This window comes from Pseudoteredinibacter isoporae, from assembly GCF_011602085.1.
GTDB lineage: Bacteria > Pseudomonadota > Gammaproteobacteria > Pseudomonadales > Cellvibrionaceae > Pseudoteredinibacter > Pseudoteredinibacter isoporae.
In genome coordinates this window covers 1-57,671 of the sequence record NZ_JAAONY010000005.1, presented here as the reverse complement: position 1 = coordinate 57,671, position 57,671 = coordinate 1, and the positions used below count along the sequence as shown (strand labels likewise).

At 49.7% G+C, this 57,671-nt stretch carries 57 protein-coding genes and 5 tRNA genes (1 of these 62 running past the window's edge); 6 read left to right on the top strand and 56 right to left on the bottom strand.

The features are described from left to right. Positions 1-1,003 carry the 5' portion of an LLM class flavin-dependent oxidoreductase gene (locus tag G8768_RS20260; RefSeq protein ID WP_166843517.1) on the bottom strand. Its footprint begins 110 nt before the window's first position, so 1,003 of the gene's 1,113 nt are visible here — the first part of the coding sequence; its start codon is at positions 1,001-1,003; its stop codon lies beyond the left edge, outside the window. Positions 1,004-1,418: 415 nt separating this feature from the next. On the opposite strand from G8768_RS20260, the gene G8768_RS20255 reads away from it, so the two are divergent. After that, the gene (locus tag G8768_RS20255; protein ID WP_166843516.1) at positions 1,419-2,669 is read left to right on the top strand and encodes a DUF819 family protein; all 1,251 of its coding nucleotides are present in this window, start codon (positions 1,419-1,421) and stop codon (positions 2,667-2,669) included. A gap of 64 nt (positions 2,670-2,733) precedes the next feature. On the opposite strand, the gene G8768_RS20250 is transcribed toward G8768_RS20255, so the two are convergent. From G8768_RS20250 to rpsJ, 29 genes are all read right to left on the bottom strand, one after another. Next, positions 2,734-4,359: a methyl-accepting chemotaxis protein gene (locus G8768_RS20250; RefSeq protein WP_166843515.1), complete on the bottom strand. Its 1,626-nt coding sequence runs from the start codon at positions 4,357-4,359 to the stop codon at positions 2,734-2,736. A gap of 195 nt (positions 4,360-4,554) precedes the next feature. Further along, the gene (gene rplQ, locus G8768_RS20245; RefSeq protein ID WP_166843514.1) at positions 4,555-4,941 is read right to left on the bottom strand and encodes a 50S ribosomal protein L17; all 387 of its coding nucleotides are present in this window, start codon (positions 4,939-4,941) and stop codon (positions 4,555-4,557) included. Positions 4,942-5,049: 108 nt separating this feature from the next. Beyond that, complete coding sequence (locus G8768_RS20240) at positions 5,050-6,039, bottom strand: DNA-directed RNA polymerase subunit alpha (RefSeq protein ID WP_166843513.1); 990 nt, start codon at positions 6,037-6,039, stop codon at positions 5,050-5,052. A 22-nt stretch (positions 6,040-6,061) separates the two neighbouring features. Further along, positions 6,062-6,682 carry a 30S ribosomal protein S4 gene (gene rpsD / locus G8768_RS20235; protein ID WP_166843512.1) on the bottom strand — a complete coding sequence of 207 codons (621 nt, stop codon included), beginning with the start codon at positions 6,680-6,682 and terminating at the stop codon, positions 6,062-6,064. Positions 6,683-6,697: 15 nt separating this feature from the next. Continuing rightward, a complete protein-coding gene (gene rpsK, locus G8768_RS20230) occupies positions 6,698-7,087 on the bottom strand; it encodes a 30S ribosomal protein S11 (protein ID WP_166843511.1) in 390 nt (129 codons plus the stop codon). Positions 7,088-7,104: 17 nt separating this feature from the next. Continuing rightward, positions 7,105-7,461: a 30S ribosomal protein S13 gene (gene rpsM, locus G8768_RS20225; RefSeq protein WP_166843510.1), complete on the bottom strand. Its 357-nt coding sequence runs from the start codon at positions 7,459-7,461 to the stop codon at positions 7,105-7,107. Between the two features lie 175 nt (positions 7,462-7,636). Then, a complete protein-coding gene (gene rpmJ / locus G8768_RS20220) occupies positions 7,637-7,753 on the bottom strand; it encodes a 50S ribosomal protein L36 (protein ID WP_166843509.1) in 117 nt (38 codons plus the stop codon). Positions 7,754-7,786: 33 nt separating this feature from the next. After that, positions 7,787-9,109, bottom strand: a complete 1,323-nt coding sequence (gene secY / locus G8768_RS20215) for a preprotein translocase subunit SecY (protein ID WP_166843508.1) — start codon at positions 9,107-9,109, stop codon at positions 7,787-7,789. 33 nt (positions 9,110-9,142) lie between these two features. Then, positions 9,143-9,577, bottom strand: coding sequence for a 50S ribosomal protein L15 (rplO, locus tag G8768_RS20210; protein ID WP_166843507.1), 435 nt, complete (start codon positions 9,575-9,577; stop codon positions 9,143-9,145). A gap of 4 nt (positions 9,578-9,581) precedes the next feature. Beyond that, a complete protein-coding gene (gene rpmD, locus G8768_RS20205; RefSeq protein ID WP_166843506.1) occupies positions 9,582-9,767 on the bottom strand; it encodes a 50S ribosomal protein L30 in 186 nt (61 codons plus the stop codon). 37 nt (positions 9,768-9,804) lie between these two features. Continuing rightward, entirely contained in the window at positions 9,805-10,314 is a 510-nt protein-coding gene (rpsE, locus tag G8768_RS20200; RefSeq protein ID WP_166843505.1) for a 30S ribosomal protein S5, read from the bottom strand. A 10-nt stretch (positions 10,315-10,324) separates the two neighbouring features. Beyond that, positions 10,325-10,675: a 50S ribosomal protein L18 gene (gene rplR, locus G8768_RS20195; RefSeq protein WP_166843504.1), complete on the bottom strand. Its 351-nt coding sequence runs from the start codon at positions 10,673-10,675 to the stop codon at positions 10,325-10,327. Between the two features lie 10 nt (positions 10,676-10,685). Then, complete coding sequence (rplF, locus tag G8768_RS20190) at positions 10,686-11,219, bottom strand: 50S ribosomal protein L6 (RefSeq protein ID WP_166843503.1); 534 nt, start codon at positions 11,217-11,219, stop codon at positions 10,686-10,688. A 35-nt stretch (positions 11,220-11,254) separates the two neighbouring features. Beyond that, positions 11,255-11,647 carry a 30S ribosomal protein S8 gene (gene rpsH, locus G8768_RS20185; RefSeq protein WP_166843502.1) on the bottom strand — a complete coding sequence of 131 codons (393 nt, stop codon included), beginning with the start codon at positions 11,645-11,647 and terminating at the stop codon, positions 11,255-11,257. A gap of 31 nt (positions 11,648-11,678) precedes the next feature. After that, the gene (rpsN, locus tag G8768_RS20180; protein ID WP_166843501.1) at positions 11,679-11,984 is read right to left on the bottom strand and encodes a 30S ribosomal protein S14; all 306 of its coding nucleotides are present in this window, start codon (positions 11,982-11,984) and stop codon (positions 11,679-11,681) included. Positions 11,985-11,993: 9 nt separating this feature from the next. After that, entirely contained in the window at positions 11,994-12,533 is a 540-nt protein-coding gene (rplE, locus tag G8768_RS20175) for a 50S ribosomal protein L5 (protein ID WP_166843500.1), read from the bottom strand. Between the two features lie 17 nt (positions 12,534-12,550). Further along, on the bottom strand, positions 12,551-12,868 hold the full coding sequence (rplX, locus tag G8768_RS20170; RefSeq protein ID WP_166843499.1) for a 50S ribosomal protein L24: 318 nt from the start codon (positions 12,866-12,868) through the stop codon (positions 12,551-12,553). Positions 12,869-12,901: 33 nt separating this feature from the next. Beyond that, on the bottom strand, positions 12,902-13,270 hold the full coding sequence (rplN, locus tag G8768_RS20165) for a 50S ribosomal protein L14 (protein WP_166843498.1): 369 nt from the start codon (positions 13,268-13,270) through the stop codon (positions 12,902-12,904). A gap of 35 nt (positions 13,271-13,305) precedes the next feature. Continuing rightward, positions 13,306-13,572, bottom strand: a complete 267-nt coding sequence (gene rpsQ / locus G8768_RS20160) for a 30S ribosomal protein S17 (protein WP_166843497.1) — start codon at positions 13,570-13,572, stop codon at positions 13,306-13,308. Between the two features lie 2 nt (positions 13,573-13,574). Then, complete coding sequence (gene rpmC, locus G8768_RS20155; RefSeq protein ID WP_166843496.1) at positions 13,575-13,766, bottom strand: 50S ribosomal protein L29; 192 nt, start codon at positions 13,764-13,766, stop codon at positions 13,575-13,577. After that, positions 13,766-14,179 carry a 50S ribosomal protein L16 gene (gene rplP, locus G8768_RS20150; RefSeq protein ID WP_166843495.1) on the bottom strand — a complete coding sequence of 138 codons (414 nt, stop codon included), beginning with the start codon at positions 14,177-14,179 and terminating at the stop codon, positions 13,766-13,768. Before rplP ends, rpmC begins: the two co-directional genes overlap by 1 nt. Positions 14,180-14,191: 12 nt before the next feature. After that, positions 14,192-14,881, bottom strand: coding sequence for a 30S ribosomal protein S3 (rpsC, locus tag G8768_RS20145; RefSeq protein ID WP_166843494.1), 690 nt, complete (start codon positions 14,879-14,881; stop codon positions 14,192-14,194). Positions 14,882-14,894: 13 nt separating this feature from the next. Beyond that, complete coding sequence (gene rplV / locus G8768_RS20140; protein WP_166843493.1) at positions 14,895-15,227, bottom strand: 50S ribosomal protein L22; 333 nt, start codon at positions 15,225-15,227, stop codon at positions 14,895-14,897. Between the two features lie 12 nt (positions 15,228-15,239). Then, positions 15,240-15,518 carry a 30S ribosomal protein S19 gene (gene rpsS, locus G8768_RS20135; RefSeq protein ID WP_166843492.1) on the bottom strand — a complete coding sequence of 93 codons (279 nt, stop codon included), beginning with the start codon at positions 15,516-15,518 and terminating at the stop codon, positions 15,240-15,242. Between the two features lie 39 nt (positions 15,519-15,557). Then, on the bottom strand, positions 15,558-16,385 hold the full coding sequence (gene rplB, locus G8768_RS20130; RefSeq protein WP_166843491.1) for a 50S ribosomal protein L2: 828 nt from the start codon (positions 16,383-16,385) through the stop codon (positions 15,558-15,560). A 13-nt stretch (positions 16,386-16,398) separates the two neighbouring features. Further along, positions 16,399-16,695, bottom strand: a complete 297-nt coding sequence (rplW, locus tag G8768_RS20125) for a 50S ribosomal protein L23 (protein ID WP_166843490.1) — start codon at positions 16,693-16,695, stop codon at positions 16,399-16,401. Continuing rightward, positions 16,692-17,306 carry a 50S ribosomal protein L4 gene (gene rplD, locus G8768_RS20120; RefSeq protein WP_166843489.1) on the bottom strand — a complete coding sequence of 205 codons (615 nt, stop codon included), beginning with the start codon at positions 17,304-17,306 and terminating at the stop codon, positions 16,692-16,694. The genes rplW and rplD overlap by 4 nt, the downstream gene beginning before the upstream one ends. 20 nt (positions 17,307-17,326) lie before the next feature. Then, positions 17,327-17,971 carry a 50S ribosomal protein L3 gene (rplC, locus tag G8768_RS20115; RefSeq protein ID WP_166843488.1) on the bottom strand — a complete coding sequence of 215 codons (645 nt, stop codon included), beginning with the start codon at positions 17,969-17,971 and terminating at the stop codon, positions 17,327-17,329. Positions 17,972-18,078: 107 nt separating this feature from the next. Next, complete coding sequence (rpsJ, locus tag G8768_RS20110) at positions 18,079-18,390, bottom strand: 30S ribosomal protein S10 (protein ID WP_166843487.1); 312 nt, start codon at positions 18,388-18,390, stop codon at positions 18,079-18,081. A 245-nt stretch (positions 18,391-18,635) separates the two neighbouring features. On the opposite strand from rpsJ, the gene G8768_RS20105 reads away from it, so the two are divergent. From G8768_RS20105 to fusA (G8768_RS20090), 4 genes are all read left to right on the top strand, one after another. Then, a complete protein-coding gene (locus G8768_RS20105; protein WP_166843486.1) occupies positions 18,636-19,205 on the top strand; it encodes an RNA polymerase sigma factor in 570 nt (189 codons plus the stop codon). Beyond that, positions 19,202-20,209, top strand: a complete 1,008-nt coding sequence (locus tag G8768_RS20100; protein ID WP_166843485.1) for a FecR family protein — start codon at positions 19,202-19,204, stop codon at positions 20,207-20,209. Before G8768_RS20105 ends, G8768_RS20100 begins: the two co-directional genes overlap by 4 nt. Before the next feature lie 17 nt (positions 20,210-20,226). Then, a complete protein-coding gene (locus G8768_RS20095) occupies positions 20,227-23,193 on the top strand; it encodes a TonB-dependent receptor plug domain-containing protein (RefSeq protein WP_166843484.1) in 2,967 nt (988 codons plus the stop codon). Positions 23,194-23,388: 195 nt separating this feature from the next. Continuing rightward, the gene (fusA, locus tag G8768_RS20090; RefSeq protein WP_166843483.1) at positions 23,389-25,476 is read left to right on the top strand and encodes an elongation factor G; all 2,088 of its coding nucleotides are present in this window, start codon (positions 23,389-23,391) and stop codon (positions 25,474-25,476) included. 74 nt (positions 25,477-25,550) lie between these two features. On the opposite strand, the gene G8768_RS20085 is transcribed toward fusA (G8768_RS20090), so the two are convergent. The 6 genes from G8768_RS20085 to rpsL all read right to left on the bottom strand — a co-directional run bounded on the left by G8768_RS20085 (position 25,551) and on the right by rpsL (position 31,915). Continuing rightward, a complete protein-coding gene (locus G8768_RS20085; protein WP_166843482.1) occupies positions 25,551-25,994 on the bottom strand; it encodes a hypothetical protein in 444 nt (147 codons plus the stop codon). Positions 25,995-26,176: 182 nt separating this feature from the next. After that, entirely contained in the window at positions 26,177-26,983 is an 807-nt protein-coding gene (locus tag G8768_RS20080) for a CsgG/HfaB family protein (protein ID WP_166843481.1), read from the bottom strand. A 245-nt stretch (positions 26,984-27,228) separates the two neighbouring features. Next, positions 27,229-28,452, bottom strand: a complete 1,224-nt coding sequence (tuf, locus tag G8768_RS20075; protein ID WP_167202806.1) for an elongation factor Tu — start codon at positions 28,450-28,452, stop codon at positions 27,229-27,231. Between the two features lie 117 nt (positions 28,453-28,569). After that, entirely contained in the window at positions 28,570-30,684 is a 2,115-nt protein-coding gene (fusA, locus tag G8768_RS20070; RefSeq protein WP_166843171.1) for an elongation factor G, read from the bottom strand. A gap of 243 nt (positions 30,685-30,927) precedes the next feature. Continuing rightward, positions 30,928-31,398 (bottom strand): 30S ribosomal protein S7, encoded by a 471-nt coding sequence (gene rpsG / locus G8768_RS20065; protein ID WP_166843172.1) that lies wholly within the window; start codon positions 31,396-31,398, stop codon positions 30,928-30,930. A 145-nt stretch (positions 31,399-31,543) separates the two neighbouring features. Further along, a complete protein-coding gene (rpsL, locus tag G8768_RS20060) occupies positions 31,544-31,915 on the bottom strand; it encodes a 30S ribosomal protein S12 (protein ID WP_020211072.1) in 372 nt (123 codons plus the stop codon). Between the two features lie 226 nt (positions 31,916-32,141). On the opposite strand from rpsL, the gene G8768_RS20055 reads away from it, so the two are divergent. Beyond that, entirely contained in the window at positions 32,142-33,080 is a 939-nt protein-coding gene (locus G8768_RS20055) for a M14 family zinc carboxypeptidase (protein ID WP_166843173.1), read from the top strand. Positions 33,081-33,158: 78 nt separating this feature from the next. Here G8768_RS20055 and G8768_RS20050 read toward each other — a convergent pair whose 3' ends face one another. From G8768_RS20050 to birA, 20 genes are all read right to left on the bottom strand, one after another. Beyond that, complete coding sequence (locus G8768_RS20050; RefSeq protein WP_166843174.1) at positions 33,159-37,253, bottom strand: response regulator; 4,095 nt, start codon at positions 37,251-37,253, stop codon at positions 33,159-33,161. Next, positions 37,243-39,408 (bottom strand): two-component system response regulator, encoded by a 2,166-nt coding sequence (locus G8768_RS20045; protein ID WP_166843175.1) that lies wholly within the window; start codon positions 39,406-39,408, stop codon positions 37,243-37,245. Before G8768_RS20045 ends, G8768_RS20050 begins: the two co-directional genes overlap by 11 nt. 231 nt (positions 39,409-39,639) lie before the next feature. Then, positions 39,640-40,554 carry a L,D-transpeptidase family protein gene (locus G8768_RS20040; protein WP_166843176.1) on the bottom strand — a complete coding sequence of 305 codons (915 nt, stop codon included), beginning with the start codon at positions 40,552-40,554 and terminating at the stop codon, positions 39,640-39,642. An 82-nt stretch (positions 40,555-40,636) separates the two neighbouring features. Continuing rightward, the gene (gene rpoC, locus G8768_RS20035) at positions 40,637-44,863 is read right to left on the bottom strand and encodes a DNA-directed RNA polymerase subunit beta' (RefSeq protein WP_166843177.1); all 4,227 of its coding nucleotides are present in this window, start codon (positions 44,861-44,863) and stop codon (positions 40,637-40,639) included. Between the two features lie 100 nt (positions 44,864-44,963). Continuing rightward, positions 44,964-49,049, bottom strand: coding sequence for a DNA-directed RNA polymerase subunit beta (gene rpoB, locus G8768_RS20030; RefSeq protein ID WP_166843178.1), 4,086 nt, complete (start codon positions 49,047-49,049; stop codon positions 44,964-44,966). Between the two features lie 407 nt (positions 49,050-49,456). Then, positions 49,457-49,828 carry a 50S ribosomal protein L7/L12 gene (gene rplL / locus G8768_RS20025; RefSeq protein ID WP_166843179.1) on the bottom strand — a complete coding sequence of 124 codons (372 nt, stop codon included), beginning with the start codon at positions 49,826-49,828 and terminating at the stop codon, positions 49,457-49,459. Between the two features lie 66 nt (positions 49,829-49,894). Further along, entirely contained in the window at positions 49,895-50,392 is a 498-nt protein-coding gene (gene rplJ, locus G8768_RS20020; protein WP_166843180.1) for a 50S ribosomal protein L10, read from the bottom strand. A gap of 273 nt (positions 50,393-50,665) precedes the next feature. After that, positions 50,666-51,361, bottom strand: coding sequence for a 50S ribosomal protein L1 (gene rplA, locus G8768_RS20015; protein WP_166843181.1), 696 nt, complete (start codon positions 51,359-51,361; stop codon positions 50,666-50,668). Continuing rightward, entirely contained in the window at positions 51,361-51,795 is a 435-nt protein-coding gene (gene rplK, locus G8768_RS20010) for a 50S ribosomal protein L11 (RefSeq protein WP_166843182.1), read from the bottom strand. Before rplK ends, rplA begins: the two co-directional genes overlap by 1 nt. 185 nt (positions 51,796-51,980) lie before the next feature. Next, positions 51,981-52,514 carry a transcription termination/antitermination protein NusG gene (gene nusG, locus G8768_RS20005; protein ID WP_166843183.1) on the bottom strand — a complete coding sequence of 178 codons (534 nt, stop codon included), beginning with the start codon at positions 52,512-52,514 and terminating at the stop codon, positions 51,981-51,983. Between the two features lie 9 nt (positions 52,515-52,523). Then, positions 52,524-52,898, bottom strand: coding sequence for a preprotein translocase subunit SecE (secE, locus tag G8768_RS20000; RefSeq protein ID WP_166843184.1), 375 nt, complete (start codon positions 52,896-52,898; stop codon positions 52,524-52,526). 43 nt (positions 52,899-52,941) lie between these two features. After that, positions 52,942-53,017 (bottom strand) — tRNA-Trp (locus tag G8768_RS19995). 45 nt (positions 53,018-53,062) lie between these two features. Beyond that, positions 53,063-54,286 carry an elongation factor Tu gene (gene tuf / locus G8768_RS19990; protein WP_167202806.1) on the bottom strand — a complete coding sequence of 408 codons (1,224 nt, stop codon included), beginning with the start codon at positions 54,284-54,286 and terminating at the stop codon, positions 53,063-53,065. A gap of 85 nt (positions 54,287-54,371) precedes the next feature. Continuing rightward, positions 54,372-54,447, bottom strand: a tRNA-Thr gene (locus G8768_RS19985). Between the two features lie 40 nt (positions 54,448-54,487). Then, a tRNA-Gly gene (locus G8768_RS19980) sits at positions 54,488-54,561 on the bottom strand. Positions 54,562-54,631: 70 nt separating this feature from the next. Beyond that, a tRNA-Tyr gene (locus G8768_RS19975) sits at positions 54,632-54,715 on the bottom strand. An 89-nt stretch (positions 54,716-54,804) separates the two neighbouring features. Continuing rightward, positions 54,805-54,880 (bottom strand) — tRNA-Thr (locus tag G8768_RS19970). Positions 54,881-54,929: 49 nt separating this feature from the next. Next, a complete protein-coding gene (locus tag G8768_RS19965) occupies positions 54,930-55,661 on the bottom strand; it encodes an SPOR domain-containing protein (protein ID WP_166843186.1) in 732 nt (243 codons plus the stop codon). 19 nt (positions 55,662-55,680) lie between these two features. Next, complete coding sequence (locus tag G8768_RS19960) at positions 55,681-56,436, bottom strand: type III pantothenate kinase (protein WP_166843185.1); 756 nt, start codon at positions 56,434-56,436, stop codon at positions 55,681-55,683. Next, entirely contained in the window at positions 56,433-57,392 is a 960-nt protein-coding gene (gene birA / locus G8768_RS19955) for a bifunctional biotin--[acetyl-CoA-carboxylase] ligase/biotin operon repressor BirA (RefSeq protein WP_208020295.1), read from the bottom strand. Before birA ends, G8768_RS19960 begins: the two co-directional genes overlap by 4 nt. Positions 57,393-57,671: the final 279 nt, after the last annotated feature.

Genomic DNA, 57,671 nt, shown 5'->3' with positions numbered 1-57,671 from the left:
TGCCACCAAAGCCGGCATTGTGAAGCGCTTCCAGACCGTCGGCAACGGTATCGGGATCACCCACCAAAGGGAAGCCCCCATGACCGGTTGCCATGGCCTGCTTCATTTGCAAAATCTGATCTTTCGGGAAGGACTCTGCGTTTTCAAACATAATGCGAGTGATATTGTCGACCGCCCCCCAATCGGCATTTTCTTCCGCGTAGTAGCGGTGGTATTCCTCGGCTTCTTTCTTTGTCGGACGACATACCGAGAACGACAAGGTGAGCACACCCACATCGCGCCCTACTTTGGTGCCTGCGGCTTTGATGTTTTTGATATCTTCCGCTGTTTTTTCCAGATCCATCGCTGGAGTAAAGAGAAAGTCCGCATTGTTGACCGCGAATTCACGCCCCTGGGAGGAACCGGCGGCATTAAAGATCGGCACATTATTTTGAACCGGGTGCGGCAGTGAATAGGTTTGCTTAAGCTTGTGCCACTCACCGTGATAATCGAAGGCGTCATTTTCACGCCACAGACGCTTCACAATATCAAACCATTCCTGGCCATAGGCATAGCGGGTTTCATGATCGTCCGGCAGCTCCTGCCCTAACGCTTCATACTCGGGGCGATTCCAACCACAAACCACGTTCAAACCTGCACGGCCACCGCTGACGTGATCCATAGTCGCGATTTGCTTAGCCAGGACCACGGGATGGTTACAAGATGTGTGAATGGTGGAAAAGACGTGGATATTCTTGGTATGTGCCAGCAAAGCCGTCGCCCAGGTGACGGTCTCAAGGACATTACCGTGGAAGTTGGTATCGCCACCATAGCCAATCCAGCGTGCGATGGGCAGCAGGAAGTCAAAACCCGCTTCATCGGCCATTTTGGCCATTTGCAGATTGTTTTCCCAGCTGTTGTCCCAACGCTCAGGTACCTTGGTTACCGCCAGGCCGCCGGAACAGTTGGCCGAGAAGGTGCCCAACTTAAAGTGGTCGCGATGGAAGTAGTGGTTTGCGCTCATGATTCACCTCTTTATTTTTATCTTGTTTCAATTTAAGGTTAATTTAACCTTTAAATTTAAACCTTACAAGTAAATCAATAATTTTGTACGGGGTTTATTTATTTACCGGATTTGCCCCTTTATTTTTCAAGCCTCTTGTTGAAAGTAAATACAAACTTACTTGGAGCAAATGGTGTTTGAACAGCTGAATTCTTAGCGAAAAAACGCTGCTCTTGCCCTCTAAACGGCCTTAATCGTCATTGAAAACGACCACTCGCCGTCTTCCAAACATGAAGCAGCAAGACCCAATCTCGGAGGTTTATGGCCAACACTTCGTTTATAAGCGAAAGGAATCGCAAGAGGTGCACTCCGCCCTATTCGTTGGAGGCCCCCATAAACCACAACAAAGCGGTTCTGTACTAAGCGAGGAATGATTATGAATTCGAGTGGACCACTGATTACGAACGATGCCGTCGCCTTCGGCTTGCTGGCGCTGTTGTTAGGCCTGATTATGCACACCGCCTACAATGCCGGACCGAAGTGGAAACGCTTTTACAGCATCGTACCAATGGTTCTGGTCTGCTACCTGCTGCCTTCTTTGCTGAACACCTTTGGTATTATTTCTTCGGAAGGGTCCAATTTATGGACCATCGCGAAAAATTATTTCCTTCCCGCCAGTCTCGTTCTGATGACCCTGAGCATCGATTTGAAAGCCATCATGAGATTGGGTGACAAGGCCGTCATTATGTTTGTCACGGGCACCGTAGGCATTGTGATTGGTGGTCCGCTGGCCATTCTAATTATGTCTTTCTTCAGCCCTGAGACCGTTGGTGGCGCCGGGCCTGAAGCGGTTTGGCGAGGCCTGGCAACACTGGCCGGCAGCTGGATCGGAGGCGGAGCCAACCAGGCCGCGATGCTGGAACTCTATGAGTACAACCCGGCCAACTACTCCGCTATGGTCACGGTTGATATTGTCGTTGCCAATTTATGGATGGCTTGCCTGTTATACGGCGCCGCAAACAGCAGCAAAATTGATCGCTGGCTAAAGGCTGATACCACTGCCATTGAAGATGTGAAAAAACGTCTTGAAGAATATCATGGCCGAGAAAAGCTGGAACTGGATATGCCCCGCCTCACGGCGATTTTCGCAATTGCCTTCGGTACCGTCGGTCTGTGCCATTTCCTGGGCGATATTCTGTCTCCAATGTTTAAGGCCATTCCCGCTACCTCGGAAAGCATTTTAGCCAGCCACTTCTTCTGGGTCGTGATTATTTCAACCACTACCGGATTACTGCTGAGTTTCACCCGAGTGAGCAAGCTGGAAGGTGCCGGCGCATCGAAGTTTGGCAGCCTGTTTATTTACCTTCTTGTGGTCATCATCGGCACCAAAATGGACATCATGAAAGTGGTTGAACAACCGGGTTTGATTCTCGTCGGTATTATCTGGATGTGCATCCACGTTGGCTTGCTGGTCACTATGGCGCGAATGATTCGGGCTCCGTTTTTCTTTTTAGCCGTGGGCAGTAAGGCCAATGTTGGCGGGGCGGCATCGGCCCCAATTATTGCAGCAGCCTTTCACCCCTCCCTTGCACCGGTTGGGGTTTTGCTTGCGGTATTGGGTTATGCACTCGGCACCTATGCGGCAATGCTCTGTGCCTGGTTAATGCAAATCGCCTCGCCGGTTTGAATCGACTACCAGACTCTATAAAAAAAGCCCGCGATTCGCGGGCTTTTTTTATAGGAACGAAAACTCAGTGCGTCGAGTGCTGGTAAGCGCGAAGCTGCTCACTCAAACCCGTCGCGATCTCCGAAACCGCCTCGCTTGCTGTCGAAGAATCCTCAGATAATTTTGCCGTCTGCTGGCTCAGCTCTGATAGTTTTTCAGCTTGCCCGCTCAGAGATTTCGACAGATCAATCTGCTGCTTCGAGTGCTGAGAAATGTCCTGACTTTGACCTCGAATCAGACGGATGCCTTGGAGAATCTCATCAATAATTTCACCCGTCGAGCGGGCCTGCTCAACACTTTGGGAGGCCGCTTCCACGCTGTCGCCCAATGACATAGACACTTCTTCGCTGCTTTTTTGAATCGCTTCCACCATCGCCTGGATTTCGTTGGTAGAACTGGCGGTGCGCTGGGCCAGCTGGCGAACCTCATCGGCCACAACCGCAAAGCCACGCCCCTGGTCTCCTGCTCTAGCGGCTTCAATGGCCGCATTTAACGCCAGTAAATTAGTTTGTTCAGCGATTTCACTGATCACCGAGAGCACACCGCCAATCGCCTCACTGCCGGCGGAAAGTTTGCTCATATCTGTAGAAGAACGCTGGACATGTTCTGCCAGTTCGTTGATGACGAGGATGGTTTTTTGCAAACGTTCAGCGCCCACCTCGGCAGCCTCCGCAGCGGCCTGGGTTTCCTTATGGCTGGATTCTGCCGTTCGCAAAACATCTTGCCCGGCTTCATAAACGCAGCCCACCGCCGTATTTACGTCCTGCAACTCGCCGTTTTGCAGCTCAACCTGGCGATCAACTTCTTTGGCGCCCCCCACTAAGGCCTTTGCTGAATCCTGGAGCGTGATAGCGACTGGCCGCAATGAGGCCAATAAATCATCCAGCACCGAAACCATTCGATTCACGTCATTGCCCAATTGCCCCAACTCACAATCGGAATGTACGGAAACCCGGCGGGAAAAATTCATCTCTTCGATAATTTCGGATACGGAAGCGCGCATGCTTGCCAAAGGGCGCAGAATACTCCGGCTCAACCACAAACTGAGAGCCAGCTGCAAAACGATCAACAAGCCCAACAAGATCAGGATGTGCTGCGTGGTCGACGCCAGCCGCTCATCTGCAGCCGCCTGCTCGGCTTGCGCCAATTCGGTTTGCTGGGCAATTAATCGATCGAGAGCGGTATACAGAGGTTTAAGGCCGGCGTACATTTTTATGTCGACGAACTGGCCCAGTTCGTAGCTCGACTTCTCTTCCACCTTTTGCTCAAGTTCTTCGATGGTGGCAAACGATGTCTCAATGTCGGGCTTCAGCGCCTCGAGCAGGCTTTTTTCAGCCTCGCTCAAGGGACGGCTTTCATAACGTTGCCAGATTTCATGGATACGCTTGTCCGCTTCTAAAACAATATCCTCGGCTTCTTGCCAGAAAATCATCTGCGCCCTCAGCTGGTGCGCCGTATCGCTGATGTCATGACTGTAAAGGCGCGAGAGGTGCTCCAGCATCCACACCGGCTCGAGGCGCTGCTTGCTGAGGTTTTGCGCGAAAGAGACTTCAGAACGAATTTTGGACCAAGCCATAAGCGACATAATGACACAGACGCTTATCGACATGGCCACGAGTATTCCCAGCCTGTGGCTGATACGCAAAGTCATAGCTACCTCCCTGTTGATTGCTGGCATTCAAACTCAGCTTTCGGCGCTACTCGGGAATAATAAACACTGTCACAAAAATTTAATGTGGGCAGCCTGATTTCGCTAGATTGAGTTCATAAAGAGAGCAGACAAGATGGGTTTCCTGCAGGCATAAAAAAACCGGCCATTGGCCGGTTTTTCAGTAGATGCTTACGCTTACTCTTCTTCAGCAGCCGCTTCTACCTGTGGGCGATCTACCAACTCAACATAGGCCATTGGGGCCTTGTCGCCGGCACGAAAGCCACACTTCAAGATGCGCAGGTAACCACCTGGACGGTCCTGATAACGAGGACCTAATACAGAAAACAGTTTACCTACAGCTTCTTTGTTACGCAGACGGTCGAAAGCTAAACGACGGTTAGCTACGCTGTCTTCCTTGGCCAAAGTGATCAGGGGTTCTGCATGACGACGCAGTTCCTTAGCTTTTGGCAAGGTTGTTTTAATCAACTCGTGCTCAACCAGTGAGGAAACCATGTTCTTGAACATAGCCTTACGGTGTGAGCTGTTGCGATTCAGTTGACGGCCACTATGACGATGACGCATGACTCTAAATCCTTCATTTGGGCTCTCGATTCACATCGAGAGCGCTATTTACGTTGGCATTAGCTTGGCTAATGCCAAACCGATATTACATTAAGCGTTGAATCTGGCTTAGTCGTCAGCACGCAGGCTGGCGGGTGGCCAATTCTCCAAGCGCATACCCAGTGACAAACCGCGAGAAGCCAGGATGTCTTTAATTTCGGTAAGCGACTTTTTACCCAGGTTCGGCGTCTTCAACAGCTCTACTTCAGTGCGCTGAATCAGGTCACCGATGTAGTAGATGTTCTCAGCCTTCAAGCAGTTGGCGGAGCGAACGGTCAGTTCCAGGTCGTCCACAGGACGCAACAGAACCGGATCGATCTCTTCTTCTTTCTGCTCTGGCTCAGCTTCTTTCTCGCCTTCCAGGTCGACAAATACGGCTAACTGCTGCTGCAGAATAGTAGCTGCACGACGAATCGCCTCTTCTGGGTCGATAGTACCGTTGGTTTCCAGATCCAGAACCAGCTTGTCCAGGTCAGTACGCTGCTCAACACGGGCACTCTCTACAGAGTAAGCCAGACGACGTACCGGGCTGAAAGAAGCATCCAACTGCAGGCGGCCAATAGCGCGAGTTTCCTCGTCATCGCTACGACGTGCATCAGCAGGCTGGTAACCACGACCGCGAGCTACGCTTAACTTCATGCTCAGCTCTACATCACCAGTGATGTTGGCAATGACGTGGTCAGGGTTTTTGATCTCAACTTCGTGATCAACCTGAATATCACCAGCAGTTACTACGCCCGGGCCTTTCTTGCTCAGGGTCAAAACCGCTTGATCTTTACCGTGCATAACCACGGCAACACCTTTAAGGTTCAACAGGATTTCGATAACGTCTTCCTGGATACCTTCAATTGCACTGTACTCGTGCAACACACCGTCGATTTCAACTTCAGTGACAGCACAACCTGGCATTGAAGACAACAAAATGCGACGCAGGGCGTTGCCAAGGGTATGACCGAAGCCACGCTCAAGGGGCTCTAAAACCACTTTGGCGCGAGTTGGGCCGGTGTCGGTAACGTCAATGTGACGCGGGGTCAAAAATTCGTTTACAGCACTCTGCATAGCCATACCTTAGGTTAGTCCGTTACTTGGAGTAAAGTTCAACAATTAGGTTCTCATTGATCTCAGCAGGCAAATCTGCACGATCAGGAACGCGCTTGAAAGTGCCTTCCTTTTTGTCCGAGTTCACGTCAACCCACTCAACTTCAGCACGCTGAGCTGCAATAGCCAGAGAGTTCTGAATACGAAGCTGGTTTTTGGATTTTTCGCGAACGGCAACAACGTCACCTTCATTCACCTGGTAAGAAGCAATGTTCACTACTTGACCGTTAACGGTGATGGACTTGTGAGATACCAACTGACGAGATTCAGCGCGAGTCGCACCGTAACCCATGCGGTATACAACGTTATCCAAACGAGATTCCAACAATTTCAGCAGGTTTTCACCAGTAGCGCCCTTACGACGAGCAGCTTCTTTGTAGTAACCGCGGAATTGCTTTTCCAGTACGCCGTACAAACGACGAACTTTTTGCTTTTCACGCAACTGAACACCGTAATCAGACAAACGACCACGACGTGCACCGTGTACACCAGGTGCAGTTTCAGCTTTACATTTTGAATCTAATGGGCGAGCGCCAGACTTAAGGAACAAATCAGTTCCTTCGCGGCGAGCCAGTTTACAAGTTGGTCCGATATAACGTGCCATCTTCTTTAAGCCCCCTTATACGCGACGTTTCTTAGGAGGACGACAACCATTGTGAGGAATGGGTGTAACGTCCGTAATGTTGGAGATTTTGTATCCAACGTTATTCAAGGCACGAACTGCAGACTCACGGCCTGGTCCTGGACCTTTTACTTCAACGTCTAGGTTCTTCAAACCATAATCCTTTGCAGCTTCACCAGCGCGCTCTGCAGCAACCTGGGCAGCGAAAGGGGTAGACTTACGTGAACCACGGAAACCAGAACCACCTGCGGTAGCCCAGCTCAGGGTATTGCCCTGACGATCAGTGATGGTCACGATAGTGTTGTTAAAAGAGGCGTGGATATGGGCGATGCCATCAACGACCGTCTTTTTTACCTTTTTACGGGTAGTTTTGCTTGGCTTAGCCATAACGATCTTCCTAACCTTTATTTCTTAATAGGCTTACGCGGACCCTTACGGGTGCGAGCATTAGTCTTAGTGCGCTGACCACGAAGTGGCAAGCTGCGACGGTGACGCAAACCACGGTAGCAACCCAAGTCCATCAAACGCTTGATGTTCATGGAAATTTCACGACGCAGGTCACCTTCTACGGTGATTTTACCTACTTCGGCGCGAATCGCGTCCATTTCTGTTTCAGACAATTCGCCGATTTTAGTCGTTTCTGCAATACCGGTAGCAGCAAGAATCTGCTGAGCGGTGGTCTTACCTACACCATAGACATAGGTCAGAGAGATAACGGCGTGTTTGTTATCTGGTATGTTTACACCAGCTATACGAGCCATCTAGATACTCCACATATCATATAAATTGTAGCGCTGACAGCAATTACCAGCTCCCTCAGCACCAAAAGGCGCGAAAGGATACCGATAAAGCCGCACAAATGCAATAGCCCGGAGGTTTCCCCCCGGGCGACAGTCAACGCCCCCAAATCAGAAGGCAGTGATGAACTGCTTTCTGTTAGCCTTGACGCTGCTTGTGACGTGGCTCGGCGCTGCAGATTACTCGAACAACACCATTGCGACGGACCACTTTGCAGTTACGGCACATCTTTTTAACTGAAGCACGAACTTTCATGTTTCAACCTCTTTCCGAGACTTGGCGCCGCCCTTAACGGGAGTTGCCATAGCCTTTTAAGTTAGCCTTCTTCATCAGTGAGTCGTACTGATGAGACATCAAGTGTGATTGCACCTGGGCCATGAAGTCCATGACCACCACTACTACGATCAGTAGTGAAGTACCACCCAGATAGAAAGGCACATTGGCCGCAACTACCAGGAACTGAGGCAACAAACACACCGCGGCAATATAAACAGCACCGACTACGGTCAAACGAGTCAAAACACTGTCGATATATTTTGCGGACTGTTCACCTGGACGAATACCAGGAATGAACGCGCCGGATTTCTTCAAGTTATCTGCAACTTCCTGCGGGTTAAACATCAACGCCGTATAGAAGAAGCAGAAGAAGATGATCATCGCGGTGAACAAAATAAAGTTCAGCGGCTGACCAGGCCCTAACCAAAGGGCAACTTCTTGTAAAACTTCGGCAGCAACACCTTCTGAGCCTTGACCAAACCACTGTGCGACAGAGGCGGGGAACAACAGAATACTACTGGCGAAAATGGCAGGAATTACACCGGCCATATTAATTTTCAGTGGCAGGTGACTGCTTTGAGCACCACGGCCGGGCTGACGCTTGGCATAGTTCACGGTAATACGACGTTGGCCGCGCTCCATGCGAACTACAAACCAAATCAGTGCAATTGCCAAAAAGGTAATTGCCAACAACATCAGGATATTGATATCGCCCTGCTTGGCACCTTCAAAGGACTGACCAATCGCCGCTGGCAAGCCAGCAACAATGCCCGCAAAGATCAGCATGGAAATACCGTTACCGATACCACGCTCTGTCACTTGCTCGCCCAGCCACATCATAAATACTGCACCGGTTACCAAAGAGGTAATCGCTACGATGTAGAAGGCCATTCCACCGCCGCCATAGGCCAGGCCCTGGCTCGCCATACCAACGGTCATACCTGTACCCTGAACCAGAGCCAGCGCTACCGTTAAATAGCGGGTGTATTGACTGATCTTGCGACGTCCTGCATCGCCTTCTTTCTTCAGCTGTTCAAGGCTGGGCGATACTGCAGACATCAGCTGCATAATAATCGAGGCAGAGATATATGGCATGATACCCAATGCCAGGATACTCATACGCTCTAGTGCACCACCAGAGAACATATTAAACAGGCCAAGGATAGTATCCCTGCCCTGATTAAAGAGGTTCGCAACCTGATCAGGGTCGATGCCCGGAACAGGAATATGGGTGCCGATACGATAAACCAGAATCGCTAAAAACAGAAAACGAAGGCGAGCCCAAAGCTCGCCTAGTCCTTTCTGATTCGCTAATGGCATCTTAGCCGTTGCCATCGCTACCTCACTTAGCCGTAAGCGTTAACAAAGTTATTCTTCGACCTTGCCGCCAGCCGCTTCAATCGCAGCCTTGGCACCCTTAGTTACTGCCAGACCTTTCAAGGTCACAGCTTTGGTCAGCTCACCAGACAAGAACACTTTCGCGCGCTTCATGTTTTGCTTAACCAAATCAGCAGCTTTCAGAGCGTCCAGATCGATAACTTCAGCTTCAACGTTGTTCAGCTCAGCCAAACGAACTTCAGCAGTTACGCGACCAATACGAGAAGTAAAACCGTATTTTGGCAGACGCTTTTGCAAAGGCATTTGACCACCCTCGAAACCTGGACGAACACTACCGCCAGAACGAGACTTCAAACCTTTGTGACCGCGACCACCAGTTTTACCCACACCGCTACCGATACCGCGACCAACGCGTTTACGATCTTTAACGCGGCCAGGAGCGGGGCTTAGAGTATTTAAACGCATTGTCTTACTCTCCCTCTACCTTAACCAAATAGTTCACCTTGTTGATCATGCCGCGAACTGAAGGAGTATCTTCAACTTCTACGGAGTGACCAATGCGGCGTAAACCCAAGCCTGCAACACAGGCTTTATGGGACTGCAGGCGTCCATTAGTGGACTTAACCTGAGTAACTTTAACTGTTTTCTTAGCCATGGTTATTTACCAGCTCTTCATTAACTAAGTTAAAAACTTAGTTCAAGATATCTTCAACACTCTTGCCGCGCTTGGCTGCAACAGACTCTGGAGAAGCCATTGCTTTCAAGCCTTCAAAAGTAGCTCGCACAACGTTTACAGGGTTGGTAGAACCATAGCACTTGGCCAATACGTTCTGAACACCGGCAATTTCCAGTACGGCACGCATCGCACCACCAGCAATTACACCAGTACCCTGAGAGGCTGGCTGCATGTATACCTTAGAGGCACCATGACGACCTTTGGTTGGGTATTGAATGGTATCACCATTCAAATCAACCTGGATCATGTTGCGACGTGCAGCTTCCATTGCTTTTTGAATAGCAACAGGCACTTCACGAGCTTTACCACGACCGAAGCCTACTTTACCGTTACCGTCACCAACAACAGTCAGTGCAGTGAAGCCGAAGATACGACCACCTTTTACAGTTTTCGCAACACGGTTAACCTGAACCAGCTTTTCCTGCAGGCCTTCTGTGTTGGCGTCTTCTTTTTTACCGTTAGCCATATCTCAACCTTTAAAATTCTAAGCCAGCTTCACGGGCAGCGTCAGCCAAAGCTTTAACGCGACCGTGGTATTTGAAACCACTACGATCGAAGGCTACTTTTTCAACGCCAGCTGCTTTCGCACGCTCAGCAATCAAAGTACCAACGGCAGCAGCTGATTCAGCGTTACCAGTTTTACCACCACGCAGACTCTTATCCAGAGTAGAGGCGCTGGCCAGAACCTGGCCACCGTCACCGGCGATGATTTGTGCATAAATATGACGTGGAGAACGGTTGACACACAAACGGGTCACACCCAACTCACGAATTTTAGCGCGGGCACGACGTGCGCGGCGCAAACGAGATTGCTTTTTATCGCTCATGACCTATGCCCTACTTTTTCTTAGCTTCTTTACGACGTACATACTCATCGGCGTAACGAACACCTTTACCTTTATAAGGCTCTGGTGGACGGAAGGCGCGAATTTCTGCAGCCGCCTGACCTAGCAATTGCTTGTCAGCGCTTTTCAGAACAATTTCTGTCTGACTTGGGGTCTCAGCTTTTACACCTTCTGGTAAGGTGTAAACAACAGGATGAGAAAAACCCAAAGTCAGGTCTACAGTGTTACCCGCTGCTTTTGCACGATAACCAACACCATTCAGGATTAACTTCTTCTCGAAGCCTTGGCCAGCGCCAATTACCATGTTGTTGATCAGTGCACGGGTAGTGCCCGCTAATGCGCGGGACTGCTTGGCGCTATCGCGACCTGCGAAAGTCAGCTTGTTTTCTTCCAGCTTAACTTCTACAGAACCGTGAATGTTCAGCGCCAAAGTACCGTTGCTGCCTTTAACAGTGATGTCTTGACCTTTCAGGTCGACAGTCACGCCAGCAGGTACTTCAACCGGACTATTTGCAACTCGTGACATTACGATTTCCTATAAAACTTTTAAAAAAAGTTAAATTAAAATACGGTGCAAAGAACTTCACCACCAATGCCTTGGGCACGGGCAGCGCGATCGCTCATAACACCTTTACTGGTAGAAACAATGGCAACACCCAAACCACCGCGAACGGTAGGCAGGCCATCTTTACCAGCGTAGTTACGTAAACCTGGACGGCTTACACGGTCAAGCTCAGCAATAACTGGCTTACCTTCAAAGTACTTCAGCTCAACAGTCAGCTCTGGCTTGGCGCCTTCGGCAACACTGTAACCGCTGATGTAACCTTCATTTTCTAAAACTTGTGCAACACTTACCTTCAACTTTGAAGAAGGCATAGTTACTTCAGCTTTTGTAGCTTGTTGACCATTGCGGATGCGGGTCAACATATCTGCTAAAGGATCTTGCATGCTCATCGGAATCTGCTCCTAGGTTCAGCGATCTAAATTACCAGCTGGCCTTAACCAAGCCAGGTACATCACCGCGCATGGCAGCTTCACGCAACTTGTTACGACACAGGCCGAACTTACGATAAACCGCATGTGGGCGGCCAGTTACACGACAGCGACGCTGCTGACGAGAAGGGCTCGCATCGCGAGGCAGCTTCTGCAACTGAACCTGGGCTTCCCATAGCTCTTCTTCAGAGCTCTCAGGATTAGCGATGATCGCTTTCAGCTCAGCACGTTTAGCTGCGTACTTAGCCACTGTAGCTGCACGCTTAGCTTCACGTGCAATCATAGATTTCTTAGCCATGACTCTACCCTAGCCTTTGAAAGGAAAGTTGAAGGCTTTCAACAGCGCGCGACCTTCTTCGTCGGTGCGAGCACTGGTGGTGATGCAAATATCCAAACCGCGAAGCTTGTCTACTTTATCGTAGTCAATTTCAGGGAAGATAATTTGCTCGTTCACGCCCATGGAAAAATTACCACGACCATCAAACTGCTTAGGGCTGATGCCGCGGAAGTCACGGATACGTGGGATAGCGATAGAAACCAAGCGCTCCAGGAATTCGTACATACGATCCTGACGCAAGGTTACTTTACAGCCTACAGGCCATCCTTCACGAACCTTGAAACCAGCAATAGATTTACGAGCTTTGGTAACAACAACTTTCTGACCGGAGATCTTCTCCAGATCAGCTACTGCGTTTTCCAAAACCTTTTTGTCGCCAATAGCTTCACCAACACCCATATTGACGGTGATTTTGGTGATGCGAGGCACTTCCATCACGTTTGCCAGACCAAGCTCTTCTTTCAGCTTGGGGGCAATATCGCTCCGGTAAAGTTCTTTCAACTTAGCCATTTTTTAATACCGTCTGCTTATGCGTCTACGGCTTCGCCGTTGGATTTGAAGATGCGAATTTTCTTGCCATCTTCAAGGATTTTAAAACCAACCCGATCAGCTTTCTGAGTAGCTGGGTTGAATATCGCAACATTAGAAGCCTGAATTGGAGCTTCTTTTTCTACGATACCGCCAGCAACACCCAACTGTGGGTTAGGCTTCTGGTGCTTCTTAACAATCTGCACACCGGATACGATTAGGCGATCGTCTTGCAAAACCTTAACGACTTTGCCTCGCTTGCCCTTGTCGCGGCCAGCGATAACAATCACTTCATCTTCACGTTTAATCTTACGCATTACCCTGTCCTCAATACCTAGCTTGTCGTACCGTTACAGTACTTCAGGAGCCAGAGAGATGATTTTCATGAACTTCTCACCACGGAGCTCGCGAGTTACAGGGCCGAAGATACGAGTACCCACTGGTGCATCACTGGCATTCAGTAATACAGCAGCATTGTCGTCGAACTTGATCAGAGAACCGTCAGGGCGACGAACACCTTTCTTGGTGCGTACCACAACAGCCTTCATGACCTGGCCTTTCTTTACCTTACCGCGAGGTATGGCTTCTTTTACCGTTACCTTAATGATATCGCCAACAGACGCGTAACGACGGTGTGAACCGCCCAACACTTTGATGCACATTACACGGCGAGCACCACTGTTATCAGCGACATCTAAGTAAGATTCTGTTTGAATCATCGTTCGTCTCCGAAACTCTAACGCACACTACTGAATTAAATTTCAGCAGCGCGCTCTTCGATTTTAACCAGAGCCCAAGACTTGGTCTTTGACAAAGGACGAGACTCAGAGATGGTTACAACATCACCCATCTTGCACTCGTTCTGTTCGTCGTGGGCCTTCAGCTTAGATGACTTACTAACATACTTGCCGTAAATCGGGTGCTTAACGCGGCGCTCAATAAGTACCACGATGGTTTTATCCATCTTGTTACTTACAACTTTACCAGTCAGCGTGCGTACCAACTTTTCTGCTTCTGCCATGGTTAGTTACCTGCCTTTTCGTTCAGCACTGTCTTGATGCGAGCAATGTCTTTACGAGTCTGGCGAATCAAGTGAGTCTGATTCAACTGACCAGTAGACGCTTGCATACGCAGTTTAAATTGCGCTTGCAGTTGAGAAAGCAACTCTTGGTTCAGCTCTTCAACTGATTTTTCGCGGAGTTCTTGAGCTTTCATTACATCACCGAACGTTTAACGAAGGTTGTACTTACTGGCAGCTTACGAGCAGCCAACTCAAATGCTTCGCGGGCCAATTCTTCAGAAACGCCTTCCATTTCATAAAGAACTTTACCCGGCTGGATCTGAGCTACCCAGTATTCAACATTACCCTTACCTTTACCTTGACGTACTTCCAAAGGCTTTTCAGTAATAGGCTTGTCTGGGAACACTCGAATCCAAATTTTACCGCCACGTTTAATGTGACGAGTCATCGCACGACGAGCCGCTTCGATCTGGCGAGCAGTGATACGACCACGGCCGACAGCTTTCAGAGCGAATTCGCCGAAGCTCACTTTAGAACCGCGATGCGCTAAGCCGCGATTACGGCCTTTTTGCATTTTGCGGAACTTTGTACGCTTTGGTTGCAACATGTGGCGTACCCCTTACTTAGAATTCTTCTTCTTCGGTGCAGGCTTCTTGGCTTCAGCTTGCGCTTCTTCCATGTCACCAATCACTTCACCTTTGAAGATCCAAACTTTGACACCAATGATGCCGTAAGTTGTGGCAGCTTCAGCAGTTGCGTAGTCGATGTCAGCACGCAAAGTGTGTAGAGGTACACGACCTTCACGATACCACTCGCTACGAGCGATCTCAGCACCACCAAGACGACCACCAACCTGAATCTTGATACCTTCAGCACCCTGGCGCATGGCGTTTTGTACAGCACGCTTCATAGCGCGACGGAACATCACACGACGCTCCAACTGCTGTGCAACACCTTGGGCAACCAGAGTCGCATCCAGATCAGGCTTGCGAATCTCTTCAATGTTGATGTGGACAGGAACACCCATCTCTTTGCTTACAGCGGCGCGAAGTTTTTCAACGTCTTCACCTTTTTTACCAATCACGATGCCTGGACGGGCAGTGTGAATAGTAATGCGAGCTGTATTAGCAGGACGCTCGATGTCTACACGGCTAACAGATGCGTTTGCCAATTCTTTTTGAATGTACGCACGTACTTTCAAGTCGGTATTCAGCTTGTCTGCATACTCATCGCTGCCAGCATACCAAGTAGAGGTGTGCTTCTTAACGATGCCCAGACGAATACCTGTCGGATGTACTTTCTGACCCATAACGTCTGATCTCTTAACTGTCGGCGACTTTAACGGTGATGTGACAAGAACGCTTTAAAATGCGATCTGCACGACCTTTCGCACGTGGCTTGATACGCTTCATTGTTAAGCCTTCATCTACAAAAATCGTAGATACTTTCAGCTCATCAACATCCGCACCTTCGTTGTGCTCAGCGTTTGCGATTGCAGACTCAAGCACTTTCTTAATAATTTCGGCGCCTTTCTTTGGGCTAAAAGCCAGAATGTCTAATGCTTCTTCAACGTGTTTACCACGAATCTGATTAGCAACCAGACGCGCTTTTTGAGCCGACAAACGAGCACCGCGCAATTTTGCTGCTACTTCCATCGTCATTTCCTCTTAGCGCTTCTTAGCTTTCTTGTCTGCGATATGACCGCGATAAGTGCGGCTCGCAGCGAATTCGCCCAGCTTGTGGCCAACCATTTCTTCGTTAACAAGAACTGGCACATGCTGGCGACCGTTATGCACAGCGATGGTCAAACCAACCATTTCCGGCATGATCATTGAGCGGCGAGACCAGGTTTTAATTGGACGCCGATCATTTTTTTCGATCGCTGTTTCGACCTTCTTAATCAAGTGAAGATCGATGAAAGGACCTTTTTTCAGTGAACGTGGCACTGTTCTTTCCTCTTTCAGCTACTTACTTATGACAAGCAATTATTTCTTGCCGCGACGGCGTACAATCATCTTATCGGTACGCTTGTTCTTACGGGTCTTATAACCCTTAGTAGGCGTACCCCAAGGTGACACCGGATGACGACCGCCAGAAGTACGACCTTCACCACCACCGTGTGGGTGATCAACTGGGTTCATCGCCACACCGCGAACGGTAGGACGAACACCACGCCAGCGAGAAGCACCTGCTTTACCCAGAGAGCGCAAGCTGTGCTCACTGTTGGATACTTCACCCAAGGTAGCGCGACACTCAGACAGAATCTTACGCATCTCACCACTGCGCAGACGCAGAGTTGCATAAGCACCGTCACGAGCAACCAGCTGAGCCGAGGTACCTGCAGAGCGAGCCAACTGAGCACCTTTACCAGGCTTCAGCTCGATGCAGTGAACAACACTACCCACTGGGATATTACGCAGTGGCAATGTGTTACCAGGCTTGATTGGCGCCGCGTCACCAGACACGATTTCTGCACCAGCACTTACACCTTTAGGAGCGATAATGTAGCGACGCTCACCGTCGGCATAACAAACCAGAGCGATATTAGCGCTGCGGTTTGGATCATATTCCAGACGCTCAACCTTGGCAGGAATGCCATCTTTGTTGCGTTTGAAGTCGATCAAACGATAGTGCTGCTTGTGGCCACCACCAATATGACGAGTCGTAATACGACCGTTATTGTTGCGACCACCAGACTTAGACTTCTTCTCTAGCAGAGGCGCGTAAGGAGCACCTTTGTGCAGCTCAGGATTGACGACACTAACTACGTGACGACGACCTGGAGAAGTAGGCTTACGTTTTACAATAGCCATCTCAACGTCTCCCTTACTCTGCTACTGCAAAGTCAATATCTTGACCTTGCTCGAGGCGAACGTAAGCTTTTTTCCAATCGCTACGCTTGCCCATACCGTGACGGGTACGCTTGGTTTTGCCCTTTACGTTCAAAACACGTACGCCTTCAACTTTAACTTCGAACAGCTGCTCAACTGCGGCTTTGATTTCAGCTTTAGTGGCATCAGTAGTTACTTTGAAAACTACCTGGTTGGCAGCTTCGCCAGCCAATGCCGCTTTTTCAGAAATCACTGGACCTAGCAGCACTTTATAAATGCGTTCCTGGTTCATCCCAATGTCTCCTCAAGCTTTTTCAGTGCAGCAACAGTGACTACAACCTTGTCAAAGCGGATCAAAGCTACTGGATCGATAGCTTCCACATCGCGAACGTCAACCTTGTGCAGGTTGCGTGACGCCAAGTACAAGTTGGTATCGACTTCTTCAGTAACGATCAGCGCTTCAGTCAGGTCGAACTGCTTCATCTTACCTACCAGCTCTTTAGTCTTGGGCGCTTCAACAGCGAAAGACTCAACAACTACCAGGCGATCTTGACGGTTCAACTCGGACAAGATGCAGCGCATCGCAGCGCGGTACATTTTCTTGTTCAGCTTTTGCTCGTGGTTACGAGGCTGAGCAGCAAATGTAACACCACCAGAGCGCCAGATTGGGCTACGGCTGGTACCAGCACGTGCACGACCTGTGCCCTTTTGACGCCAAGGCTTGGCGCCGCCACCAGAAACCGCAGAACGGTTTTTCTGGGCCTTGGTACCCTGGCGAGCACCAGCCATAAAGGCTACTACTGCCTGGTGAACCAGGTCTTGATTAAATTCACGACCGAAAGCCACTTCAGATACAGAAACTGTACCTTTAGCGCCTTCAGGTGTTGCAATATTTAATTCCATGGTCATCCCCCTAGGAAGCCTTAACCGTTGCTCTGCAGTTTCACAGCAGGACGTACAATCACGTCACTACCTGGAGCGCCTGGAACAGCACCCTTAACTAACAGCAGATTGCGCTCAGCATCGATGCGAACCACTTCCAGATTTTGAACAGTTACCTGCTCAGAACCCATGTGACCTGCCATCTTTTTGCCTTTGAACACACGTCCTGGGGTCTGACATTGACCAATAGAGCCAGGAGCACGGTGGGAAATTGAGTTACCGTGAGTAGCATCTTGCATATGGAAATTCCAACGCTTAACGCCACCTTGAAAGCCTTTACCTTTAGAGGTACCGGTAACATCGATTTTTTGACCAGCTTCGAAAGTCTCAACGGTGATTTGACCACCAACTTCGAAAGCTTCTTCGTTGTCGTTGCGAAGCTCCCACAAACCACGACCCGCTTCAGCATTAGCTTTAGCGAAGTGACCTGCAGCAGACTTAGCGACACGGGAGGCACGACGAGACCCTACGGTTACCTGTACAGCGTTGTAACCGTCGGTTTCCACGTTCTTAACCTGGGTGATGCGATTGGGTTCAACCTCAATCACAGAAACAGGGATGGAAACACCATCTTCAGTAAAAATGCGAGTCATACCGCTTTTGCGGCCGACTAGACCAATCGTCATTTTGCTAACCTCTCAGTGTACGGGGCTTTTACCCGCTATGGCCGCCCATCTCAGAGCGTTACACATACCTAGGCATTGAGGCCTAGGATTTCGGCATTATTAAATAATTAACCGAGACTAATTTGAACCTCAACACCAGCAGCTAGATCTAGCTTCATAAGTGCATCAACAGTCTTTTCAGTCGGTTGAACAATATCCAACAAACGCTTATGTGTACGAATCTCATATTGATCACGCGCATCTTTGTTAACATGCGGAGAAATCAATACAGTGAAACGCTCCTTACGAGTCGGCAGCGGAATCGGACCCCGAACTTGTGCGCCAGTACGCTTTGCCGTCTCAACAATCTCCTCAGTAGAAGCGTCGATGAGCTTGTGGTCGAAAGCCTTAAGGCGGATTCGAATTCGTTGATTCTGCATCTGAACCAAACTCCAAAATCGTTAATAAATTTACCCATCTCTCAAAGCCTTACGACCCTGAAAAATGGAAGCGGAATTCTATAGACCTCAGCTGACCCGGTCAAGACCTATTTGTAAAAAATTTAACCAAGCCCGCGAACACCCCCAAACAAGCCGTAAGCCAGCCCACTCAAGGCCTTGGCCAATAGCGCCTCAAGCCACAAAACCTGTTAGACTGCCGGGCGATTAATAATAAGTTGAAGCCAATGAGCCAACCCCCCAACCGCATTAGCCAGGTATTTCAAAGCTACCGACAGAAGCTGGCCAACCGGATTCGCCATCTGGTCAAGCCCCAGGACATTGATGATATTGTCCAGGACACTTTCGTGCGCTGCTACGAAGCCGAACTCAAGCAGGAAATTGAATACCCCAAGACTTATATGCTGCGTACCGTGCAGCGCCTGGCCATAAACCACTTGCAGCGCTGGGATAACAGCCGCAGCGAGCATCTGGAGGATTTGGAAGAGCCAACTGTCCAGCTACTATCGCCCAGCGCCGAACAGGAATTTGAATCAAAGGAACGCTTTCTACAGTTCTGCCGAGCCGTCGAGCAATTGCCAGACAGCTGTCGCAAAGCCTTCGTGCTAAAGAAGGTATACGGCCTCAGCCAGAAGGAGATCGCCGAATATCTGCAATTGAGCGAAAGCACTGTTGAGAAGCACATCGCCAAGGGCATGCGCAGCTGCTTTGCGTATATAAAGAACATAGAGCAAGGCCAAAGCCCAAAAGCTGACGCCGAAAACACCCAATTCAGAAAAAGCCGCACGAACAAATGAGCAATGTAAGCCAACTAACCTCCGCCGAAGACTGCCTGGATCAGGCCAGCGAGTGGCTCGCCAAGGTAGACCGAGGCCTCAGCGAGGAAGAGCAACGCGCCATGCAAGAGTGGGCGCAAGCCAACCCCAACCACCGCCGAAGCCTGTTTGAAATGGCCGCCATGTGGGATTCAATGAGCATGCTGAGCGAACTTTCCGCCATGTTCCCACTGGAAGAAGCCCCCGCGCCACGCAAGTCCTTCGCCCTCCCCGCCGCCATCGCGGCCAGCGTAGCAGTATTGGCCATTAGCCTCGGATTTCTGTGGATCAGCAATAATGTGCTACAACAAGCCCAGTTCAAAACGGCTATTGGGGAGCACAGTCAGCACAAACTCAATGACGGCTCAACCATCCACCTGAACACTGACAGCCGCCTGCGTATTGATTTCACCCTCGGTGAGAGAAAGGTCTATCTGGAACAGGGAGAAGCCCATTTTACTGTCGCACACGACAAGCGCCGTCCTTTTGTTGTCCAAGCAGGCGATAACACCATCACCGCCATTGGCACCGCGTTCAACATTCAGTTGTCCAAAGACCAGGAAATGGAACTGCTGGTCACTGAAGGGAAGGTTTCCCTGCAGGGCCCGCAAACTGCTAAACCGGAAAACGAGGCGACCAACACCTTACCCGCCCCGGTAACCACCTACTTGAGCGCCGGCCAAAAGATTGCATCAAGCGAACAAGCCATCAGCTCAGTCACCCCAGTTGAAAGCGAAACCATCGACGGCGAACTCGCCTGGCAACGGGGCTTTATCGTCTTCGATGGCGAACCACTGCAGGCGGCTATCGCGGAAGTCGAGCGCTACTCAGAACTGTCCTTCACTATGGATGAAGACATACAGTCCTTGCAGATTGCCGGCTTTTTTAAAACCAACGACATGGATAAGCTACTCAATGCCCTCGAGGAAAGTTTTGGCATCATGGCCGAACGCAGCGAGCAATCCATTCACCTACACCAACCTTGAACCCCACCCAAAACACAATGGGCCCTTCAAGTATCTGCATACAAGCATGGCGGAAATTTGCCAGCCAGCTGTCAGCTTCAAGCGAGGCTGACGGACTGCTGCGCAAAATCCTTGCCGCCTGCACGATTGCCCTGCTTTTGCTGGCCAATCCCAGCGCAGGAAGCAACAACCAGGAACTGGACAAGATCCATTCCTTTAATATACCTGCGCAGCGTGCCGATCGCGCTCTGACAGAGTTTGGCCGCCAGGCGGACATCACAATTGTGTTTTCCTTCCAGGCAACCAAACCTTTCAAGGCCAACACCCTGCGCGGGCGTCACAGTTTGCGACACGGTATTCACAAGCTGCTCAAGGGCAGCGGGCTGGTAGCGCGTATCGGCAAATCCGGACAGCTGAGTATTGATATACAAAGCCAAACGGAGAGAGCAGATACAATGAAAAATAATAAGACCATACTCGCGGCCGCTATTGCCAGCGCGATAAGCACTACCGCTGTTCCGAGTATTGCCCAGGATAGCAATGCTGAAATTGAAGAAGTGACGGTATTGGGTAGTCGCCAAGCCGGTCGCTCGGCAGGCGATATGCCAGTGCCCGTTGACACCCTGAGCTCAGACGCACTGTCGAACAGCGGCCAGACGGAAGTCGGCCGAATGCTGCAGGCCCTGGCCCCCTCGTTTAACTTCCCGAGCTCGTCTATCTCAGACGGGACCGACGCCCTGCGCCCAGCGACCCTGCGCGGATTAGGCCCAGATCAGACCCTGGTTTTAGTGAATGGCAAGCGACGCCACCAGGCTTCGCTGATCCACATTAATACCTCTGTAGGTCGAGGCACGGCTGGCGTAGACATGAACGCAATTCCCGCCGCCTCCATTAAACGCATTGAGGTTTTGCGTGACGGCGCCGCCGCACAGTATGGCTCCGACGCGATCGCTGGCGTAATAAATATTGTACTGAAAGACGACAATGAAGCTGGCCACATCGGCATCTCCAATGGTGAATACTCCGAAGGCGACGGCAACACGACCAACATCGATTTCTCCAAAGGTTTCACCCTCGGCGACGATGGCTATCTGAACATCTCTGGTAACTTCCGGGATCGTGAGCACACCAACCGCGCCGGCCTGCATGGCTCCTGCCAATTCAGCGGCTGTGTCGACACCGATGGCAACGGCATTCTGGAAGCCGGCGACCCGCGTGAAATTACCGCGCCGCGCCAGACCTTCCGCATTGGTGACGCCGAGTCAGAGCAAACCGCACTCACACTGAACGCGGGCGTTGAAGTTGGCTCTGGTGAACTCTACGGTTTCGCAACCTACTCAAGCCGTGACAACGAATCCGCCGCCTTTTTCCGCCACAACGCCAACAATGGTGGCAACGCCCCACTGTCGGATGGCGACGCCACGATTCCCGCCGGCTTCCTGCCAAAGATCAACAGCGAGATCGAAGACATCTCAGTAAACATCGGCTACCGCATGGATTTTGACAGCGGTGCGACTCTCGATGTGTCTTACACCACTGGTGAAAACACCATTGATTACACCACCAGCAACTCACTGAACTCCTCTTTCGCCAACCACTTATTGAACAGCACCAGCATGAGCGATGCGGAGATCCGCGGCAGCGTGCCAAGAACAGCACGCGCCTATGGCCTCGAACTGGGGCTGGACACCTTCAATGTAGACTTCACGCAATCTTATGGCGATCTGGCACTGGCCGCCGGTGCAGCGATTCGCAAGGACACCTATAAAGTGATTCCCGGCGAGGAATACGCCTACCGCGATTACGACACTCAAAATGGCATGAGCCTATACAGCACCGACCGCAGTGGCGGCATTCAAGGCTTCCCCGGCATTGGCCCCCAGTCTGCGGTTGACGAGGAGCGTGACGTAAACTCACTTTACCTGGATGGCGAATACCAAGTCACCGACGACCTGATGGTCAGCGCCGCCATGCGCTACGATGACTACGATGGCTTCGGCAATACCGTGAACTACAAACTGGCGGGCAGTTTCGCCGCCAGCGACAGTGTACGTTTACGCGCAGCCGCCAGCACCGGCTTCCGCGCACCCTCCATGCAACAGCTGTACTTTAATAATGTCAGCACGCAGTTTGTGACCGACAGCAATGGCAACCTTGTTGCTGCCGAGCGCGGCACGTTCCGCAATGACAGCCCGGTCGCAAAAGCCATTGGCATTCCCGCACTGAAGGAAGAAGAGTCCTTGAACCTGAGCTTCGGTATCGTGGCCGATCTGAGCGACCAGCTGAACGTCACCATCGACTTCTACCAAGTGCAGATTGATGACCGCATCGTCATCAGCCGTGGACTGGGAACCGGCCTGAGCCCAGAACTGGATGCAGCACTGGCCAGTGCCGGCGCTTCGCAAGCACAGTTCTTCCTGAACGGTGCCGATACCGAAACCAAGGGTGTCGATATCGTTGCTTCTTATGAAGGCATTGAGCTGGGTGGCGGCAACCTGGACATCACCATGGCGGCTAACTACACCAAAACCGATGTGACCAGCTTGTTCACCCCAGCTAACAGCGGACTGTCCACCCTGAGCACCGACCAGGTCTTCAGCTCCCAGGACATTTCGATTATTGAAGAGTGGCAACCCAAAGATCGCATCAGCGTGAGCGGCCTATATACCCGCGACAACTGGACCGTGAACCTGGCTTTCAATCGCTTTGGCGAGTACACCATTGAAGATGGCGGCCGCCAGACTTATGGCGCCGAGATTCTCACCGACTTGCGCGTGGCCTATCACTTCGATAACGGCTTTGGTATCAACTTCGGCGGCAATAACATTTTTGATGTTACGCCTGACGAAAACCAAATTGGTAATTCTCGCACCGGCGCTATTGAAGATGGCCCAGGCGGGAACCTGATCGTCGACAGCAAGGGAGTGTTTACTTACTCTCGTCGCTCAGCCCCGTTCGGCTTTAATGGCGCCTACTACTATCTGGGCGTGACGTACGACTTCTAAGCCAATCTGTCTTCATCAGAAAGACAAAATACGCCGTTATAAATCAAAGCCATCCCCATTGGGGATGGCTTTTTTATATAAGCGAGCAAAAAATCGCCATTTTTCTTTTAATTTAGGTTCAATAAGGGCGCAAGACTCCGTATAATTGCGCGCTATTTTTTTGGAATTGGACTTGGTTTAACTCGAGAAACAGAAATGTCTGACTTATCACACTACCGTAACATAGGTATCTTCGCACACGTAGATGCCGGTAAAACCACTACCACAGAGCGTATCCTGAAACTGACCGGTAAAATCCATAAAACCGGTGAAGTACATGACGGTGAATCCACCACCGACTTCATGGAGCAGGAAGCTGAGCGCGGTATTACCATCCAGTCAGCAGCGACTACCTGCTTCTGGAAAGACCACCGCATGAACATCATCGATACTCCAGGGCACGTTGACTTCACTGTTGAAGTATATCGTTCTTTGAAAGTACTGGACGGCGGCGTAGGCGTATTCTGCGGCTCCGGCGGTGTTGAGCCTCAGTCTGAGACCAACTGGCGCTACGCGAACGAATCTGAAGTAGCTCGTATCATCTTCGTTAACAAACTGGACCGTATTGGTGCTGACTTCCTGCGCGTTGTTGGCCAGGTTGAAAAAGTACTGGGCGCCAACCCACTGGTTATGACCCTGCCAATCGGTCGTGAAGACGGCTTCGTTGGTGTTGTTGACGTACTGAACGAAACGGCCTTCGTATGGGATGATTCTGGCCTGCCAGAAAACTTTGAGATTGTTGATATCCCTGCTGACATGGTTGACCAGGTTGCCGAATACCGCGAAAAGCTGGTTGAAACCGCCGTTGAGCAGGACGACGACCTGATGGAAGCGTACATGGAAGGTGAAGAACCTTCTATCGAAGATCTGAAGCGCTGCATCCGCAAAGGTACTATTAACCTGGACTTCTTCCCGACTTTCTGTGGTTCTGCATTTAAGAACAAAGGTGTTCAGCTGGTTCTGGACGCGGTTGTCGATTACCTGCCAAGCCCAACCGAAGTTGATCCTCAGCCTCTGACCGACGAAGAAGGTGAAGAGACTGGCGAGCACGCTATCGTTTCTGCTGAAGAGCCGCTGCGCGCACTGGCCTTTAAGATCATGGACGACCGTTTCGGCGCCCTGACCTTTATCCGTATTTACTCTGGTGTAATGAAGAAGGGTGACACCATCCTGAACTCCTACACCGGCAAAACCGAGCGTATCGGCCGTATGGTTGAGATGCACGCTGATGAGCGTACCGAACTGGATTCAGCCCAGGCTGGCGACATCATCGCCGTAGTAGGCATGAAGAATGTTCAAACCGGTCACACTCTGTGTGATCCTAAGAACCCTTGTACTCTGGAACCAATGATCTTCCCTGAGCCAGTAATCTCTATTGCTGTTGCTCCGAAAGACAAAGGTTCTACCGAGAAGATGGGTGTTGCGATCGGTAAGATGGTTGCAGAAGATCCTTCTTTCGTTGTTGAAACTGACGAAGACTCCGGTGAGACCATCCTGAAAGGTATGGGCGAACTGCACCTGGATATTAAAGTAGACATCCTGAAGCGTACTTACGGCGTTGAGCTGGAAGTGGGTCAGCCACAGGTGGCTTACCGCGAAACTATCACCATGCCAATCGAAGACAGCTACACTCACAAGAAGCAGTCTGGTGGTTCGGGTCAGTTCGGTAAGATCGACTACCGCATCAAGCCTAATGAGCCAGGCACTGGCTTCACCTTCGAATCTACTGTTGTTGGTGGTAACGTTCCTAAGGAATTCTTCCCAGCGATTGAGAAGGGCTTCAAAGGCATGATGGACGAAGGTCCACTGGCTGGTTTCCCTGTACTGGACGTTCACGTTGAGCTGTACGACGGTGGCTACCACGCGGTTGACTCCTCGGCGGTAGCATTTGAAATCGCCGCTAAAGGCGCTTTCCGTCAGTCCATGCCTAAGGCCGGTCCTCAGCTGATCGAACCTATCATGCACGTTGACGTATTCACTCCAGACGACCACGTTGGTGACGTTATTGGTGACCTGAACCGTCGTCGCGGCATGATCAAAGATCAAGAGCCTGGCACCACCGGTGTTCGCATTAAAGCCGACGTACCTCTGGCCGAAATGTTTGGCTACATTGGTCACCTGCGTACCATTACTTCTGGTCGTGGTCAGTTCTCCATGGAGTTCAGTCACTACATGCCTTGCCCACAAAACGTGGCAGAAGAAGTAATTGCTGAAGAAAAAGCCAAGAAAGACGCTAAGAAGTAATTAGCGCCTTCCTGGTATTAAAAAGCCCTGCAAGCTTAGCTTGCGGGGCTTTTTTGTTTTTGAATAAAGTGCTTTTAAAAAACCACCTCTACTTTCTCACCATCGGAAAGCTTGCACTCACCGATACCACCATCATCGATTCCACCGCGGGCTGATGAAAACTGGAAATTACATTTCATACTACGCCCCCGGTCACCCAACAACAGCGCTTTAGCCGACGAAGATCTCTGCTCACTGTCCATCAAAACCCAGGAATCATCATTGGAAGACTCACCGATACGGATTTCATCGCCATCGGTAGATGTGGAGCCCTGCACAAATTTTCCTTCGAACCGCTCGCCGCCCGGCATGATCAACGTCAGCTTTCCGTCATTGTCCATAAAGCCCTGCTGATACTCCATGCGAACCACTTCACCACGACTCACACCCTCGATAACCCCATTTGATTCACAGGCAAGCAAACCAACGATGGACGTCGCCAATAGAACACGCACAGCTGATTTTTTCACGTTTAACATAAGAACTCCTCCATTAAAAACCTGATTATGGGGAGCTCAGCTAAATCGATTCTTAATTCAAAATTAACTGCAGATTAATCTGGCGCGACAGACACAAACGCAGGACACGGGCCGAAAACCCAAATGACGAACACAAAAAAGCCGGCATATAGCCGGCTTTTCTTAAGATGAAGAAATCAGACTTACTGACCAACCTTCAACTTACCACCTTTACCCAAACCGCCTTTAACCGTTTGAGCTTTGTAGTTACGCAGGGCCTTAACCATGTTGTTGTAAGAGTCTGCAAAAGAAGCGGCGATAATCTTACCCTCTGGAGTATTGGTAAAACCACCTGCTCCACCAACTGCACCACCGAAGAAACCACCAAACAAGTTGAAATCATAGTTTTTGGCGTTACCCACTGCAGCCGATATCTGCACACCCGAGCGGTTATCGATTAACAACAAGGTAGTAGAAGCTTCATTTTTCTTTAAACCACCGGCAATAACACCAACGGTTGAACCAACCAGACCGCCTAGCAGGCCACCAACACCACCCGTGCCCTTTTCAGAGAACTGAATGGATGGATTCATCGTGTAATCAGCCGCCACCATCTGACCTTTGCCAAAGTTGCTGCCCGAACGCATCTCACCAGAATTCATCAGTTCGCGCTCTGTATTCAGAGCCTGCATAGCACGGCCACGCTCAACAACGACAAAACAGTTCGACTGCTGAATCATGGTACGAATGACCGGGATGGTACTGCCCAACTGAGGGTAACGTGAGGCATAAACATTCCACCAAGGCAGGGTACGATCCTCAAATACAGACATAGTACCTAATGGCTCTGAACAACTTTCCAAAGCAGTGTTCTTATTTTCAGTGTTGGCGCCACCAGCGGCACCTGAAACTGTGTTTCCACCCGCGTTACCCATGGTTGGCATGGTGCCATTACAGGCGGCCAAGGTAAGCGCGGTAACGCTGATTGCTGCAGTCAGTAATTTTTTCATGATATTTCTCTATACCCCATATCCATATTAAAGTGATGCCGAAACGAAGAGTCTAATTTAGCTCTTATTAAAAAACCATATAAATTAACTACTTTTAGTGATAAGAACCTAACAATTAAAACAAATCTAAATCTATTTCCCCAAGATAAACCGGCAAGTGGATATTTCAATAACAAGAAATTACCGGCATAAAAAAACCGGGGCAAATGCCCCGGTTTTTAAGATCTCGAAAATCGATTTAACGATTAGTCGAGGATCTTGGATACAACACCAGCACCTACGGTACGGCCACCTTCGCGAATCGCGAAACGCAGACCTTCATCCATAGCAATTGGGCAGATCAACGTAACAGACATCTGAATGTTGTCACCTGGCATTACCATCTCTACGCCTTCTGGCAGCTCACATGCACCGGTCACGTCAGTTGTACGGAAGTAGAACTGTGGACGGTAACCTTTAAAGAATGGAGTGTGGCGACCACCTTCATCTTTAGACAGTACGTAAACCTCACCCTCAAACTTGGTGTGTGGGTTAATAGAACCTGGAGCAGCCAATACCTGACCACGCTCTACTTCATCACGCTTGGTACCACGCAACAGAACACCAACGTTCTCACCTGCACGACCTTCGTCAAGCAGCTTACGGAACATCTCTACACCAGTACAGGTAGTAGTGGTGGTGTCTTTAATACCAACGATCTCGATCTCTTCACCAACTTTGATGATACCGCGCTCAACACGACCGGTTACAACCGTACCACGACCCTGAATCGAGAATACGTCTTCGATTGGCAGAATGAAGGCACCGTCGATCGCACGCTCTGGCTCAGGAATGTACTCGTCCAGAGTCTCAACCAGCTTCTTAACCGCAGAAGTACCCAACTCGTTGTCGTCTTCGCCGTTCAGAGCCATCAGAGCAGAACCCGCAATGATTGGCGTGTCGTCGCCTGGGAATTCGTAAGTTTCCAACAACTCACGCAGTTCCATTTCAACCAGCTCCAGCATCTCAGCGTATTCTTCTGAATCTACGCCACCACAGTCTTCAGCCAACAGGTCAGCTTTGTTCAGGAATACGACGATGTAAGGTACACCTACCTGACGAGACAGCAGGATGTGCTCACGAGTCTGAGGCATTGGACCATCAGTCGCACCACATACCAGAATAGCGCCGTCCATCTGTGCAGCACCGGTAATCATGTTCTTAACGTAGTCGGCGTGTCCTGGGCAATCTACGTGGGCGTAGTGGCGGCTAGGAGAATCGTACTCTACGTGGGAAGTCGCAATAGTAATACCGCGCTCACGCTCTTCTGGTGCATTGTCGATACCGTCAAATGCTACTGCATCACCACCCCATACTTCCGCACATACGCGAGTCAGGGCTGCAGTCAAAGTTGTTTTACCATGGTCAACGTGACCGATAGTACCTACGTTCACATGGGGTTTCGAACGCTCAAAAGTTTCTTTTGCCACTTTACGTGTCCTCTCAAAAATACGCTGTTGCCAGCACGATTAAATGATTAGAAATCAAATTTACCAATCTTATAAAACCACAAAGGCCCAACCGCACTGCGATCAGGCCACATCTCTTTAGGAGCCAGCTACCATTTTAGCAATCACTTCATCCGCCACGTTCTTCGGCGCTTCAGCGTACTTGGCAAACTCCATGGTGAAGGTAGCGCGGCCTTGTGTCGCCGAACGCAGATCGGTCGCATAACCGAACATCTCTGCCAGCGGCACTTCGGCATTTACTACCTTGCCCGAAGGATTCTCATCCATGCCCAGAATCAAGCCACGGCGGCGGTTCAAATCACCCACCACATCACCCATGTTTTCTTCCGGGGTTACAACTTCAACCTTCATCATTGGTTCAAGCAGCTTGGCACCGCCATCCTGAGCCAACTTTTTGGTTGCCATAGAAGCGGCAATTTTAAAGGCCATTTCGTTGGAGTCAACATCGTGGAAAGAGCCATCGTACAGAGTGGCCTTCAGACCCAGCAACGGATAGCCAGCCAGAACACCATTTTGCATCTGCTCTTCGATGCCTTTGTTGACTGCCGGGATATATTCCTTGGGAACAGTACCCCCAACAATTTCGTTCACAAACTCCAGGCCTTCAGCCGCTTCATCCTCTGCAGGTTCAAAACGAACCCAAACGTGGCCATATTGACCACGACCACCGGATTGGCGCACAAATTTGCCTTCTATCTCGCACACATTGGAGATGCGTTCGCGATAAGCCACTTGAGGCTTACCGATATTGGCTTCCACGCTGAACTCACGACTCATACGGTCAACCAGAATATCCAGGTGCAATTCACCCATACCGGAAATAATGGTTTGCCCGGTTTCCTCGTCGGTTCTGACACGGAAAGACGGGTCTTCCTGGGCCAGTTTACCCAGCGCAACACCCATTTTTTCCTGATCTGCCTTGGTACGAGGCTCAACCGCAACCGAGATAACCGGCTCGGGGAACTCCATACGCTCCAGGACAATCTTGCTGTTTTCAGAACAGAGCGTATCGCCAGTGGTCACATCTTTCAGACCAATCGCTGCGGCGATATCACCCGCCAAAACTTCTTTAATTTCCTGGCGATCATTCGAGTGCATCTGCACCATACGGCCTACGCGCTCGCGCTTCTCTTTCACCGAGTTGTAGACCGAAGTGCCGCTCTCCAGCTTACCGGAATACACACGGAAGAAGGTCAGCGTGCCCACAAACGGATCGGTCGCAATTTTGAAGGCCAAAGCAGAGAATGGGGCATCGTCATCCGCTTCCCGAGTTTCGACCTTTTCAGGGTCATTGATCATGGTACCTTCGATCGCCTTAACTTCGGTTGGCGATGGCAGGTACTCAATAACGGCATCCAATACGGCCTGTACGCCTTTATTCTTAAAGGCAGAGCCGCCCAGCACTGGAACAATTTCATTCGCCAAAGTGCGCTGACGGATCGCTGATTTGATTTCTTCTTCGCTCAGCTCACCTTCTTCCAGGTATTTTTCCATCAACTCTTCATTGGCTTCCGCGGCGGACTCTACCAGGTACTCGCGCATTTCTTCGCACTTGTCCTGAATGTCGGCCGGGATATCGCCGTATTCAAAGGTCATCCCCTGATCGGCTTCATTCCACAGGATGGCCTTCATTTTGACCAGATCCACAACGCCCTTGAATTCATCTTCAGCACCAATGGTCATCTGCAGAGGCACAGGGTTGGCCCCCAGGCGCTCCTTCAACTGATCGACAACCATCTGGAAATCCGCACCAGCACGGTCCATCTTGTTTACAAAGACCATACGAGGCACTTCGTATTTGTTCGCCTGGCGCCATACTGTCTCGGTCTGAGGCTGCACGCCGGAAGAACCACAAAGTACCACTACAGCGCCGTCCAGCACTCGCAGGGAGCGTTCTACTTCAATGGTGAAGTCAACGTGCCCCGGGGTATCAATGATGTTCACACGGTGCTGATCAAACTGCTGCTGCATACCTGCCCAGAAACAGGTAGTCGCCGCTGAGGTAATCGTAATGCCGCGCTCTTGCTCTTGCTCCATCCAGTCCATGGTAGCCGCACCGTCGTGCACCTCACCAATTTTATGAGACAGACCGGTATAGAAAAGCACACGCTCGGTAGTCGTGGTTTTACCCGCATCTACGTGGGCACAGATACCGATATTGCGATAGCGTGAGATAGGTGTTTTACGCGCCACTAGGATATCCCCATTAAAATTCTAATTAATATGCTGCGACACAAACGTGCCGCCACAAACAAACGCCCAAGCGCGTATTTGTGCGAGCCTCCCCGAGCGAACGGATTCGTGCAACCGCTCCAGCTCTGCAGGGGGCAAACGATTTCTTCAAGTGTATGTATTTCGAAGACATCGTCAGGTAAAAAACAAAAGGCAGCCGTAAATAGCTGCCTTTTGACACCGCATAGAACAATAAATGCTCTATTAGAAGCGGTAGTGGGAGAATGCCTTGTTGGCTTCTGCCATGCGATGTACATCTTCGCGCTTCTTAACAGCAGCACCCTTGCCTTGGGAAGCATCAATCAGCTCACCAGCCAAGCGCTGTGGCATAGACTTCTCACCGCGGTTACGGGAGTACTCTACCAACCAACGCATTGCCAGCGCCTGACGACGGGCAGGGCGTACTTCAACAGGCACCTGGTAAGTAGCACCACCAACACGGCGGGACTTAACTTCCACTAAAGGTGCAATGTTTTCCAGTGCTTCATCAAAAACCTCAAGTGGGTCTTTGTTCAGCTTCTCTTGAACAGAGTCCAGGGCACCGTAAACGATGCGCTCAGCGACAGATTTCTTACCGCTGATCATGACCATGTTCATGAACTTCGCGAGTGTGACGTTGCCGAACTTAGGATCGGGCAGCACTTCACGCTTCGCGACAACTCTTCTTCTTGGCATTTTAAATCGCCTCTATCTTCAGGGTTTCTAAGACAACACTCTCATTACTCTTGACTGGGCTTGCGCGCAATCGCCTCTCCTGAGTGTGCTTAGCCTTACTCGGTTCGCTTATAGCAAGCCGAAAACGAGGGGTATAAACGCTAAATTACTTAGGACGCTTAGTACCGTACTTAGAGCGACCTTGCTTACGGTCGTTAACACCAGAGGTGTCCAACGAACCGCGAACAGTGTGGTAACGTACACCAGGCAGGTCTTTTACACGACCGCCGCGGATCAGTACAACACTGTGCTCTTGCAAGTTGTGACCTTCACCACCGATGTAAGAAGTAACCTCAAAACCATTGGTCAGGCGCACACGGCAAACCTTACGCAGGGCTGAGTTTGGCTTCTTAGGTGTAGTAGTGTAGACACGAGTACAAACGCCACGTTTCTGTGGGTTTGCCTGCAAGGCAGGTACGTCGCTCTTTTGCACTTTACGTTTTCTAGGCTTACGAACCAATTGGTTGATCGTTGCCATGAAAAAATGACTCCAGTTAATCACCTTCATATGAAGGTTTTGTGAATAAAAAATACTCCCCCTTTTTAGGGGGATGCGAATTGTACGGAGCTATTGATCAAAGGTCAACCACCTATTCTCCTGTAGTTTAAGCCGCTAAAAGCAGCATTATTAGGAGGCTTTTGCTATTATTTCCACCAAAGAGCCATAGATGGCCGTTTAAAGGAAAATAAGAGCTAGACCTTATATGTACCAACCCTTAAAACCATGGATTTCCAAGCTTTGTGCACTCAGCTTGAGCCTCATTGTCAGCCAAGCTGCCTTTAGCCAAGACCAAGAAGAAGCAACTCCCCCTGAACAGCCCAAGTTAAGCGTTAATGAGCTCTGTCACGCCATTGGCAACAAGCTCGGGAGCGTCAGCATTAAAGAATGTGAGCAGCAGCAGTTGGTCGCATCTGGCCACCACAGCCAGAAAGGCTACCCGCTGTCGATGCGCCACTACGGCCCAAAGCCCAACCGCACCCCCAAGGGGCGGATCATTTTAATGGGGGGGATTCATGGCGATGAATACGCCTCCGTATCCGTACTCTTCAAATGGATGAATACCCTCAACAAGCATCATTCTGGCCTGTTCGATTGGAAGGTGATCCCACTGGCCAACCCTGACGGCCTGCTGCGTCGCAAATCCCAACGCCAGAACGACAACGGTGTAGACCTGAACCGCAACTTCCCGACACCCGACTGGGACGAGAAGGCCATGGACTACTGGCAAAACCGCACCTTCAAGAACAAGCGCCGCTACCCCGGCCCTTATGCGGCCAGTGAGATCGAGACCAAATGGCTGCTGGAGCTGATCAAGGAATTTGAGCCAGACGCCATTATCTCGGTACACGCACCTCACAAACTGATCGATTTCGATGGCCCTCATAAACCGCCCCAGAAGCTGGGCAAGCTGCAATTACACCGCCTGGGAACCTACCCTGGCAGCCTGGGCAACTATGGTGGTTCGGTACTGGACGTCCCTATTCTGACCGTAGAGCTCCCCTTTGCAGGCATCATGCCCAGTCAAGGTGAAATCAGCACCATGTGGACTGATCTGGTACGCTGGCTGGTCAGGGAGGTTCCCAAACAGAAAAAACGCCGCATGGCCAAAACGGAAACCAGCGAAGACAGCAGCGGCGAATAACAGCCGCCAGACACGACACAAAAAAGCGGACTTTGAGTCCGCTTTTTTGTGTCTGCGAAATGTTGATGAACCTTTTCGCTAACCTGGGGAACTCATCCCGGGTCGCTGAGCAGGAGACTGGGCCAACCAGATATTCAGCAATTGCAAGAGCTGCTCGGAATCCAGCGGCTTAGTGATGTAATCGTTGGCACCGGCCGCAATACACTTGGCTCGATCTTCCGGCATGGATTTAGCAGTAAGCGCAATGATGGGCACGTGCTGATAACTGGACATCTTTCGAATATTGCCCATGGTCACATAACCGTCCATTTCCGGCATCATAATGTCCATCAAAATCAGATCGACATTATTGTTTTGCTCCAACAATAACAAAGCCTCTCTGCCGTTGTTTGCAATCGTGCAATGAATACCGTGCTGTTCCAATATCGCGGTTAACGCAAAAATATTACTAACCTGATCATCAACAACCAGCAGGGACTTGCCTGCGAGAACGTCAGAGGAACTCAGTTGCTCAGACAAAATTTCACGCTGACTATCTGGCATCGCCATCGTCACCTGATGCAAAAACAGACTGGTTTCTAATAACAAAGAACTTTCACTGATGACTGGCGATAAAGCCTTGGCACTGGAAAGTTCCTCCACTAGTTCGCGCTGAGATTCAGTCAGAGGTTCGTTGCTATGAATAATCACGGGAATTCGATAGTTCCCGGTCAAATCGCACAAGGACATACGAATGTAATCCAGACTCGTCTGATTATTGATATTGAGAACAATGCAATGGAAGCTTTCCAGATTAAAGTCAGAAATAGCCGAGGTATCGGTACTCAATTCAATATTCAAGCCGTCCGCCGCTATGAACTCCTTCAAACCGATCAGGATTTTTTCATCCTCGCCGAAAATCACCAGACTGCCATTTCTGTCTTCGGAAATTTCTGACAAGAACTCAATGATACTCCGCATTTCCAAATTATCGATTGGCTTGATGGTCGAGCCCACGGCCCCTAACAAAGCCATCTCACGCTCATCCAAAGGCTTGGATTCCGAGCTGATGACATAAACAGGAATGTGCCGAATTTTTACATTAGATTTGATTTTGCTGAGCACCAGGGAACCATCGATAAAAGCTTCATCGTCAGAAATTAGAATCGCGGACGGCACCAAAGCTTCAGCGAGCTGCAGTCCTTTGCCGCCATCAAATGCCGTAACCACATAAAAACCCGCCTCTTCGCCCTGCTTTTTCAGACTTGCATGAACAAAAGGGTTCTTCTCAATGATCAGCAAACGTTTTTCTTTGGAACGCGCATTCGGCAGCATATCCGAACCATCAGTCAACGATAGAGCAGCCCCTGCTTGAGGGCTTTCATTCTCCACAGATCCTGATAGAAATTGTTGGGGAATTGCTTGCAACACCGCATCAGAGACCGGCGCCAGAGTCAGTTCATTCACAGCATTCACTGGAGCTTCAACTGATTTCTGCTCAGAGTCTGTTGAAAATTCCAGTGCCCGCTTCAGCGGCAGGTAGAGGTAAAGCGACGTCCCCCTTCCCAAGGAACTGCTGATATCGATACTGCCAAACAGCAAGCCTGCCAGCTGACGACAAATGGATAAGCCCAAACCGGTACCACCATAGCGTCGACTGGTTGTACCATCCTCTTGGCAGAAGGCATTAAAAATCTCTTCTTGCTTGTCTTGCGCAACACCGACGCCAGTATCAGTAACTCGAAAGCACACCATATCCTGCGCGAAGATTTTCCCCTTACAACCTTCAACGCCTTCTGGGAGCTGTTCGACAATCAGGTCAACAGAACCTGTTTCGGTAAACTTGAAGGCATTGGACAGCAGATTCACAATGATTTGCCGTAAGCGGCTGGGGTCCGAGTTAAAGCTCTCAATACCGGATCTATTTTCGACATTAAAGACGAGGCCTTGTTCATCGGCAACCGGCTGATATTGCTGGCCAATCTCGCCCATCAACTCATCGAGCAACAACTCTTCAAAAACCACGTCGAGTTTACCAGCCTCAATTTTCGAAAGATCCAACACATCATTGATGATATTGAGTAAGTCCCTGCCTGAACGGTGAATAACCGACGCATATTCCACCTGCTTTCCGGTCAAATTCCCATCGTCATTGTCAGAAAGCATTTTAGCCAAAATCAAGAGACTGTTGAGAGGACTGCGCAGTTCGTGGGACATATTTGCCAGAAACTCAGACTTATACTTGCTCGATTTCTCCAACTCTTCCGCTTGCCGCTCAAGATCCTTCTGGGCGCGTTCAAGATATTTATTTTTTTCCGACAACGCTTTTTGCTTCTGCTCCAGCTCCAGAGCTTTTTCCTTGAGTTGGGAATTCGACACTCCCAGCAAAACCTGTTGATCTTCGAGTGCTTCTGCTTGAGATTGACTTTGCTTTAACAGAGCTGCCATCGCATCTCTGGATTTAGAAACCCGCATAGCAATTCCCAAACTTGGCGCTATCTGCTGGATAAACTCACGCTGCCCGGTAGTCACACGTTTGGTACAACCCAGCTCAATAACCCCCTCGACATCGCCCTCATACAATAGGGGCGCAACGATAATATGGCCTGGATTTGAATGGGCGATTCCGGACTGAACAATCGGTAGCCGCTCACTGTCATCCAGATAACGTTCAATCGTTTTCTTACGCAACAAACATTGGCCAACTAAACCCTCACCGGTCTCGAAGGAGTATTTCCGGTCCATTTCAGACTTATCGACCACTACCCCGTAGTGAGCCATTAAGCCCAGTTTTTTTGGCTCACCTTCGACTTCGGACTCATCGGAGCTGTAAATAAAGCCCACAGGCGCCTCAAGATATTCACAGATAAAATCTACCGAGTTCTTCGCCATTTCAGATAGAGGCTGCTCGCCGCTGAGTTTCCTATTCAACTCTGAAACCCCGGACTTTAACCAATCCTGCCGTTCGTTGTTCTCATTAGCCACACTGAGATCACCGACCGCTTTCACGAGGCTTCGACGCACCTCATCAAATTCAGAGAAATGACGTAGATTTGAACTGGGATGATTTTCTTTTTGCAATAAATCTTTAGCGTCATCAATATCGTTTCTTGAAATTGCGTTCGTGGTTTGTAAAACCTTGGATAAGGCACCAGAGATTAAACCGCTCAACTTGAGGGCAACATACACACCAATCAAAGCAGAAAGTATCGCAACCAGAATCAACACCAATATAGTCATATCAATGCTGGAATTTAAGTTTGCCATGGATGTTGTGGCATCGACCTGCTCTTCCCTGGCAGATTCAGCAAGAATTTCCTCCAGGCGCTCAAAGGCTTCACGCTCCATTACATCCACGACCTGTAGCGCATTGATCTTGGACTCCGGATCGTACTTTCCGAAAACCTCCTCGGCTGTCGCATTGATTTTCTTAAAGCTTTTCCGAATTTTTTCCAGATTCTTCTTATCTTTGTCTGTCGTCTCCAGAGGCGCGAGAAGATCATAATACTCAATGAAACTTTCACTATCAGAATTGAAGTTTTCCACCTCATCCAATTCCCCGGACACATACTCATTGAGAGATGAGAGCATGTCCCCCGTTTCATCCAACAATTCAAGATAGTATCTCAAGCCGGGCACATCATCACTCAGAGTATCTTTGAGATTTTTGGAGGCCAAGGCTTCTGCGTATTCCTCTTCTTTCAAGGTATCCAGGAGAATTTCAAGTTCCGCGCCCACTGTATTTTCCAAAGTGTCGATCGTTTTGAACGCCCACTTCTCCAGATCTGGATCATAGGCCTGAAAAACTCGACGATTGATCTCAGTGAAATATTCATCGCCCAGCGCTCGAATGGAGGCAAGCTTTTGTCGACTGACACTGTCATCCGACTCCAGGGGCGTTAATTCCGCCAAGGACTCACCAAATTTTTTGTACTCCTCCCTAAACGCAAACACCTCATCATCTGTTTCGCCCGCCAAGTACTTCAACACATTACTGTGCATAATCCCCAGAGACTTGGACATTCTCAAATACAAAAAAGCCCCAGGAACGTCATCATTCTCGACACTGTGAGAAATTTCCTTGGCTCTATCAAGAAACACCCAGGCTAAAGCACAGGTAATGATCAATAGGCCAATGACCAATGCAAAGCCAATCATCAATACGTTCTTAATGCGTTTGGTTTTAGCAAACATCAAGCTTTCCTCCCTGGATGCCCGCCTTACGGCGACTCTCTGATTCCAGCCATTCCTCCATGGCCGACCGAGAAAGTGGTTTTGATAGATGAAAGCCCTGCAGGTAGTCCGAACCCGCATCTTTCAGAAATGCCATTTGAGTTTCAGTCTCAACACCTTCAGAAACGACTTTCAAATTCAGATTGTGGGCCAGATCGATTGTCGCATTGATAATTTGCTCATCACTTCGATCGTGGCCGATATCCTTGACGAAACTTCTATCAATCTTCAAAACATTGATGGGTAAACGTCTCAGATAATTTAGCGAGCTGTAACCCGTGCCAAAATCGTCTATTGAAATGCTGAGCCCCATCTCTCGCACACTTTCCAGAATACGTGCAGACTCTTCAGCGTCCTGCATCAACATGGATTCGGTAATTTCAATTTCCACATTGCTGAAGCTGAATGTGTATCGATCCCCCATACTCTTCAGCTGTCCGATAAGGATGTCCCTAGCCAGCTGAAGCGCTGATACATTTAGCGCAATTTTCGCTGAACGCGGCCACAGCCCTTTAGCTTCCCAATCTGCCAATGAGGCCAGAGCCATCGAAAATACCTGGTTACTCATTTCAACGACTTGCCCGGTATGCTCGGCGACTGATATAAACTCGGCTGGAGACACCAGCCCCCTTTTCGGGTGCTCCCAGCGAACCAACACCTCAATGGCCGCAATCGACATGTCAGTCGCATTCAGGATAGGCTGGTAATGGCAAATCAGTTGCTCACGACTGATGGCCAATCGAAAATCCCGCTCCAGTTGAGATCGAGCGATAGCGCTGTCTTCCAATTCCGGCCGAAATAAGGCGTAACAGTTTCTCCCTTGGCTTTTGGCTTGATACATTGCAATATCAGCGGCCTTTATTAGGGAGTCGGCATCGCGGCCATATTCGGGATACTCGACAACACCCACGCTGCCACTGATTAAGATGCTGTGATCCAGTGCATCAATGGGCTCCTCGAATGCCTTTAGAATTTTGGGTGCCATCTTATGACTGTCGAAGTTATTATTAATGTCTTCGAAAACCACTCCGAATTCATCCCCTCCAAGCCTTGCAAAAAGATCCACTTTTCGACCAATAGACTGTAGGCGACGACATATTTTTTTTAGAAGCTCATCCCCCACATTGTGTCCCAGCTCATCATTCACCTTTTTAAAATGGTCCAGATCAATGAACATTACGACAAGCTTATAGGAGCTTCTCTGCGCTCGGGCGATGGCATTGTTGACCGACTCTTTAAAGAGAATACGATTAGGCAGATTAGTCAGAGGATCATGAGTCGCCATATACACCAGGTTTTCCTCATGTTTTTTGCGCTGAGTGATATCCTGAAAAATCAGAACACCCCCGGAATACGCTTGTGAATCAAAGCTGCCAAAGGAATAGCTGCACGGGATTTTCTGCCCTCCAGCTGTGGTAACTGAAGAATCCAAGCTTCGAAAGGAGACACCTTTTTCGACAGCTTCGCATACATCACTGGCAGACCACTCCCGCCCGAAGCCCTCTTCGCGAGAGACAATGTCGCTTAGCATCAACGACTCAACGGACTCACTTTCATGGCCGAGGATATCTTCTGCGGTGGGATTCAGAAACAGCACCTTCCCAAATTTGTCAAAGACAACGATACCGTCTTGGGAGTGACTCAGAATAAGATTTTGGCGCTCTTCTATCTCTCGGGACTTTTCAAGCGATGATTCCAGTGCTTTTTTGCTTTTGTAGAGATCGATAAAAATTTTGACTTTAGAGAGAAGCACCTTGTCATCTATCGGCTTGCAGATATAGTCAACCGCACCAGAATCAAAACCATGATGAATGTAAGCTACATCCTTAAAAATGGCGGTTATAAATATTACCGGCGTATCCTTAGTGTGCTTATAGCGCCTGATCAAGCCTGTAGTTTGAAAACCATCAAGATCAGGCATTTGAACATCCATCAAGATCAGGCAGAAGTCAGAATCTTCTGCCAGTATGCGCAGAGCCTCCATACCAGAGAGCGCCTGGACGACATCGACACTACTGTCCAGGCCTTGAATTAACTCTCGCAATACGTAAAGATTTTCTTCTCTGTCATCGACAATTAAAATTCTCGGCGTTAATAGGCAATTGGTATTTTTCATTGCACTCCAGAGCGTTTTTTTGACCAGCATTATTAAGACTAGACCAAAAAAATCACCTTAGAGTAACGCGAAACACACAGCATGCTGCTCATTGAATTGTCATCTATAGACCTTTCAGCATCTGATCAAACATGAATATGTAGAGCATGCCAAAACAACGAACTCCAGAAACAAAAAAGCCCGAACACTTTAATGAACGGGCTTTTTCGATGATGTAAGAAAGAAGAGCAGTTAGCCGCCCTTCTCATAAACAATTTTCCACTCACCGTTTTCCTTTTTCCAAAGCTGGCGCTTCCAACCTTTTGAACGAAAATTACTGGAGCGGTAATCCTGATAAAACTCAGCCATCACCAAATTATCTTGTCCCGGGTAGGCGTACAACCCCAAATCGGAAAGTTTCACTTTAATAAAACGCTTGGAGCCATTGACACGTTTTTTATAACGATCCCACTGGGCGTAGTTTTTTTCCGTGTCATTAAACTCTCTGGAGTAATTGCTTAAATAGCGATTATGGCTTTTGGACATCCAATCCTTACGCCAGTCATCAATGGCTCGGGTTATCTCAGAACGACTACGAGCAATTTCGTCACTGTCTTTCCATTCCACTTTGGGAACCGAAACAACCTTGGTATAACCTACATCCAGATATTTCTGAACCTTAAAAATATCTTCATTAGACAAAACAATGCAACCGTCACTGTCACGCAACGGGCGCGTTTTCTTATCTGTTGGTTCACCATGCAACCAAATGCCCGAACCTGTGTAACCATTCAGGCGATCCCAGGCATTGGGGTAATTTAACGGGAAAGCCGCACGCCCGTAAAAATCATCCAACTGGGCATCAGTGAGATAGCTGGTAACGCGATATACGCCAATTGGCGTTTTTGCATCACCTTCGATACGTTTATCGTAACCCTGCTTGCCGATACTGATGGGATACTCGGCGACTTTCTTTAGGCGCATGCCATTGTCTTTTTCAAAAGCATACAAGCGCCCGGTCTCCATTTCAGCCACCAGCAAATACTTATCCTTTGCCGGGAGGTCCAGAACAGTTGCCGGTTGCAGATTGGCGAACACAGGCGCTGCCAGACTGACAGATAACACACTCAGGATTAGAGAAAGAGATTTAGATACCACAAACTTCATTCTTATTTTTCACTGTTGTTTAAACACAAAAAAGCCTCCATTACAGAGGCTTTTTTGTTCTCTTCAAAACCCGAAGGAGCAATTAGCTCGCGCTGGATTTCAGAGCTTCGGTCAATGCTGCTTCGACATCTTCAGCACTCACGCTATCAACGGCGCTGGTTTCAACCTGACGCTTGCGCTGACGATCCAAGTGGTAGGCTAAACCGGTACCCGCTGGGATCAGACGACCTACAACAACGTTCTCTTTCAAGCCACGCAGGTCATCACGCTTGCCGGTAACCGCAGCTTCGGTCAATACGCGAGTTGTCTCCTGGAACGAGGCCGCAGAGATGAAGGATTCGGTCGCCAAAGAAGCTTTGGTGATACCCAACAACAGGCGCTCGAATTGCGCAGGTTGCTTACCTTCAGCACGTAAACGCTCATTCTCTTCCAGAACTCGGTTGTACTCGGCTTGCTCACCCTTAACGAAAGAGGAATCACCCATGGCGGAAATTTCAACTTTACGCAGCATCTGGCGAACGATCACCTCAATGTGCTTATCGTTAATTTTTACACCTTGCAGACGGTAAACGTCCTGGATTTCGTTAGTGATGTAGTTGGCCAACGCTTCCACACCTTGCAGACGCAAAATGTCGTGTGGGTTGCTAGGACCGTCGGCAACAACTTCACCTTTGGTTACCTGCTCACCCTCAAACACACCCAGTTGACGATGTTTTGGAATCAAAGCTTCGTAGTGGGTGCTGCCATCCGGTAAAGGCTGACCATCGTTTGGTGTAATCACCAGACGACGCTTACCTTTGGTTTCCTTACCGAAGGAAACTGTACCGGTAATTTCAGCCAGGATAGAAGGCTCTTTCGGCTTACGCGCCTCAAACAGGTCAGCTACTCGTGGCAGACCACCCGTAATATCGCGAGTCTTGGAACCTTCCTGAGGAATACGTGCGATAACATCACCAATACCGATGTTGTCGCCGTTGTTCAAGCTCAGAATCGCTTTCGCTGGCAGAGCGTAGTGCGCAGGAACATTAGTTCCAGCCAGGCACAACTCGTTACCGGATTCATCAACCAAGGTAACCGCAGGCTTCAAATCTTTACCAGCCGCTGGACGCTCGGCTGGATCCAGAATTTCAATAGAGGTCAAACCAGTCAGGTCATCTGTTTGACGACGTACAGACAGGCCATCTTCGAAACCCGTAAAGGCAACCTTACCCGCTACTTCCGTTACAATTGGGTGCGTGTGTGGATCCCATTTGGCAACGATAGCACCACCATCAACTTCAGCGCCGTCTTGAACGCTGATTACAGCACCGTAAGGAATCTTGTAGCGCTCACGCTCACGACCGGTTTCTTTTTCAGCAACCGCCAGTTCACCAGAACGAGATACCGCAACCAGGTTACCGTTTTCCTGAACAACCGTTTTGATGTTGTGCAGACGAACCATACCTTCTTGCTTAACCTGAACACTGTCTACCGCAGACGCTCGCGATGCCGCACCACCAATGTGGAAGGTACGCATGGTCAGCTGTGTACCTGGCTCACCAATCGACTGAGCAGCGATAACACCAATGGCCTCACCCTGATTGGCGCGATGACCACGGGCCAGATCACGACCGTAACACTGGGAACAGATACCGTAGCGGGTTTCACAAGTAATCGCTGAGCGAACACAAACTTCATCGATACCCATCTCTTCGATGCGCTCGATCCAGCCTTCGTCAATCATGGTGCCGGCAGGAACCAGAATCTCATCGCTGCTTGGACGCACAACGTCACGGGCAACAACACGACCCAGGATACGATCACCCAGAGATTCGATGATGTCACCACCTTCAATAACAGGCGCCATGGTCAGACCGAAATCGGTACCACAATCCTGTTCGGTAACTACCAGATCTTGAGCAACATCTACCAGACGACGAGTCAGGTAACCGGAGTTCGCCGTCTTCAATGCGGTATCCGCCAGACCCTTACGAGCACCGTGAGTAGAAATAAAGTACTGAAGTACGTTCAGGCCCTCACGGAAGTTCGCGGTGATTGGAGTCTCAATAATCGAGCCATCCGGACGAGCCATCAGACCACGCATACCAGCCAGCTGACGAATCTGAGCCGGGGAACCACGAGCACCGGAGTCGGCATACATATAAACCGAGTTAAAGGAATCCTGTTTCTCTTCCTCACCATCACGGTTGATCACCGTTTCCTGGGAAATACCTTCCATCATCGATTTGGCCACCAAGTCGTTTGCACGAGACCAGATATCGATAACCTTGTTGTATTTCTCACCCGCTGTTACCAGACCAGAGGCATACTGGGTTTCAATTTCTTTTACTTCAGCTTCCGCACGCGCAATCAATTCCGCTTTTTCATCTGGAATTGCAAAGTCGTTTACACCAATGGAAGAACCAGACTTGGTTGAGAAGTCGTAGCCCATGTACATCAATTGGTCAGCAAAAATAACGGTTGGTTTCAAACCAACGATACGGTAGCTGTCGTTGATGATGCGAGAAATGGCTTTCTTAACCATCGGCTTGTTAACCATTTCAAATGGCAGGCCTTCCGGTACGATTTCCCACAGCAGAATACGGCCAACGGTGGTGTCTACCATCCCAGTGCGGTGAGTGGTTTCACCATCGTCACCGATAGTCGCTTCGTTAATACGCACTTTAATGCGCGCCTGCAGATCAACCTGCTTGGCGTAGTATGCGCGAGATACTTCCTGCACATCCGCGAAGGCCATGCCCTCACCTTTGGCATTAATGCGCTCACGAGTCATCCAGTACAAGCCCAATACAACGTCCTGAGAAGGTACGATGATTGGCTCACCGGAGGCTGGCGACAAGATGTTGTTGGTAGACATCATCAAAGCACGGGCTTCCAGCTGGGCTTCCAAGGTCAACGGTACGTGTACCGCCATCTGGTCACCATCGAAGTCAGCGTTATACGCCGCACACACCAGTGGGTGCAGTTGGATCGCTTTACCTTCAATCAGTACAGGTTCGAAAGCCTGGATACCCAAACGGTGAAGCGTTGGGGCACGGTTCAGCAATACAGGGTGCTCACGAATGACTTCGTCCAGAATATCCCATACAACGGGCTCTTCACGCTCAACCATTTTCTTGGCGGCTTTAATAGTGGTTGCCAGACCGCGTAACTCCAGCTTGGAGAAAATAAACGGCTTAAACAGCTCAAGAGCCATTTTCTTAGGCAGGCCACACTGATGCAGACGCAGCTGAGGACCAACGGTAATTACCGAACGGCCAGAGTAGTCAACACGCTTACCCAGCAGGTTCTGACGGAAACGACCCTGTTTACCCTTGATCATGTCAGCCAGTGACTTCAATGGGCGCTTGTTGGAACCGGTAATAGCACGACCGCGACGACCATTGTCCAACAGGGCATCAACAGACTCTTGCAACATACGCTTTTCGTTGCGCACGATGATGTCTGGAGCATTCAGATCCAACAGACGCTTCAAACGGTTGTTACGGTTGATCACTCGACGGTACAGATCGTTCAGATCGGAGGTCGCAAAACGACCGCCATCCAGAGGTACCAAAGGACGCAGATCTGGCGGCAGAACCGGCAGCGCTTCCATCACCATCCACTCAGGCTTGTTGCCAGAGTTGTAGAAAGCTTCCAGCAGCTTCAAACGCTTGGATAGCTTTTTGATTTTGGTTTCTGAATTGGTCGCAGGAATTTCTTCACGCAGGTGCTGAACCTCGGCTTCCAGGTCGATGTCTTTCATCAACTCTTGAATCGCCTCGGCACCCATTTTGGCTTCGAATTCGTCACCGAATTCTTCCATGGCCTCGAAGTATTGCTCATCGGTCAGCAGAGCACCTTTTTCCAAGGTGGTCATGCCTGGATCAGTAACCACATAAGATTCGAAATACAGCACACGCTCAATGTTACGCAATGTCATATCCAGCAGCAAACCGATACGGCTTGGCAGGGATTTCAGGAACCAGATGTGGGCAACCGGGCTCGCCAATTCGATGTGGCCCATGCGCTCACGGCGAACTTTCGCCAAGGTCACTTCAACACCACACTTCTCACAGATGATACCGCGGTGCTTCATGCGCTTGTATTTACCACACAAGCATTCATAGTCTTTTACTGGACCAAAAATTTTGGCACAGAACAAACCTTCGCGCTCAGGCTTGAAGGTTCGGTAATTAATTGTCTCTGGCTTTTTTACTTCACCAAATGACCAAGAGCGAATCATTTCAGGTGAGGCCAGACCAATGCGGACGGCGTCAAACTCTTCGCTCTGTCCTTGGGACTTCAGTAAGTTAAGTAAGTCTTTCAAGGCGCTATCTCCAGTTAGTTGGTTTGCCCTTAGCGAGAGCAAACCCTGTTGCAGCAATATTTAACTTAGGTGCCGGGCTGAGCCCGGCCAGCTGGGACAATTACTTGTCTTCTTCCAGCTCCATGTTGATACCCAAGGATCGGATTTCTTTAACCAGTACGTTAAACGACTCTGGCATGCCTGGCTCCATGCGGTGGTCACCATCAACGATGTTCTTATACATCTTGGTACGACCCGCCACGTCATCAGACTTAACAGTGAGCATTTCCTGCAGGGTATATGCAGCACCGTATGCTTCCAGTGCCCACACTTCCATCTCACCGAAGCGCTGACCACCAAACTGGGCTTTACCACCCAGAGGCTGCTGGGTAACCAAGCTGTACGAACCCGTTGAACGGGCGTGCATCTTGTCATCAACCAAGTGGTTCAACTTCAGCATGTACATGTAGCCAACTGTCGTATGACGCTGGAAGGCATCACCAGTACGGCCATCGTACAATTGAGTTTGGCCGGTGTCGGACAAATCAGCCAAGGTCAACAGAGCTTTAATCTCGGATTCTTTGGCACCATCGAATGCAGGCGTCGCCATTGGTACACCTTCGCGCAGATTCTGGGCCAATGCCATAACTTGCTCATCGTCAAAAGAGTCGAGATCTTCTTTACCCTTGATGTCGCCAGTTTTGTTGTAAACGTCTTCCAGGAAGCTGCGAACCTCTGCAACTTTACGCTGCTCTTCCAGCATCACATTGATCTTGTCACCAAGACCACGTGCCGCCATACCCAGGTGCATTTCCAGTACCTGACCAACGTTCATTCGAGACGGTACACCCAGCGGGTTCAGTACGATATCAACAGGCTGACCATGTTCGTCGTAAGGCATATCTTCAACTGGCATAATCACAGAGATCACACCCTTGTTACCGTGACGGCCGGCCATCTTGTCACCAGGCTGGATACGACGCTTAATCGCCAGGTAAACCTTAACGATTTTCAGAACACCTGGCGCCAGATCATCACCGGTTTCCAGCTTGCGCTTCTTGTCTTCGAAACGCTCGTCCAGATCAGCACGACGTTCTTTCAATTGCTCTTCAGCACGATCCAACTGCTCATTCAGAGCGTCATCGGCCATGCGAATCTTGAACCACTGGCTAACTTCCAGCTCGTCCAACAATTCGCCAGTAATTTCCTGGCCTTTCTTAACACCCTTACCACCAGAAGCTTTCTGACCAACCAATACAGCGCGCAAACGCTCCATCGTGGCCGCTTCAACGATACGGTACTCTTCGTTCAAGTCTTTGCGAACACCGTCCAACTGGGATTTTTCAATTTCCAGAGAACGCTGATCTTTTTCCAGACCGTCTCGGGTAAATACCTGAACATCAATAACGGTGCCTTTGGTTGATGTAGGAACACGCAAAGAGGTGTCTTTCACATCAGAGGCTTTTTCACCGAAGATGGCACGCAGCAGTTTTTCTTCCGGGGTCAGTTGGGTTTCACCTTTTGGCGTTACCTTACCTACCAGAATATCGCCAGGTCCAACTTCCGCACCGATGTAAACGATACCGGATTCGTCCAGCTTGCTCAGAGCACCTTCACCAACGTTTGGAATATCCGCAGTAATTTCTTCGCTGCCCAGTTTGGTATCACGGGCAATACAGGTCAGCTCCTGAATGTGGATGGTCGTGAAGCGATCTTCTTTAACAACACGCTCACTGACGAGGATGGAATCCTCAAAGTTGTAACCATTCCAAGGCATAAAGGCGATGCGCATGTTCTGACCCAAGGCCAGTTCACCCAGGTCAACGGAAGGACCGTCAGCCAGGATATCGCCACGCACAATCTCATCACCAACACTCACAATCGGGCGCTGGTTAATGCAGGTGTTCTGGTTAGAACGGGTGTACTTGGTGAGATTGTAAATATCTACACCCGCATCACCGGTTTCAGTTTCACTGTCGTTCGCTTTTACTACGATACGAGCAGCATCAACACGCTCAATCACACCACCGCGTTTGGCAACAACACACACACCGGAGTCGCGCGCTACCGTGCGCTCCATACCGGTACCCACCAGAGGCTTGTCCGCCTTCAAGGTTGGAACGGCCTGACGCTGCATGTTCGATCCCATCAATGCACGGTTCGCATCATCGTGCTCCAGGAATGGAATCAGGGACGCTGCCACGGAAACTACCTGGCGTGGGGACACGTCCATGTAGTTCACATCTTCTGGCGCCTTCAGAGTAAATTCACCCTGGTGACGAACAGAAACCAATTCTTCTGTCAGCTTACCTTTGGCATCCATCTCGGCGGATACCTGAGCAATACACTGCTCGGATTCGTTAATTGCGGACAGGTACTCGATTTCGTCAGTAACCACACCATCAACAACTTTACGGTATGGGCTCTCCAGGAAACCGTAGCTGTTGGTACGGGCATAAGTTGCCAGAGAGTTAATCAAACCAATGTTTGGACCTTCAGGGGTCTCAATTGGACATACGCGACCGTAGTGAGTCGGGTGCACGTCACGAACCTCAAAGCCAGCACGCTCACGGGTCAAACCACCAGGGCCCAATGCAGATACACGACGCTTGTGGGTCACTTCGGACAGCGGGTTGTTCTGATCCATAAACTGGGACAGCTGGGAAGAACCAAAGAATTCTTTCACAGCAGCGGCTACTGGCTTGGCATTGATCAGATCCTGAGGCATCAAGCCTTCCGCCTCTGCCATGGAAAGGCGCTCTTTTACAGCGCGCTCTACACGAACCAGACCGACACGGAATTGGTTCTCGGCCATTTCACCAACAGAACGCACGCGACGGTTACCCAAGTGATCAATATCATCCACAACGCCTTGACCGTTACGGATGGAGATCAGGGTTTTCAATACATCAACGATGTCTTCATTGGACAGCGTACCTTCGCCGGTCTCCTCTTCGCGAGACAAGCGGCGGTTGAACTTCATGCGACCCACTGCAGACAGGTCGTAACGCTCCTGGCTGAAGAACAGGTTTTGGAACAATGCTTCGGCCGATTCTTTTGTCGGCGGTTCACCAGGGCGCATCATACGGTAGATTTCTACCAGCGCTTCCAATTCAGTGCGGGTTGGATCAATGCGCAAGGTATCCGACATGAACGGGCCACAATCCAGTTCATTGGTGTACAGAGTCAGCAGATCCTGCACGCCAGCTTCGACCAAGCCGTCCAAAACTTCTTCGGTGATTTCGGTGTTACATTCGAACAGTACTTCACCAGTATTTGGATCACCAATGTCACGCGCCAAAGAGCGACCCAGCATATATGAGCGAGGTACAAGCAATTCGGTTACGCCGGCTTTTTCCAGCTGGCGGATATGGCGAGCGGTGATACGACGACCTTCTTCTACAACCAGATTACCGTCGTTGTCTTTGATGTCGAAAGTAGCCACATCACCACGCAAACGGGATGGCACCAATTCAAGACGCGCACCTTCTGCATCCAGATGGCTGAAGCTACTGTTATCAAAGAACATTTCCAGCATTTGCTCGGTGGTGTAACCCAGAGCACGCAGCAAAATACTGGCTGGCAATTTACGACGGCGATCGATACGAACGTATACCAGATCTTTCGGGTCGAATTCAAAGTCCAACCACGAACCGCGGTAAGGGATTACTCGAGCGGAGTACAACAACTTACCAGAGCTGTGCGTCTTACCTTTATCGTGATCGAAGAATACACCAGGAGAACGGTGCAGCTGGGAAACGATCACACGCTCGGTACCGTTAATCACGAAGGTACCGTTGTCGGTCATCAGGGGAATTTCACCCATGTAGACTTCTTGTTCTTTAATGTCCTTGATGGTCTTATTGGAAGACTCTTTATCGTAAATAATCAGACGGACTTTTACGCGCAAGGGTACAGCATAGGTTACGCCGCGGAGGACACACTCACCCACATCAAAGGCAGGCTTACCTAATACATAACTAACGTATTCCAGCGCTGCATTGCCGGAATAGCTTACGATTGGAAATACGGACTTAAAGGCCGCATGCAAACCATAATCCAGGCGAGCTTCTGCAGAAACACCAGCCTGAGTGAACTTTCGATAGGAATCCAATTGGATCGCCAGGAGGAAAGGGACATCCATGACGGGCGGCAACTTGCCGAAATCCTTACGGATACGTTTTTTCTCAGTATATGAGTAAGCCATCTATATTCCCCAGCTTGTAGTCGACTTTACAGTCTCAGGAGCACTCGGCCCCTTTTGTTTGCGTGGTTATTGCCCGCAGCCTCTTAAAGCTGCTCGGTACTACATATCGCAATCGTTCATTGCGATCTGGACTGCTACTTGCGCAATCAATTGCACAAATTATTTGCACTTTTTCGAACTGATTTGTTTCTAACGCTCGTCGTCTTGTATTTGCGTTGAAACATAAATACAAATAATTTGTCCAACCGATGTCGCTTCCTCTGCGAACAGGCAAACAGCCCTTTTTTAATTGCCGATTCAAACCGGCAAAATTCCGCTTTTTGAAAACGGAAAAAGGCCGGCAAGTAAAATCACTCGCCAGCCTCAAGTTCTAATGTGAAATTAGAACTTTTCCCATAGAATCTGAATTACTTCAGTTCAGCAGAAGCGCCTGCTTCTTCCAGGGCCTTAACAGCTTCTTCAGCGTCTTCTTTAGATACGCCTTCCTTAATAGGAGCAGGTGCACCTTCAACCAGAGCCTTGGCTTCTTTCAAGCCCAGACCGGTCAAGCCGCGAACAGCTTTAATAGCGTTAACTTTCTTGTCGCCTGCAGAAGTCAGAATTACGTCGAATTCGGTCTTCTCTTCAGCAGCGCCACCAGCGTCGCCACCAGCAACAGCTACAGCAGCGGCAGCAGCAGTTACGCCAAACTTCTCTTCCATTGCTTCGATCAGTTCAACAACGTCTTTTACAGACATCTCAGCAACGGCATTGATGATATCGTCTTTAGATAGAGACATTTTTCAATTCCTATATATTCAGTAGTGAGCAAGAGCTCAAAATAACGGTTTAAGCAAAACAGCCAATTAGGCCGCTTCTTGCTCTTCTTTCTGGTCGCGAACGGCCGCAATAGTGCGAACCAGTTTGCCAGCAGCTGCTTCTTTCATAACACTCATCAGCTGAGAAATCGCTTCGTCGTATGTTGGCAGTTTCGCCAGCAATGAAACGTCAGTGATTGCTCCTTCGAATGCTGCAGTTTTCAGCTCAAGCTTTTCATTTTCTTTGGCGAAATCACTCAGGATTCGCGCACCAGCACCTGGGTGCTCGTTAGAAAATGCAATAATGCTTGGGCCTACGAAACTGTCGTTCAGACATTCGTAATCAGTGCCTTCCAGAGCGCGTTTAGCCAGAGTGTTACGAACGACTTTTAACCACACGCCGTTCTCACGTGCTAGCTTACGCAATGCTGTCATGTCCGTTACAGTAACGCCGCGTGAATCGGCGACAACTGCAGACTGAGCAGACTTAGCAGCTTCCTGGACTTCAGCGACAATCGCTTTTTTGTCTTCAAGTCCTAATGCCACAAGATTTCTCCTGGATTTGATTAAGCTAATTAAATCGTCACAACAATCTGCTTAGATTTTGATAACTCAATCGTTACTTCACCCTCGCTATCGCGAGGAGTTTCCGGTGATCAAATCCAGCTAATACTGAATTGGGTCTCACCGTCTGCGTGGGGAGGTAAAACAACTACCAATTAAGCCTCCGCTTTTCGCATCAGCCCCAACGGTCTTTGACGGCCTGCCTGTTTCCCCAAGGATTCAGACAGACCCCAAAGTTCTTTTTAGCTGCTTGAATTAAAGATCCAAGCTAGCCTGGTCGATGGTAATACCTGGGCCCATAGTGGTGCTCAGAGATACCTTCTTCAAATAAACGCCTTTGGCAGAAGCAGGCTTGGCCTTTTTCAGGTCAGCCATCAACGCTTCCAGGTTTTCTTTCAGTGCATTCGCTTCGAAAGAAACCTTACCGATACCACCATGGATGATACCGCCCTTGTCAGCACGGAAACGAACCTGACCCGCTTTTGCGTTTTTAACCGCAGTTGCAACGTCTGGAGTTACAGTGCCTGTCTTAGGGTTAGGCATCAGACCACGTGGGCCCAGAATCTGACCCAGCTGGCCAACAACGCGCATAGCAGCAGGGTCGGCGATAACTACGTCGAAATCCATCTTGCCAGCTTTAACTTCAGCGGCCAGCTCGTCCATACCAACGATGTCAGCGCCAGCTTCTTTAGCAGCGTCTGCATTGGCACCTTGGGTAAATACCGCTACGCGAACTTCTTTACCAGTACCGTGTGGCAAAGAAGTAGCACCGCGAACAGCCTGATCAGATTTACGTGGGTCAATACCCAAATTGATCGCTGCATCAACGGTTTCGGAAAACTTAACAGTAGACAGTTCTTTCAGCAGGGCAACAGCTTCATCAATGCTGTACTGCTTTACTGGATCTACTTTTTCTTTAATCAGCTTTTGACGCTTAGATAACTTAGCCATTACACAACACCCTCAGTTTCCAGACCCATGGCGCGCGCAGAACCAGCGATGGTACGTACCGCAGCATCCATATCAGCAGCAGTCAAATCTGGCTGCTTGGCAGTGGCGATCTCTTCCAACTGAGCGCGGGTAACTTTACCAACCTTCTCAGTGTTTGGACGACCAGAGCCGCTCTTGATACCGGCTGCTTTTTTCAGCAGGTAAGAGGCTGGAGGGGTTTTCATGGTGAAGGTGAAGCTGCGATCGTTGTATACGCTGATCACAACTGGCACAGGAGCGCCATTTTCCAGATTCTGAGTCTGGGCGTTAAACGCCTTACAGAATTCCATGATGTTCACACCGTGCTGACCCAGAGCAGGACCAACTGGTGGACTTGGGTTGGCGCCGCCCGCGGGCACCTGCAGCTTAATATAAGCTTCTACTTTCTTAGCCATAATAGACTCCTTAATAGTGGGTTAAACGCCTCGACCACAGTTGGATCGCAATCACATCTGTGGCGTCGCTGGCTCCCCTTAACTCTGCGGCGGCTACGCCTAAACCGTAGAGACGCGAAAACCCCTTTCACTTTGCAGCGAAAAGGGCGCATTGCCTGGCATCGCCAGACTAAACTCAGTTTGGGTTAGGTTTTTTCTACCTGACCAAACTCTAACTCTACCGGGGTAGAGCGTCCGAAGATCAGAACCGCAACCTGCAGCCTGTTCTTCTCGTAATTCACTTCTTCAACAACACCATTGAAGTCGTTGAAAGGACCATCGATAACACGAACCATTTCGCCAGGCTCGAATACGGTCTTTGGCTTTGGCTTATCTACCGAGTCATCCACTCGCTGTAAGATAGCTTCAGCTTCTTTCTCGGTAATTGGGGCAGGACGATCAGCTTTACCGCCAATGAAGCCCATTACTCGAGGAGTGTCTTTCACCAAGTGCCAGGAATCATCAGTCAATTCCATCTGCACCAATACATAACCTGGGAAAAACTTGCGTTCGGACTTGCGCTTCTGTCCGCCACGCATTTCTACAACTTCTTCTGTAGGCACCAGAATGTCGCCAAACTGGTCTTGCATACTGTGAAGTTCAACACGCTCTTTTAGCGCATTTGCTACTTTCTTTTCGTAGCCTGAATACGCGTGAACCACATACCAACGTTTTGCCATGGGTCACCTTTATCCTATGATCAGCGATGCCAACCAGCCAAGGAATGTGTCCAGTAGCCAGAGTAAAATACCCATAATAATGACTACCGCCACCACAATTAACGTGGTCTGGTTAGTTTCCTGTCGCGTTGGCCAAACTACTTTACGAACTTCAACCAGCGACTCTTGCAACAAGGTGTAAAACGCGTTGCCTTTTGCTGTATTCACAGCAACAAACAGAGCAATTCCCGCAAGAGCAACCAAGCCCAATACGCGATACAGCAAAGCCTGCTCTGCGAAATAAGAGTTCCCCACAACACCGGCTGCAACCAGAGCGGCAACAAACAACCACTTCAGCGCGTCAAAACGAAACTCGACCGGTTCTGCTTTAGCATTAGCACTCATAACTTAGGGAAACCTTTCCAAGCTGCTCTTACAGCTTAAATAATGGCAGGCCACGAGGGACTCGAACCCCCAACTTTCGGTTTTGGAGACCGACGCTCTACCAATTGAACTAGTGGCCTAAAATTCTAAATGGCGGGACCGAAGTCCCGCACAAACATCCTCAATTAGTCGAGGATCTTGGATACAACACCAGCACCTACGGTACGGCCACCTTCGCGAATCGCGAAACGCAGACCTTCGTCCATAGCAATTGGGCAGATCAAAGTAACAGACATCTGAATGTTGTCACCTGGCATTACCATCTCTACGCCTTCTGGCAGCTCACATGCACCTGTTACGTCAGTTGTACGGAAGTAAAACTGTGGACGGTAACCTTTAAAGAATGGAGTGTGACGACCACCTTCATCTTTAGACAGTACGTAAACCTCACCCTCAAACTTGGTGTGTGGGTTAATAGAACCTGGAGCAGCCAATACCTGACCACGCTCTACTTCATCACGCTTGGTACCACGCAACAGAACACCAACGTTCTCACCTGCACGACCTTCGTCAAGCAGCTTACGGAACATCTCTACACCAGTACAGGTAGTAGTGGTGGTATCTTTAATACCAACGATCTCGATCTCTTCACCAACTTTGATGATACCGCGCTCAACACGACCGGTTACAACCGTACCACGACCCTGAATCGAGAATACGTCTTCGATTGGCAGAATGAAGGCACCATCGATCGCACGCTCTGGCTCAGGAATGTACTCGTCCAGAGTCTCAACCAGCTTCTTAACCGCAGAAGTACCCAACTCGTTGTCGTCTTCGCCGTTCAGAGCCATCAGAGCAGAACCCGCAATGATTGGCGTGTCGTCGCCTGGGAATTCGTAAGTTTCCAACAACTCACGCAGTTCCATTTCAACCAGCTCCAGCATCTCAGCGTATTCTTCTGAGTCTACGCCACCACAGTCTTCAGCCAACAGGTCAGCTTTGTTCAGGAATACGACGATGTAAGGTACACCTACCTGACGAGACAGCAGGATGTGCTCACGAGTCTGAGGCATTGGACCATCAGTCGCACCACATACCAGAATAGCGCCGTCCATCTGTGCAGCACCGGTAATCATGTTCTTAACGTAGTCGGCGTGTCCTGGGCAATCTACGTGAGCGTAGTGGCGGCTAGGAGAATCGTACTCTACGTGGGAAGTCGCAATAGTAATACCGCGCTCACGCTCTTCTGGTGCATTGTCGATACCGTCAAATGCTACTGCATCACCACCCCATACTTCCGCACATACGCGAGTCAGGGCTGCAGTCAAAGTTGTTTTACCATGGTCAACGTGACCAATTGTGCCCACGTTCACATGGGGCTTGGAGCGTTCAAATGTTTCTTTAGCCATTGTGGGCATCTCCTATCAATTACGTGTCTCAAGCAAAAAGCCCAGACAACAAAAACCGCGCCAGCACAAGCTAACGCGGAAAAAATGGAGCTCAAGAGCAGATTTGAACTGCCGACCTCACCCTTACCAAGGGTGTGCTCTACCAACTGAGCTACTTGAGCTTTGCAACCCGCCACTCTCTCTTGAGCAACGCGGTTAACTTGGAGCGGGTAGCGGGAATCGAACCCGCATCATCAGCTTGGAAGGCTGAGGTTCTACCACTAAACTATACCCGCCAAACAAATCCGCCGACTACCAACACAGAATTACTCACTCAAGTCAAAATGTGTTTAATAGCAGAAATAATGGTGCAGGGGGGTGGATTCGAACCACCGAAGCTTGCGCGTCAGATTTACAGTCTGATCCCTTTGGCCACTCGGGAACCCCTGCGAAAGAGGCGGGAATTTTCCGCTTCTCCGCTTAACTTGTCAACCGTTTTTTCTTAAAAAACAGCCATTTACATAAACAAGTTAAGAAAATGGAGCTGGCGATAGGAGTCGAACCTACGACCTGCTGATTACAAGTCAGCTGCTCTACCAACTGAGCTACGCCAGCCCTAAACACTGTTACCTCGAACAGTGGAGCGCGGATTCTAGAGAAACTTTTACAAAGACGCAACACCTGGACAGTAATTTTCTCGTCTTTCTATGCCTTTTCTTTTATTCATGAAGTTTTGCCAGGATTCATTGCTCATTTTTTCAGCTTCTGGCGGCTGAACAACCACCCAGGTCTCCTCGTATGAGCGAACAACTTCTTTAATATCAGCCTGATAGCCGTAAGTGGCCACTTCCTTCTGACGCGTCTCAGCGGAACTGGCCCGACTGTACATTCCAAAAGAAATGCCGTTCACAATATCGCCCTTGGGAATAACATAGGAATCAATCCCCTTCGCCTGAAGCTCATGGAGCTTTCGAAGGGCTTCTTTTCGGCTGGGCAGCGGAGACAGGTAAACCCAGAAACCAGGATCACCCGGAATTTCCAAGGTTTCGATAGCGGCAGCAACCTCGAGTGAAGCCAAATGCTCCAGCGTGTACTCAGCTTGCAGCAATTCATCAAAGGGGCCAAGCAGAGTACACACTGGCTCAGCCTCTTCTATTTGGGCCACCTCCGTTGCGACTTCTATATTTTCAACGCTCTCTACAGGAATGCGGTTTTTTTCAACCAGCTTTTCCAGTAGCGGCTCACCAGAGGTTTCGCTCTCGGAAAGCAAAGCAATTTCCGAGACACCCGCCCCCAATTTAGGCTTAAGTGCGACCACCTTGGGTTCTTCTTTCCCCAGCGCCCATGCGAGCATTACCGCATTGAGCACCAACAGGCATACTAAAACTGCCTTCATTCTTTTCCCTATCTATTTATTAATCAGCGACTGACTGGATAATTGGGCTCGCTATCGCCAAACCATCCAACACCAACTCTTCATGAACAGCGTGCTTAAAAGGCAATAAGCCCCCAAGCTGAGAAGCATCGCCACCGCAGATGACGACCCTTGGCTCAACGCCTGCCCCTCGTTGTAACAGGAGCTCTCTATAATAGGAGATCAAGCCTACCTGGGAACCCCATACACCGCACTGCACAGCAGAATCCGTGTCCTTTGCAGCATCCAACTCCTGGGGGCGCTCACCGAGCACTTTTACTTGATGAGTATCCGAATAAAGCGCTTTAAACATTAAGCTGACACCTGGCGCGATAACACCACCGAGATAACGGCCTGCAGACAACATCTCAATAGTCGTCGCGCTACCGCAATCCACAACAAGGCAATCATCGCCATAATGTTTGCGAGCCGCCAATACAGCCAACCAACGATCGGCCCCAAGCTTGCTTACATTTTGGTAAGGGTTCACCAAGCCATTACACTCAGCCTGCACAGCAACCAGCCTCAACTCAATACCAAAGCTTCTCTGCAACATAAAGCCTATTGACTGAGCCACAACCGGAGAGGCCACCGATACCATTCGAGCGGCCGTTAAATTTCTAGCTGCCAACAATGGCTCCAGCATGTCTCCGGCAGTCGCATCACTGACGAGCGCACCACCACCTCGCCGCTTTCCCAACTCATCGATAACCCGCCATTTTACCCGGGTGTTACCTGCATCAAGCTCAAGAATCATCCGAGCAGCCTCAGGGAAACCTCACCACCACTGAAATGCTGCTCTACACCATTCACCAAAAGACGAAGGGCCCCACTTTCCGCCACACCATTTGCGACACCCTCAGTACGCTGTTGAGCCGAACTGACATACACGGGTTGACCAAAGAAGGCATCCAAAGCCTGCCAACGATCTCGATACTCTCCAAACCCGCCCTTGTCGTAACTCGCCAACATGGGCATTACTCGTTGCAGAATGGCCGCCGCCAAATCATTCCGGGAGCCATTGAAACCCAACTGTTTCAGATCCACCCAAGCCTGCTCGATTTCTTCCGAAGGCTCTCTAGGCATATCTACATTTAGCCCAATACCTAAAACTAACTTACACTCACCACTGACATCGCCGGACATTTCCAGCAAAATACCGCCAAGCTTGCGCCCCTGATGTAAAACGTCGTTAGGCCACTTCAGCTGAACACCTTCCACCCCGTGACTGGCTATCGCTTCAGCCACGGCCACACCCACAGCAAGACTTAAACCCTCAAGAGCTTGCGCGCCCCCTTGGAATGTCCAGGAAACAGAGAGGTATATATTTCTCGCAAAAGGGCTTATCCAATTCCGGCCACGCCGCCCACGCCCTGCCAATTGACGCTCAGCCATGCAAACGTGGCCATGATCGCCGCCAGTCAACAGATAACTATTTGTCGACTCGATGCTGTGAAATATTTCGAATTTTGAGACAAGATCAGCCGCCCCGGACTCCATCTGCCTGAGAATATTCTCCTGATTAAGCAAGTCGAGACCACCAGCCAGGCAATAACCCCGCCCTTTCACAGACGTCAATTCCAAACCCAGCTCATCCAATTTATGTAAATGCTTCCAGACCGCTGTGCGGCTAACGCCCATCGCCTGCCCCAACTCCTCGCCCGAGTGGAACTCACCATCGGCAAGCACATTTAAAATATCGACTAAATTCATACTAATAACCATTTACAGCAATGGCCGAAAGTATTGAGGCTATGGAAACAATATGCAAGCGGGGCTCGGCAAATGGGCAAAACAGAGATTCAAAACGTGAAGAAAAAGCCCCAGAGAGGGAAGACCTTGAAATACTAAACAGACTTTGAGCGCCCAGCTATTTTCGCCAGGCAATAAAAAACCCCTGCTGGGTATCCAGCAGGGGTTTCGGAATAAAAGCTTGACGATGACCTACTCTCACATGGGGAATCCCCACACTACCATCGGCGCTGAGTCGTT

Coding starts and splice junctions, on each gene's coding strand:
- G8768_RS20255 (WP_166843516.1), top strand. CDS start 1,419: ATGAATTCGAGTGGACCACTGATTACGAACGATGCCGTCGCCTTCGGC.
- G8768_RS20250 (WP_166843515.1), bottom strand. CDS start 4,359: ATGACTTTGCGTATCAGCCACAGGCTGGGAATACTCGTGGCCATGTCG.
- rplQ (WP_166843514.1), bottom strand. CDS start 4,941: ATGCGTCATCGTCATAGTGGCCGTCAACTGAATCGCAACAGCTCACAC.
- G8768_RS20240 (WP_166843513.1), bottom strand. CDS start 6,039: ATGCAGAGTGCTGTAAACGAATTTTTGACCCCGCGTCACATTGACGTT.
- rpsD (WP_166843512.1), bottom strand. CDS start 6,682: ATGGCACGTTATATCGGACCAACTTGTAAACTGGCTCGCCGCGAAGGA.
- rpsK (WP_166843511.1), bottom strand. CDS start 7,087: ATGGCTAAGCCAAGCAAAACTACCCGTAAAAAGGTAAAAAAGACGGTC.
- rpsM (WP_166843510.1), bottom strand. CDS start 7,461: ATGGCTCGTATAGCTGGTGTAAACATACCAGATAACAAACACGCCGTT.
- rpmJ (WP_166843509.1), bottom strand. CDS start 7,753: ATGAAAGTTCGTGCTTCAGTTAAAAAGATGTGCCGTAACTGCAAAGTG.
- secY (WP_166843508.1), bottom strand. CDS start 9,109: ATGGCAACGGCTAAGATGCCATTAGCGAATCAGAAAGGACTAGGCGAG.
- rplO (WP_166843507.1), bottom strand. CDS start 9,577: ATGCGTTTAAATACTCTAAGCCCCGCTCCTGGCCGCGTTAAAGATCGT.
- rpmD (WP_166843506.1), bottom strand. CDS start 9,767: ATGGCTAAGAAAACAGTTAAAGTTACTCAGGTTAAGTCCACTAATGGA.
- rpsE (WP_166843505.1), bottom strand. CDS start 10,314: ATGGCTAACGGTAAAAAAGAAGACGCCAACACAGAAGGCCTGCAGGAA.
- rplR (WP_166843504.1), bottom strand. CDS start 10,675: ATGAGCGATAAAAAGCAATCTCGTTTGCGCCGCGCACGTCGTGCCCGC.
- rplF (WP_166843503.1), bottom strand. CDS start 11,219: ATGTCACGAGTTGCAAATAGTCCGGTTGAAGTACCTGCTGGCGTGACT.
- rpsH (WP_166843502.1), bottom strand. CDS start 11,647: ATGAGCATGCAAGATCCTTTAGCAGATATGTTGACCCGCATCCGCAAT.
- rpsN (WP_166843501.1), bottom strand. CDS start 11,984: ATGGCTAAGAAATCTATGATTGCACGTGAAGCTAAGCGTGCAGCTACA.
- rplE (WP_166843500.1), bottom strand. CDS start 12,533: ATGGCTAAGTTGAAAGAACTTTACCGGAGCGATATTGCCCCCAAGCTG.
- rplX (WP_166843499.1), bottom strand. CDS start 12,868: ATGCGTAAGATTAAACGTGAAGATGAAGTGATTGTTATCGCTGGCCGC.
- rplN (WP_166843498.1), bottom strand. CDS start 13,270: ATGATTCAAACAGAATCTTACTTAGATGTCGCTGATAACAGTGGTGCT.
- rpsQ (WP_166843497.1), bottom strand. CDS start 13,572: ATGGCAGAAGCAGAAAAGTTGGTACGCACGCTGACTGGTAAAGTTGTA.
- rpmC (WP_166843496.1), bottom strand. CDS start 13,766: ATGAAAGCTCAAGAACTCCGCGAAAAATCAGTTGAAGAGCTGAACCAA.
- rplP (WP_166843495.1), bottom strand. CDS start 14,179: ATGTTGCAACCAAAGCGTACAAAGTTCCGCAAAATGCAAAAAGGCCGT.
- rpsC (WP_166843494.1), bottom strand. CDS start 14,881: ATGGGTCAGAAAGTACATCCGACAGGTATTCGTCTGGGCATCGTTAAG.
- rplV (WP_166843493.1), bottom strand. CDS start 15,227: ATGGAAGTAGCAGCAAAATTGCGCGGTGCTCGTTTGTCGGCTCAAAAA.
- rplB (WP_166843491.1), bottom strand. CDS start 16,385: ATGGCTATTGTAAAACGTAAGCCTACTTCTCCAGGTCGTCGTCACGTA.
- rplW (WP_166843490.1), bottom strand. CDS start 16,695: ATGAACCAGGAACGCATTTATAAAGTGCTGCTAGGTCCAGTGATTTCT.
- rplD (WP_166843489.1), bottom strand. CDS start 17,306: ATGGAATTAAATATTGCAACACCTGAAGGCGCTAAAGGTACAGTTTCT.
- rplC (WP_166843488.1), bottom strand. CDS start 17,971: ATGACGATTGGTCTAGTCGGCCGCAAAAGCGGTATGACTCGCATTTTT.
- rpsJ (WP_166843487.1), bottom strand. CDS start 18,390: ATGCAGAATCAACGAATTCGAATCCGCCTTAAGGCTTTCGACCACAAG.
- G8768_RS20105 (WP_166843486.1), top strand. CDS start 18,636: ATGAGCCAACCCCCCAACCGCATTAGCCAGGTATTTCAAAGCTACCGA.
- G8768_RS20100 (WP_166843485.1), top strand. CDS start 19,202: ATGAGCAATGTAAGCCAACTAACCTCCGCCGAAGACTGCCTGGATCAG.
- G8768_RS20095 (WP_166843484.1), top strand. CDS start 20,227: ATGGGCCCTTCAAGTATCTGCATACAAGCATGGCGGAAATTTGCCAGC.
- fusA (WP_166843483.1), top strand. CDS start 23,389: ATGTCTGACTTATCACACTACCGTAACATAGGTATCTTCGCACACGTA.
- G8768_RS20085 (WP_166843482.1), bottom strand. CDS start 25,994: ATGTTAAACGTGAAAAAATCAGCTGTGCGTGTTCTATTGGCGACGTCC.
- G8768_RS20080 (WP_166843481.1), bottom strand. CDS start 26,983: ATGAAAAAATTACTGACTGCAGCAATCAGCGTTACCGCGCTTACCTTG.
- rpsG (WP_166843172.1), bottom strand. CDS start 31,398: ATGCCAAGAAGAAGAGTTGTCGCGAAGCGTGAAGTGCTGCCCGATCCT.
- rpsL (WP_020211072.1), bottom strand. CDS start 31,915: ATGGCAACGATCAACCAATTGGTTCGTAAGCCTAGAAAACGTAAAGTG.
- G8768_RS20055 (WP_166843173.1), top strand. CDS start 32,142: ATGTACCAACCCTTAAAACCATGGATTTCCAAGCTTTGTGCACTCAGC.
- G8768_RS20050 (WP_166843174.1), bottom strand. CDS start 37,253: ATGTTTGCTAAAACCAAACGCATTAAGAACGTATTGATGATTGGCTTT.
- G8768_RS20045 (WP_166843175.1), bottom strand. CDS start 39,408: ATGAAAAATACCAATTGCCTATTAACGCCGAGAATTTTAATTGTCGAT.
- G8768_RS20040 (WP_166843176.1), bottom strand. CDS start 40,554: ATGAAGTTTGTGGTATCTAAATCTCTTTCTCTAATCCTGAGTGTGTTA.
- rpoB (WP_166843178.1), bottom strand. CDS start 49,049: ATGGCTTACTCATATACTGAGAAAAAACGTATCCGTAAGGATTTCGGC.
- rplL (WP_166843179.1), bottom strand. CDS start 49,828: ATGTCTCTATCTAAAGACGATATCATCAATGCCGTTGCTGAGATGTCT.
- rplA (WP_166843181.1), bottom strand. CDS start 51,361: ATGGCTAAGTTATCTAAGCGTCAAAAGCTGATTAAAGAAAAAGTAGAT.
- rplK (WP_166843182.1), bottom strand. CDS start 51,795: ATGGCTAAGAAAGTAGAAGCTTATATTAAGCTGCAGGTGCCCGCGGGC.
- nusG (WP_166843183.1), bottom strand. CDS start 52,514: ATGGCAAAACGTTGGTATGTGGTTCACGCGTATTCAGGCTACGAAAAG.
- secE (WP_166843184.1), bottom strand. CDS start 52,898: ATGAGTGCTAATGCTAAAGCAGAACCGGTCGAGTTTCGTTTTGACGCG.
- tuf (WP_167202806.1), bottom strand. CDS start 54,286: ATGGCTAAAGAAACATTTGAACGCTCCAAGCCCCATGTGAACGTGGGC.
- G8768_RS19965 (WP_166843186.1), bottom strand. CDS start 55,661: ATGAAGGCAGTTTTAGTATGCCTGTTGGTGCTCAATGCGGTAATGCTC.
- G8768_RS19960 (WP_166843185.1), bottom strand. CDS start 56,436: ATGATTCTTGAGCTTGATGCAGGTAACACCCGGGTAAAATGGCGGGTT.
- birA (WP_208020295.1), bottom strand. CDS start 57,392: ATGAATTTAGTCGATATTTTAAATGTGCTTGCCGATGGTGAGTTCCAC.